Annotated in this window: 49 protein-coding genes (1 of these 49 cut by a window edge); 23 read left to right on the top strand and 26 right to left on the bottom strand. The window is 72.8% G+C overall.

Translation table 11 applies throughout. The features are described from left to right. The 3 genes from pta to pyk all read left to right on the top strand — a co-directional run. On the top strand, positions 1-1161 hold the 3' portion of the coding sequence (gene pta / locus EES43_RS21165) for a phosphate acetyltransferase (RefSeq protein ID WP_124270165.1). 921 nt of this gene lie to the left of the window's left edge; the window shows 1161 of its 2082 coding nt (coding positions 922-2082); its start codon lies beyond the left edge, outside the window; its stop codon occupies positions 1159-1161. An 89-nt stretch (positions 1162-1250) separates the two neighbouring features. Further along, entirely contained in the window at positions 1251-2483 is a 1233-nt protein-coding gene (locus tag EES43_RS21160) for an acetate kinase (protein ID WP_124272091.1), read from the top strand. Between the two features lie 74 nt (positions 2484-2557). Next, complete coding sequence (pyk, locus tag EES43_RS21155) at positions 2558-3988, top strand: pyruvate kinase (RefSeq protein ID WP_124270164.1); 1431 nt, start codon at positions 2558-2560, stop codon at positions 3986-3988. Positions 3989-4071: 83 nt separating this feature from the next. Here pyk and EES43_RS21150 read toward each other — a convergent pair whose 3' ends face one another. The 3 genes from EES43_RS21150 to EES43_RS21140 all read right to left on the bottom strand — a co-directional run bounded on the left by EES43_RS21150 (position 4072) and on the right by EES43_RS21140 (position 9234). Continuing rightward, positions 4072-4419 (bottom strand): hypothetical protein, encoded by a 348-nt coding sequence (locus tag EES43_RS21150; protein ID WP_124270163.1) that lies wholly within the window; start codon positions 4417-4419, stop codon positions 4072-4074. Continuing rightward, positions 4412-8248 carry a hypothetical protein gene (locus tag EES43_RS31485; RefSeq protein ID WP_241192488.1) on the bottom strand — a complete coding sequence of 1279 codons (3837 nt, stop codon included), beginning with the start codon at positions 8246-8248 and terminating at the stop codon, positions 4412-4414. Before EES43_RS31485 ends, EES43_RS21150 begins: the two co-directional genes overlap by 8 nt. A gap of 62 nt (positions 8249-8310) precedes the next feature. Further along, the gene (locus tag EES43_RS21140; protein WP_124270162.1) at positions 8311-9234 is read right to left on the bottom strand and encodes an FG-GAP repeat domain-containing protein; all 924 of its coding nucleotides are present in this window, start codon (positions 9232-9234) and stop codon (positions 8311-8313) included. 399 nt (positions 9235-9633) lie between these two features. On the opposite strand from EES43_RS21140, the gene EES43_RS21135 reads away from it, so the two are divergent. Then, positions 9634-10776, top strand: a complete 1143-nt coding sequence (locus EES43_RS21135) for an ABC transporter substrate-binding protein (RefSeq protein ID WP_124270161.1) — start codon at positions 9634-9636, stop codon at positions 10774-10776. 87 nt (positions 10777-10863) lie between these two features. Here EES43_RS21135 and EES43_RS21130 read toward each other — a convergent pair whose 3' ends face one another. From EES43_RS21130 to EES43_RS21105, 5 genes are all read right to left on the bottom strand, one after another. Then, positions 10864-11688, bottom strand: coding sequence for a helix-turn-helix transcriptional regulator (locus EES43_RS21130; protein WP_124270160.1), 825 nt, complete (start codon positions 11686-11688; stop codon positions 10864-10866). 318 nt (positions 11689-12006) lie between these two features. Continuing rightward, complete coding sequence (locus EES43_RS21125; RefSeq protein ID WP_124270159.1) at positions 12007-13365, bottom strand: hypothetical protein; 1359 nt, start codon at positions 13363-13365, stop codon at positions 12007-12009. After that, entirely contained in the window at positions 13355-13930 is a 576-nt protein-coding gene (locus EES43_RS21120; protein ID WP_124270158.1) for a DUF6114 domain-containing protein, read from the bottom strand. The genes EES43_RS21125 and EES43_RS21120 overlap by 11 nt, the downstream gene beginning before the upstream one ends. Positions 13931-14030: 100 nt before the next feature. After that, the gene (locus tag EES43_RS21115; RefSeq protein ID WP_241192487.1) at positions 14031-14693 is read right to left on the bottom strand and encodes a DUF6230 family protein; all 663 of its coding nucleotides are present in this window, start codon (positions 14691-14693) and stop codon (positions 14031-14033) included. 665 nt (positions 14694-15358) lie between these two features. Further along, complete coding sequence (locus EES43_RS21105; RefSeq protein WP_124270156.1) at positions 15359-16327, bottom strand: tetratricopeptide repeat protein; 969 nt, start codon at positions 16325-16327, stop codon at positions 15359-15361. A gap of 431 nt (positions 16328-16758) precedes the next feature. Here EES43_RS21105 and EES43_RS21100 point away from each other — a divergent pair, with 431 nt between their 5' ends. Continuing rightward, positions 16759-17403 (top strand): TetR/AcrR family transcriptional regulator, encoded by a 645-nt coding sequence (locus EES43_RS21100; protein WP_124270155.1) that lies wholly within the window; start codon positions 16759-16761, stop codon positions 17401-17403. 38 nt (positions 17404-17441) lie between these two features. Here the strand turns inward: EES43_RS21100 and EES43_RS21095 are convergent, their stop codons facing one another. Together EES43_RS21095 and EES43_RS21090 are read right to left on the bottom strand one after the other, a co-directional pair. Continuing rightward, on the bottom strand, positions 17442-18446 hold the full coding sequence (locus EES43_RS21095; RefSeq protein ID WP_124270154.1) for a GDP-mannose 4,6-dehydratase: 1005 nt from the start codon (positions 18444-18446) through the stop codon (positions 17442-17444). Beyond that, positions 18443-19612 (bottom strand): UDP-N-acetylglucosamine--N-acetylmuramyl-(pentapeptide) pyrophosphoryl-undecaprenol N-acetylglucosamine transferase, encoded by a 1170-nt coding sequence (locus EES43_RS21090; protein ID WP_124270153.1) that lies wholly within the window; start codon positions 19610-19612, stop codon positions 18443-18445. The genes EES43_RS21095 and EES43_RS21090 overlap by 4 nt, the downstream gene beginning before the upstream one ends. A gap of 64 nt (positions 19613-19676) precedes the next feature. Between EES43_RS21090 and EES43_RS21085 the strand changes: the two genes are divergently transcribed. Further along, positions 19677-20363, top strand: a complete 687-nt coding sequence (locus EES43_RS21085) for a response regulator transcription factor (protein WP_164493215.1) — start codon at positions 19677-19679, stop codon at positions 20361-20363. Continuing rightward, the gene (locus tag EES43_RS21080) at positions 20360-21787 is read left to right on the top strand and encodes a sensor histidine kinase (RefSeq protein WP_124270152.1); all 1428 of its coding nucleotides are present in this window, start codon (positions 20360-20362) and stop codon (positions 21785-21787) included. Before EES43_RS21085 ends, EES43_RS21080 begins: the two co-directional genes overlap by 4 nt. Before the next feature lie 73 nt (positions 21788-21860). Here the strand turns inward: EES43_RS21080 and EES43_RS21075 are convergent, their stop codons facing one another. The 3 genes from EES43_RS21075 to EES43_RS21065 all read right to left on the bottom strand — a co-directional run bounded on the left by EES43_RS21075 (position 21861) and on the right by EES43_RS21065 (position 24528). Continuing rightward, complete coding sequence (locus tag EES43_RS21075) at positions 21861-23561, bottom strand: acyl-CoA mutase large subunit family protein (RefSeq protein ID WP_124270151.1); 1701 nt, start codon at positions 23559-23561, stop codon at positions 21861-21863. 79 nt (positions 23562-23640) lie between these two features. After that, the gene (locus EES43_RS21070) at positions 23641-23967 is read right to left on the bottom strand and encodes a DUF3817 domain-containing protein (protein ID WP_124270150.1); all 327 of its coding nucleotides are present in this window, start codon (positions 23965-23967) and stop codon (positions 23641-23643) included. 48 nt (positions 23968-24015) lie between these two features. Further along, positions 24016-24528, bottom strand: coding sequence for a MarR family winged helix-turn-helix transcriptional regulator (locus EES43_RS21065; protein WP_124270149.1), 513 nt, complete (start codon positions 24526-24528; stop codon positions 24016-24018). Positions 24529-24816: 288 nt separating this feature from the next. Between EES43_RS21065 and EES43_RS21060 the strand changes: the two genes are divergently transcribed. Further along, positions 24817-25845 (top strand): glycoside hydrolase family 6 protein, encoded by a 1029-nt coding sequence (locus EES43_RS21060; protein WP_124270148.1) that lies wholly within the window; start codon positions 24817-24819, stop codon positions 25843-25845. Between the two features lie 21 nt (positions 25846-25866). Here EES43_RS21060 and EES43_RS21055 read toward each other — a convergent pair whose 3' ends face one another. The 4 genes from EES43_RS21055 to EES43_RS21040 all read right to left on the bottom strand — a co-directional run bounded on the left by EES43_RS21055 (position 25867) and on the right by EES43_RS21040 (position 30452). After that, entirely contained in the window at positions 25867-27822 is a 1956-nt protein-coding gene (locus tag EES43_RS21055) for a radical copper oxidase GlxA (protein WP_124270147.1), read from the bottom strand. A gap of 3 nt (positions 27823-27825) precedes the next feature. Next, complete coding sequence (locus tag EES43_RS21050) at positions 27826-29637, bottom strand: glycosyltransferase family 2 protein (RefSeq protein WP_206430095.1); 1812 nt, start codon at positions 29635-29637, stop codon at positions 27826-27828. 174 nt (positions 29638-29811) lie between these two features. Beyond that, the gene (locus EES43_RS21045) at positions 29812-30105 is read right to left on the bottom strand and encodes an MTH1187 family thiamine-binding protein (RefSeq protein WP_124270145.1); all 294 of its coding nucleotides are present in this window, start codon (positions 30103-30105) and stop codon (positions 29812-29814) included. Then, positions 30102-30452: a DUF3817 domain-containing protein gene (locus EES43_RS21040; RefSeq protein ID WP_124270144.1), complete on the bottom strand. Its 351-nt coding sequence runs from the start codon at positions 30450-30452 to the stop codon at positions 30102-30104. The genes EES43_RS21045 and EES43_RS21040 overlap by 4 nt, the downstream gene beginning before the upstream one ends. A 282-nt stretch (positions 30453-30734) precedes the next feature. Between EES43_RS21040 and EES43_RS21035 the strand changes: the two genes are divergently transcribed. The 4 genes from EES43_RS21035 to EES43_RS21020 all read left to right on the top strand — a co-directional run bounded on the left by EES43_RS21035 (position 30735) and on the right by EES43_RS21020 (position 33422). Continuing rightward, the gene (locus EES43_RS21035) at positions 30735-31367 is read left to right on the top strand and encodes an AIM24 family protein (protein ID WP_124272088.1); all 633 of its coding nucleotides are present in this window, start codon (positions 30735-30737) and stop codon (positions 31365-31367) included. Continuing rightward, positions 31367-32017: an AIM24 family protein gene (locus tag EES43_RS21030; protein ID WP_124270143.1), complete on the top strand. Its 651-nt coding sequence runs from the start codon at positions 31367-31369 to the stop codon at positions 32015-32017. The genes EES43_RS21035 and EES43_RS21030 overlap by 1 nt, the downstream gene beginning before the upstream one ends. Beyond that, positions 32014-32796: an AIM24 family protein gene (locus EES43_RS21025; protein ID WP_124270142.1), complete on the top strand. Its 783-nt coding sequence runs from the start codon at positions 32014-32016 to the stop codon at positions 32794-32796. The genes EES43_RS21030 and EES43_RS21025 overlap by 4 nt, the downstream gene beginning before the upstream one ends. A 149-nt stretch (positions 32797-32945) precedes the next feature. Further along, a complete protein-coding gene (locus tag EES43_RS21020; protein ID WP_124270141.1) occupies positions 32946-33422 on the top strand; it encodes a MarR family winged helix-turn-helix transcriptional regulator in 477 nt (158 codons plus the stop codon). A gap of 90 nt (positions 33423-33512) precedes the next feature. Here EES43_RS21020 and EES43_RS21015 read toward each other — a convergent pair whose 3' ends face one another. Beyond that, complete coding sequence (locus EES43_RS21015; RefSeq protein ID WP_124270140.1) at positions 33513-34961, bottom strand: sensor histidine kinase; 1449 nt, start codon at positions 34959-34961, stop codon at positions 33513-33515. Next, complete coding sequence (locus EES43_RS21010) at positions 34958-35620, bottom strand: response regulator transcription factor (RefSeq protein WP_124270139.1); 663 nt, start codon at positions 35618-35620, stop codon at positions 34958-34960. The genes EES43_RS21015 and EES43_RS21010 overlap by 4 nt, the downstream gene beginning before the upstream one ends. A gap of 116 nt (positions 35621-35736) precedes the next feature. On the opposite strand from EES43_RS21010, the gene EES43_RS21005 reads away from it, so the two are divergent. Continuing rightward, positions 35737-36444 (top strand): PepSY domain-containing protein, encoded by a 708-nt coding sequence (locus EES43_RS21005; protein ID WP_124270138.1) that lies wholly within the window; start codon positions 35737-35739, stop codon positions 36442-36444. Between the two features lie 61 nt (positions 36445-36505). On the opposite strand, the gene meaB is transcribed toward EES43_RS21005, so the two are convergent. Then, positions 36506-37474, bottom strand: coding sequence for a methylmalonyl Co-A mutase-associated GTPase MeaB (meaB, locus tag EES43_RS21000; protein WP_206430094.1), 969 nt, complete (start codon positions 37472-37474; stop codon positions 36506-36508). A gap of 52 nt (positions 37475-37526) precedes the next feature. Continuing rightward, positions 37527-38738, bottom strand: a complete 1212-nt coding sequence (locus EES43_RS20995) for an acetyl-CoA C-acetyltransferase (RefSeq protein WP_124270136.1) — start codon at positions 38736-38738, stop codon at positions 37527-37529. Positions 38739-38872: 134 nt separating this feature from the next. Here EES43_RS20995 and mce point away from each other — a divergent pair, with 134 nt between their 5' ends. The 7 genes from mce (at position 38873) to EES43_RS20960 (ending at position 48536) form a co-directional block, all read left to right on the top strand. Further along, entirely contained in the window at positions 38873-39301 is a 429-nt protein-coding gene (mce, locus tag EES43_RS20990; RefSeq protein WP_124270135.1) for a methylmalonyl-CoA epimerase, read from the top strand. Between the two features lie 201 nt (positions 39302-39502). Then, positions 39503-43366: a polarized growth protein Scy gene (gene scy / locus EES43_RS20985; RefSeq protein WP_124270134.1), complete on the top strand. Its 3864-nt coding sequence runs from the start codon at positions 39503-39505 to the stop codon at positions 43364-43366. 183 nt (positions 43367-43549) lie between these two features. Next, a complete protein-coding gene (locus EES43_RS20980; RefSeq protein WP_124270133.1) occupies positions 43550-44488 on the top strand; it encodes a coiled-coil domain-containing protein in 939 nt (312 codons plus the stop codon). A gap of 90 nt (positions 44489-44578) precedes the next feature. Further along, positions 44579-45598, top strand: a complete 1020-nt coding sequence (locus EES43_RS20975; protein WP_124270132.1) for an ATP-binding cassette domain-containing protein — start codon at positions 44579-44581, stop codon at positions 45596-45598. A gap of 5 nt (positions 45599-45603) precedes the next feature. After that, entirely contained in the window at positions 45604-46383 is a 780-nt protein-coding gene (locus EES43_RS20970) for an ABC transporter permease (protein ID WP_124270131.1), read from the top strand. A gap of 126 nt (positions 46384-46509) precedes the next feature. Continuing rightward, on the top strand, positions 46510-47685 hold the full coding sequence (locus EES43_RS20965) for an ABC transporter ATP-binding protein (RefSeq protein WP_124270130.1): 1176 nt from the start codon (positions 46510-46512) through the stop codon (positions 47683-47685). Next, entirely contained in the window at positions 47682-48536 is an 855-nt protein-coding gene (locus EES43_RS20960; protein WP_124270129.1) for an ABC-2 transporter permease, read from the top strand. The genes EES43_RS20965 and EES43_RS20960 overlap by 4 nt, the downstream gene beginning before the upstream one ends. Before the next feature lie 24 nt (positions 48537-48560). Here the strand turns inward: EES43_RS20960 and EES43_RS20955 are convergent, their stop codons facing one another. Beyond that, a complete protein-coding gene (locus EES43_RS20955) occupies positions 48561-48890 on the bottom strand; it encodes an ATP/GTP-binding protein (protein ID WP_124270128.1) in 330 nt (109 codons plus the stop codon). Positions 48891-49130: 240 nt separating this feature from the next. On the opposite strand from EES43_RS20955, the gene EES43_RS20950 reads away from it, so the two are divergent. Then, positions 49131-50180, top strand: a complete 1050-nt coding sequence (locus tag EES43_RS20950; RefSeq protein WP_124270127.1) for an LLM class flavin-dependent oxidoreductase — start codon at positions 49131-49133, stop codon at positions 50178-50180. Positions 50181-50277: 97 nt separating this feature from the next. Here EES43_RS20950 and EES43_RS20945 read toward each other — a convergent pair whose 3' ends face one another. Continuing rightward, complete coding sequence (locus EES43_RS20945) at positions 50278-50670, bottom strand: SCO5389 family protein (RefSeq protein ID WP_111338219.1); 393 nt, start codon at positions 50668-50670, stop codon at positions 50278-50280. A 272-nt stretch (positions 50671-50942) separates the two neighbouring features. Between EES43_RS20945 and nucS the strand changes: the two genes are divergently transcribed. After that, the gene (gene nucS, locus EES43_RS20940; RefSeq protein ID WP_124270126.1) at positions 50943-51614 is read left to right on the top strand and encodes an endonuclease NucS; all 672 of its coding nucleotides are present in this window, start codon (positions 50943-50945) and stop codon (positions 51612-51614) included. A gap of 98 nt (positions 51615-51712) precedes the next feature. On the opposite strand, the gene EES43_RS20935 is transcribed toward nucS, so the two are convergent. The 3 genes from EES43_RS20935 to EES43_RS20925 all read right to left on the bottom strand — a co-directional run bounded on the left by EES43_RS20935 (position 51713) and on the right by EES43_RS20925 (position 55995). Then, the gene (locus EES43_RS20935; protein WP_124270125.1) at positions 51713-54211 is read right to left on the bottom strand and encodes an ATP-binding protein; all 2499 of its coding nucleotides are present in this window, start codon (positions 54209-54211) and stop codon (positions 51713-51715) included. 391 nt (positions 54212-54602) lie between these two features. Next, positions 54603-54926 carry an STAS domain-containing protein gene (locus tag EES43_RS20930; protein WP_124270124.1) on the bottom strand — a complete coding sequence of 108 codons (324 nt, stop codon included), beginning with the start codon at positions 54924-54926 and terminating at the stop codon, positions 54603-54605. Between the two features lie 220 nt (positions 54927-55146). After that, entirely contained in the window at positions 55147-55995 is an 849-nt protein-coding gene (locus EES43_RS20925) for a 3-hydroxyacyl-CoA dehydrogenase family protein (protein WP_124270123.1), read from the bottom strand. 263 nt (positions 55996-56258) lie between these two features. Between EES43_RS20925 and EES43_RS20920 the strand changes: the two genes are divergently transcribed. Beyond that, a complete protein-coding gene (locus EES43_RS20920; protein WP_124270122.1) occupies positions 56259-56831 on the top strand; it encodes a cob(I)yrinic acid a,c-diamide adenosyltransferase in 573 nt (190 codons plus the stop codon). Positions 56832-56982: the final 151 nt, after the last annotated feature.

Here is a 56982-nt window from a genome sequence, read left to right as displayed (position 1 = left end):
GTGGTCGGCGGGTCCTTCCCCACCGCAGGTGAACTCCTCACACTGGAAGGCAAGTTGAACGCGTCGACGCCGCGCAAGGCGGAGACCGCGCTCGGCCTCTTCGAGCGCCACGTGGACACCGGAGCGCTGCTGGAGCGGATCTCCGTCGCCCGCAGCGGCCGGGTCACCCCGATGATGTTCGAGCACGAGCTGCTGGAGCAGGCCCGCTCCGACCGCAGGCGCGTGGTGCTGCCGGAGGGCGACGAGGAGCGCGTGCTGCGCGCCGCCGACGTGCTGCTGCGCCGCGACGTCTGCGACCTGACGCTCCTGGGCGACGTGGACGTCATCCGCAAGAAGGCCGCCGACCTCGGCATCGACCTCGCCGACACGCAGCTTGTCGACCCGCAGACCTCGGAGCTGCGCCAGTCCTTCGCCGAACGGTACGCGCAGCTGCGCGCGCACCGAGGCGTGACGGTGGAGCTGGCGCACGACGTGGTGGCGGACGTCAACTACTTCGGCACGCTGATGGTGCAGGAGGGGCTGGCCGACGGGATGGTCTCCGGTTCGGTGCACTCCACGGCCGCCACGATCCGCCCGGCCTTCGAGATCATCAAGACCAAGCCGGACGCCTCGATCGTCTCGTCCGTCTTCTTCATGTGCCTCGCCGACAAGGTGCTGGTGTACGGGGACTGCGCGGTCAACCCCGACCCGGACGCCGAACAGCTCTCGGACATCGCGGTGCAGTCGGCGGCGACGGCGGCCCGGTTCGGCGTGGAGCCGCGGATCGCGATGCTCTCGTACTCCACCGGGACCTCCGGCTCCGGCGCGGACGTGGACAAGGTCCGCGAGGCGACCGAGCGGATCCGCGCCTCCCGGCCGGACCTGCGCGTGGAGGGCCCGATCCAGTACGACGCGGCGGTCGAGCCGTCGGTCGCGGCGACGAAGCTGCCGGGCTCGGAGGTGGCGGGCCAGGCGACCGTGCTGATCTTCCCGGACCTCAACACCGGCAACAACACCTACAAGGCCGTCCAGCGCTCGGCGAACGCGGTCGCGGTCGGCCCGGTGCTCCAGGGTCTGCGCAAGCCGGTCAACGACCTGTCGCGGGGCGCGCTCGTCCAGGACATCGTCAACACCGTGGCCATCACGGCGATCCAGGCGCAGGGCGAGGCGGGCCCCGTATGACCGCCCCGCCGCCCCCGGCCGCCCAGGAAGCCCCGCACGCCCCCTCCCCCGGCCCCTCACCCGAACCCTCCGACGAAGGCACGGCCCCCGTGGAACCCCATCGCGTACTCGTCCTCAACTCCGGCTCCTCCTCCGTGAAGTACCAGCTCCTCGACATGCGCGACCGCTCCCGGCTGGCGTCCGGCCTGGTCGAGCGGATCGGCGAGGAGACCTCGCGCCTGGTGCACACCCCGGCCGCCGGCGGCGGCGCCGAGCCGCGCGAGCGCACCGGCCGGATCGCGGACCACACCGCCGCCCTGGAGGCCGCCGCCGAGGAGCTGGCGGCGGACGGGCTCGGGCTGGACTCCCCCGAACTGGCCGCGATCGGGCACCGCGTGGTGCACGGCGGGCTGAGGTTCAGCGAGCCCGCGGTCGTCACCGACGAGGTGCTCCAGGAGATCGAGCGGCTGGTCCCGGTGGCCCCGCTGCACAACCCGGCCAACATCACGGGCATCCGCACGGCACGGTCCCTGCGCCCGGACCTGCCGCAGGTCGCGGTCTTCGACACCGCGTTCCACACGACGATGCCGGAGTACGCCGCGCGCTACGCGATCGACGTGGAGACCGCCGACGCGCACCGCATCCGCCGCTACGGCTTCCACGGCACCTCGCACGCGTACGTCTCGCGCAGGACGGCCGAACTGCTGGGCCGGGCGCCCGAGGACGTCAACGTCATCGTGCTGCACCTGGGCAACGGCGCGTCGGCCTCGGCGGTCGCGGGCGGCCGGTGCGTGGAGACCTCCATGGGGCTGACCCCGCTGGAGGGCCTGGTGATGGGTACCCGCTCCGGGGACGTCGACCCGGCGGTCACCTTCCACCTCAGGCGGGTGGCGGGCATGTCGACGGACGAGATCGACGTCCTGCTGAACAAGCGGAGCGGGCTGGTCGGGCTCTGCGGCGACAACGACATGCGGGAGATCCGCCGCCGGGTGGACGAGGGCGACGAGAGGGCGAAGCTGGCCTTCGACGTCTACATCCACCGGCTGAGGAAGTACATCGGCGCGTACGCGGCGGTGCTCGGGCGGGTGGACGCGCTGGTGTTCACGGCGGGGGTCGGGGAGAACTCGGCCCCGGTGCGGGAGGCTGCCGTCGCGGGTCTGGAGGAGTTCGGCCTCGCGGTCGACGCCGGCCTCAACGCCGTGCGCTCCGCCGAACCGCGGCTGATCTCGCCGGACCGCGCCCGGGTGGCGGTGGCCGTGGTGCCGACGGACGAGGAGCTGGAGATCGCCGTCCAGACCTTCGCCCTCGTCGGCGCGTCCGACGCCGTAGAGGTCCACAACTGAGCACCCCCGCGCCCCTTTGTATCTTCCGCCAGACGGAATATTCCGCCGTGAAACAAACCGATAGGATCCGCCTCATGCGCCGTTCCAAAATCGTCTGCACCCTCGGTCCCGCCGTCGACTCCCATGAGCAGTTGGTCGCTCTGATCGAGGCCGGCATGAGCGTGGCCCGCTTCAACTTCAGTCACGGCACCCACGAGGAGCACCAGGGCCGGTACGACCGCGTCCGCAAGGCCGCCGCCGAGACGGGCCGCGCGGTGGGCGTGCTCGCCGACCTCCAGGGGCCGAAGATCCGGCTGGCGAAGTTCGCCGAGGGCCCGGTCGAGCTGGTCCGCGGTGACGAGTTCACCATCACCTCCGAGGACGTCCCCGGCGACCGGTCGATCTGCGGCACGACCTACAAGGGCCTGCCCGGCGACGTCGCCAAGGGCGACCCGATCCTGATCAACGACGGCAACGTCGAGCTGAAGGTCGTCGCGGTCGAGGGCCCCCGGGTGAAGACCATCGTCATCGAGGGCGGTGTCATCTCCGACCACAAGGGCATCAACCTCCCCGGCGCGGCGGTGAACGTCCCGGCCCTGTCCGAGAAGGACGTCGAGGACCTGCGCTTCGCCCTGCGGATGGGCTGCGACCTGGTGGCGCTCTCCTTCGTCCGGGACGCCGACGACGTCAAGGACGTCCACAAGGTGATGGACGAGGAGGGCCGCCGGGTCCCCGTCATCGCCAAGGTGGAGAAGCCGCAGGCGGTCGAGCACATGGAGGGCGTCGTCATGGCGTTCGACGGTGTGATGGTGGCCCGCGGCGACCTGGCCGTCGAGTATCCGCTGGAGAAGGTCCCGATGGTGCAGAAGCGCCTGGTGGAGCTGTGCCGGCGCAACGCCAAGCCGGTGATCGTGGCGACCCAGATGATGGAGTCGATGATCACCAACTCGCGACCGACCCGCGCCGAGGCGTCCGACGTCGCCAACGCGATCCTGGACGGCGCGGACGCCGTCATGCTGTCGGCCGAGTCGTCGGTGGGCGCGTACCCGATCGAGACGGTCAAGACGATGTCGAAGATCGTCGTCGCCGCCGAGGAGGAGCTGCTGTCCAAGGGCCTCCAGCCGCTGGTGCCGGGCAAGAAGCCCCGTACGCAGGGCGGTTCGGTCGCCCGCGCGGCCTGCGAGATCGCGGACTTTCTGAACGGCAAGGCCCTGGTCGCCTTCACCAAGTCCGGCGACACCGCCCGCCGCCTCTCCCGCTACCGCACGGCCCAGCCGGTCCTGGCCTTCACCACGGACGAGGCCACCCGCAACCAGCTCGCCCTGAGCTGGGGCGTCGAGGCGCACGTCGTGCCGCACGTGGACAACACCGACGCGATGGTCGACCTGGTCGACGCGGAGCTGCTGAAGCTGAACCGCTACAACCACGGCGACACGATGATCATCACCGCCGGCTCGCCCCCCGGCATCCCCGGCACCACCAACATGGTCCGGGTCCACCACCTGGGCGGCGCGGAGCAGGACTGACGCGCCCCGCGCGACGAACGGCCGAGGGCGGCCCTCCGGTTCTCCGGAGGGCCGCCCTCGGCGTTCTCGACGGTGAGCCCGTCTCAGCCGGCGTCCTCGTCCGCGGCGGCGGGCGGCAGTTCGGTCAGGAGCGAGGTGAGGTCACCGCGCTCCCGGGCCAGCTCCAGCACGCGCGTCATCGCCGGCACCCCGGCATGACGGGTGATCACCAGGTCGGGGCACTGGAAGTGGAGGCGCTCGTACTCCTCCGGCTCGCTGTCCATCCAGCGCACGACCGCGGCCGGAGTCAGGAACGTGGCGCTGAAGCGCCTCCCGTCCTCCAGCGTGACCAGCACGTCGACGTCCTCGACCGTCGCCTCGTCGTCGGCCTCGCCGAGCATGAACACCGCGTCGAAGTGCGGCGTCCTGACGAGGTGCAGGGCATCACCCATAGATCTTCCTCAACCGCTTGATGACCTTGTCCTCGTTCCCCTTGTCGGCCTTGGCCACGACCAGCCAGCCGTCCTCCGCCTTCTTGACGAAGAGCCGGGCGCCCTTGCGCGAACGGAAGTAGATGATGCCGGTGCCGGTGAGGCTCTTGTACTCGCCGCCCGGCATGTTGCCCTGCTTGAGCTGGGCGAACATGTTATCGAAGTCCACCTGGAGCTTCTGGTTCTTGGTGGCCTCCTGCGCGGCGGAGATCAGCGCCGAGTCATCGCCGATCGCGGACCGCATGCAGACCGAGGGCTTCTCGGCGACGGCGCGCAGGGACGGCCCCGAGGCCCGACCCGTCGCGAATCCCGCCAGGTCACCGGCGAGGCCGAGCAGGCAGGACGCCCCCGATCCGGCCTTCTTCGTCTGCTCGATGACCTTCCGCAGCCGGTCCAGCGTGTGCTTGGCGGTCACGGACTTGTCGAGGAACTTCGCGATGCCGCCGCCGATCTTGATGACGGCGCTGGTGACGGCGGGGATCTTGCCGACGAGCGCGACGAAGCTCACCGCGTTGACGAGCGTCCACAGGCAGCCCTCGACGTCGCCCTTGGTGAAGCACTCCTTGGCGTCGTTCCAGCCCACCAGGTCGATCAGGACCTGGCCGCCGTTGGCGACGACCCAGTCCAGGACGTCCTGGCCCGCCAGCGCCTTGGCGGCGCGGAACTCGTCCACGCACACCTGGCCGCAGGCGGCCATCAGCAACGCCTCGTCGTCGGCGCCCAACTCCGGTCCGGTGTCCACCGATCCGGCCTCGACGCGCTTCTCGCGGGCCTCCGCGTCCCGCAGGCGCTGCTCCTCCTCCGCCCGGTCGGCGGCCCGGTCGGCCTCGGTGGCGTAGTTCACGGCGTCGGCCGCCGCGCCCTCGGCGACCACCGCGTCCTGTTCGGCGGCGGTGGCGACGGAGTCGGCCGTGTCCGCGTCCGCTTCGGCTGCCGAGGCAGCGCTGCGGGCTCCGGCGGCGTCCTTCTCCGCCTCCGTGGCCGAGGCCGAGGCGGCGGAAGCCTCCTCGGCGGCCTGCCCGGCCGCGACCTTCGCGGCGAGTGCGTCCTCGTTGGCCTGCCGGTCGTACTCGACGGTGTTCGCCTCGGCCCTGCGCGCCGCGTCCGCGGCCTTCGCGGCCTCGGCGGCCGACGCGCGGGCCTGCTCCAGGGACGCGGCGGCCTTCGCCGCCCAGTCCGCGGCGCGGGCCGCGGCCTCGGCAGCGGCCTTGGCGTCGGCGGACGCCTTCGCCGCGAGCGCCGCCGCCTCGACCGCGGCCTTCTTCGCCTGGTCCGCCTTGGCCTTGGCGAGCGCCGCCTGCTGCTCGGCGAGCGTCTTCGACGCCTGACCGGTCAGCACGGCGAGACCGGCCGAGGAGTCGGTGTCCTGGTAGGGCGAGCCCAGCTCGATCGCGTCGTTGGCGGGCTGGATGACCTGGGCCGCGGAGTCGCGGGCCGCGACGGCCGCCTGGGCCGTGGCGTAGGCGAATCCGGCGGTACGGATCGACGCGGCCTGGGCCAGGATCGCCTCGCTCTTCGCCGCGGCCGCGTCCTGCCGGGCCTTGACCGCCTTCGCGGCGGCCTCCTTCGCCAGCGCCTCCGCCCTGACCACGTTCTGCGCGGCGGCCTCCGAGGCGTCGATGGCCTCGGCCGCGGCGGCGTGCGCCTTCTTCACGGCCGCGCCGGTCCTGGCCGCCGCGGCGGCGGCGCCGTCGGCGGCGGCCTGCGACCGGGCCGCCGCACCCTCCGACCTGGTGGCGGCGGCACGCGCGGCGATCGACGCGGTGGTCGCGTCGTTCGCCGCCGACCGTGCGGCGGAGGCGTGCCCGGCCGCCGCGTCGGCGGCCGACCGGGCCTCCGTGGCGGCCTGCCGGGTCTCCGTGGCGGCGGAGGTGCCCTCGGCCGCGGCGGCGGCCGACTCCAGTGCGCGGGCGCGCGCCTCCTTGGCCTGCTTGTTCTGTTCGGCGGCCAGGGCCGCGTCCCGGGCCTCCAGGGCCCGCACCGAAGCCTGTACGGCGTCGTCGCTCCTGGCGTCCGCCGTCTCCCCCGCCGTCTTCGCGGCGGACAGGGCGGTCGCGGCCGAGGCCCGTTCCTGCACCGCCCGCTTCTCGGCGGCGTCGGCCTTGGCCCGCTCGGCGTCGGCGCGACGGCGCTCGGCTGCGGCGGTGTCGCGTTCGGCCTCCGCCGTCGCGCGCTTGGCCTTCGCGTCGGCGGCGGCGGTCTTCGCCGCGGCCTCCGCCGCCTCCGCCTTGGCCTGAGCTGCCTTCGCCCGGGTGGCGTTCTCCGCCGCCAGCTTCGCCTGGAGCGCCGCGCCCTCGGCGGCGGCCTTGGCCTGGGCCTCGGCCTCCTCCGCCGCCTTGCGGCGGAACTCGGCCTTCGAGGCGTGCGCCTGGGTCTCGGCGAGCGCCATCAGCGTCTTGCTGTCGGCCGCCGAGGCGCGCGTCGCGTTCGCCGCGGTCTCGGCAGCCTTGGACACCGCCAGGGCGGCGGCGGCCGACGCCTTGGCGACCTGGACGCCCTGCTGGCCGTACATCAGACCGCGACCGCGCGGCAGCCCGGCGGTGTCGGCGACGGTGTACGCCGCCTGCTTGGCGCTCTCCGCCCGTACGGCTTCGTCCTGCGCGGCGAGCGAGGCCCGGGAGGCCACGAAGACCCGGCCCTGCGCACGGGCGCGGGCGGTCTCGATGTCCGCCTTGACCTTGGCGAACTCCGCCGCGGTCGGGTAGAACATCGTGCTGCTCGGCGACTGCTTCAGCCAGTACGCCTGCCAGTCGGTGAGCCGGGCGGCGATGATCGACTGCCCCAGCGCCTCGCCCAGCGCCTGGGTGGCGACGGTCAGGTGGCGCGACGCCTTCGCCTCGGCCGCCATGATCGCTTCGCGCTGCGCCTTCTGCCCCGCGAGCTCCGCCTGCCACTCGGTCGACGCGACGACGACCTCGTCCGTCAGGACCTTGTGCGGGTCCGGCGGGTTCTCGGTGGCGCAGGACGCGAAGCGGGACTTCAGCGCCTCGACGTCGACCCGGAACTCCATGCTGTCCGGCGCGGGGGCCGAGGTCGGGAAGCCGCCGTGCTGGAGGAAGATGCGCGCGTCGTCCGCGTACATCGGGTGCATGAAGGTCATGTCGTCGAGGGCGCTGAGGTCCTCGTAGTCCTCGTGCCGGTCCTCGGAGTAGCGCTGCGCGGCGATCGCGTTGACCGCGTTCACCGACTCCTGGCTGGCGAGGGGCGTCTGGTCCTCGTGGTAGAGGTCGTACTCGGACTTCCAGTACTCGCCGTCGAGCCAGCTGAGCAGGCCCGTCGTGTTGAACGGGTTGTCGTCGCTCTCGACCCATTCGAAGCCGGTGACCGTGTAGCCGGGCGGCGTGGTCTGCGCCGGGATGGCCAGGGACTTCTCCCAGACCGCGTCACGGCCCCACAGTTCGTCGCCCTTGGCGTCCGTCCACGCCTTGTCCTTGGCGAACGCGACGGCCAGCGGGGTCTTGCCGTCGTACCAGTACTCGCTCTCGGCGGCCCGGTGCAGATCCTCGTCGGTGCCGCTCAGCCCGGCGCGGGAGACGGCCTTGAGCTCCTGGCCGCCCTTGCGGAGCATGAGGTTGAGCAGGCACTGCTCGGCGCGTGTCTCGGCGGCGGCGTCCAGGTCGTAGCCGGATGTCTCCGGGACGGCGGCGAGTTCGATCCGCTCGGCGGGCGGCGGGGGCAGTGGGTTGCCGGTGACCACGACGGTGAGCGCGGTGGCCAGGGCGGTGGTGGTGAGCAGCCGCGACCAACTGCCGCGGGGGCGGCGTCTGCCGGGCGATGGATTCATGTGCATGCGTGGGACGACCGATCGGCTGAAGAGGATGGAGGAGAGGGCTGGGGGCTCGAACGGCGCTGTCAGAAAAGGGTGTTGAAGGCCGTCCAGCCGCTGGAGCCGATCTGCGTACGGGCCTCGAAGGGCGCGCTCGCCTTGCCGGTGCCCTTGAAGAGCCACAGCGCGCCCGCCGGGTCGACCCCGATCAGGTCGGCCTTGCCGTCGCCGTTGCCGTCGCCCACCGAGACGAGCGTCTTGTACGCGGTGGTCCCCCAGGCGGTGCCGACGGTCACCCGGGGGGCGAACGCGGCGTCCGCGGTGGCGTTTCCGGTGCCCGGGTAGAGGTAGAGGGTCCCGGTGGTGGAACGGGCGATCAGGTCGGTCCTGCCGTCACCGGTGTAGTCGCCGCGGCCGGCCAGGAGGTCCATGCCGTTCCACCCCGCCGTCCCGATCCTGATGCGCGCGGCGAGCGTGCCGTCGGCCTTGCCCGGGTAGAGCCAGAGGGCTCCGGCGGCGTCGCGTGCCACGATGTCGTCGTGGGTGGTGCCGCCCAGACTGCCGGGCGACATCAGCAGGTTGTAGATGTCCCAGCCGCTGCCGACGACCTTGGTGTCGTTGCCGCGCTCGGCGGTGTAGTAGAGGGTCTTGCCCATCCGGAAGTACAGGTCCGTGCCCGCACCGTTCTCGGAGTGCCCCGCCTGGACCAGCGCGGTGGCGTCGGCGAAGCCCCCGCCCAGGTCGACGGCCGCCTTCACCCCGCCGGTGCCGTTGGGCTCGTAGTCGTAGAGCCGGCCGTTGGCCTTGCGGCCGAGGAGGGGAAGCGTACGGGGGCCGGCGGCGGCGACGGCTGCCGCCGCACGCGGGGCCGCCCGGTCGGCGGAGGCGGGCGCGGCGGCCCAGGGCGCATGGGGCAGGGCGGCTGCCGTACCGACGGCCAGCGCGGCGACCGCCAGGCCCGCGGCGCACACCGCCGCTCGCCGTATCGCACGGCTGGATGGTCCGAACATGGAAGTACAGATTCCTCACGGGAGTTCACCTGCGCGAACACACGGGAGGAACCACACTGCGGCCGATCCCCCGACGTCCGCGCGCAGGGCCGGACGGCCACAGCCCGATCACCCTATTCGTCATGTCCACGACTGGGAAGACCGCGTGAAGGAATCGTGATGATGAGGGTTCGGCCCTGCGGAGCGCACCGGAGCAGACGCCGCCCCGGTGCGTGAAAGGTCCATACAGTCGCGATACCGCTCCATGGCGGACCACCGGAAGGCGCTGTGAGGATGGAGGCAGCCGAAGGGACCGGATTCCCCTCGGAATGCGGGCCGTTGCCGCACAGGCCGCCCGCCGGGCGCGGACGCCCGGGCCCGGCTCCGGCGTCCTCAAGCCCCTCGCAGAAAGGTCTCAGCATGTCCGGCTTCCCCAGCAGACGACGTGTCCTCACCACGGGAGCCGGCGCCGCCGCCGCTCTCGGCATCACCGGCACCACCAGCCACCCCGTTTCCGCGGCCACCGCCTCTCGACCGGCCGCCGGCCGTGAGGAGACGCGCACCCTCGACGAGCTCCATCGAGCCGCCCTGGACGAAGGCGGCAAGCTCGTCGTCTACGCCGGCGGCGACACCCCGACCCAGCAGGACAGCACCAAGGCGGCCTTCCAGGCCCGCTTCCCCGGCATCGACCTGACGCTGGTCGTCGACTACAGCAAATTCCACGACGTCCGCCTCGACAACCAGTTCGCCACCGACACCCTGGTCCCCGACGTCGTACAACTGCAGACCTTGCAGGACTTCGTCAGATGGAAGCGGCAGGGGCGGCTGCTCCCTTACCGGCCCGCCGGATTCTCGAAGGTCCACCAATCGTTCAAGGACCCGGAGGGCGCCTGGGTGGCGGGCGCGGTATTGGCCTTCAGCTTCCTCTACGACAACGCGGCGGCGGGCACGGACTCGCCTCTGAGCCCGCTGGATCTGGTCGACCCGAAATGGAAGGGCGAGATCGCCTCGTCCTACCCGCACGACGATGACGCCGTCCTGTACCTCTACTCCCTCTACGCCCGGACCTACGGCTGGACGTGGGTGGCCGAACTGGCCGCGCAGGACGTCCGGTTCGCGCGGGGCAGCCACACACCGGCGAACGCCGTCCGCTCACGGGACAAGGCGATCGGCATCGGCACCTCGGGTTCGGCGGTCCCCTCGCCCTCCTCACCCGCGACGTTCGCGATCGCCGACGGCCATCCGTTCATGGCGTGGGGCCAGCGCATGGCCATCCTCAGACAGGCCGAGCGCCCCGCGGCGGCCAAGCTGTTCCTCAACTGGCAGCTGTCCGCCGAGCGGCAGAAGAGCTCCTTCAACGGCTGGTCCGTGCGCACCGACGTCACTCCCCCGGCCGGCCTGAGGCCGATCTGGACGTACCCCAACGCCCATGTGGACGGCTTCCCGGAGTTCATGGCGGACCGGGCGGCGGTGGAGCGCTGGAAGCAGACCTTCGCCCTGTACTTCGGCGAGGTCGAGGGCGACCCGACGCCCGGCCGGCTGGGGCTGCACCCCGGAGCCTGACCGGTGCGGGGCCGCCGTGACCGCTCTCCGGTCCGGCGGCCCCGTACGGCTCGACGCCCGACAGCCCCGGCGGAGGGGCGGGCGCGGTCAAGCGCCTCCGCCGTCGCCGCCGTGGAGGCGCGTCCGGTAGGCGAGCGGCGCTTCGCCGTAGCGGTTCTTGAATGCGCGCGAGAAGTACAACTGGTCCTGAACGCCGACTTTTTCGGATATCGCCCCGACAGGCATGTCGGTGAAGCGCAGCAGACGGGCCGCCTCCAGCATCACGCGTTCGGTGATCAGCGTCCGGGGCGGACGGCCTCGCGCGCGGGACAGGGCCCGCCACAACGTGCCGGACGAGACGTCCAGTTCGCGCGCGTAGTGGCCCACGTCGTGGTGCCGGGTGAAGTCGCGTTCGAGTACGTCGGCGAAGCGCCTGGCGAGCCGGATGTCCGCCGGAGCCTCGTGCCGCAGGAACGGGTCCTGGACGCTCCAGCGTTCGGCCCACGCCAGCAGGGTCATGAGGAGGTACCGGTGGACGTCCGTGCTGTGCGCCTCCACCGCCTGCCGGGTCTCCGCGGCGAGCGCGCGGACCACCGCGTCGAGGCGCTCGGTGTCCGGTGGTGGCACGTCGACCGTGAGGATGCCGTGCCCCACGAACAGGTGGCCGAAGTCCGGGAGCGAGCCGGGCCCGTGCAGGAGCTCGCCGCCGAAGCGGATGACCGCCCCGAAGAGGTTCCGCGCCATCTCGAAGCGGTGGATCTGCCCCCTGCCGGTCAGCATCAGGGTGTTCGCCGTGACCGTGGCCCGCTCCCCGTCGAGAAGGTGCCGGCCCTCTCCGCTCCTCGTCCAGAACAACTCGTGGAACTCGTGCCGGTGCGGGCTGGGGACCGGGCACGCCTCGTCGGTGAACGTGTCGCCCTCGAAGAGGATCACTTGGAGGGCCGGGGCCGCCGCGGGCAGCCGGTCGGTCGCGATGTCGCGACCTCGGGAACGTGCTGCGGGACGGCCGGGGCCGGGTGCGCTGCTCAGTGGGGGGCGTCCTGCCTGTCGACGGTGTGCGTGCCTGCCAGCATGCCACGGAGCCGTTCGCGGGAAGAGTGTCCGTACGCCGGGCCGCTTCCGGGCCGGGGCGCCGATCGGGAGCCGGAACCTCCCGCGCCACGACGAAGCTCCTGGCCAACGGGTACGCGACCGAGGTCACCCGTGTCCGCCAGGAGCTTCGCGTGCTGGTGCGGCCCGCGAGGACAGGCGCTACGCGTCGCCCCCGTCGAGGTAGTTCCGCAGGCCCGGGACGGTGAGCGTGCCGCCGAACTGTCCGGCCTGGGTCACCTTGACCTTGGTGAACCACACGAACGGCAGGTTCAACGGCGGCGGGCTCTCGGGGCTGAAGGTGATCGGGAGGAACCCCAGGAGGTTGCCCTTCAGCTCCTCCGTGTACATCGTCACCGTGCCGTTGCGGATCTCCGAGGTGGAACCGGGCCTCGACCGCACGTGGCCCGTCGTGCCCGCCGGTCCTGTGGTGAGCTGGTGGAGGTCGTCGATGTCGATGGAGGTGGCGGTGAACTTCAGCGCCTTCTTGATGCTGCCGTCCGCCTTCTTCACCTCGACGATGCCTTTGTAGTCCAGGCCCTTGAGGGTCAGCTTCGATGATTCGAGGATCCACGGGTCGCTCGGCAACAGCGGGATGCCGGGCTCCAGTTCGGCTGCGGCGAGCGCGTCCGGGTCGGGCTCGGGGCAGGGGAAGCGGGGCTTGGCGCCGTCCGGGATGTCCTCGTCCTTCCTGGGGTCGAGTCCCTTGACGTCCTCGTCGAGTTCCTCGACGTCCGCGCCCGCCTTCTCGGCCGCCTCGCGGATGGCGTCGGCCGTCCGGTCGGAGGTCTCCTTCGCCTTGCCGGCCGGGTCCTCGGCCGGGGCCTTCGGCCGCTCGGACGGGGCCGGGGAAAGGGCCGGGGACGGGGTCGTGGGGCTCGGGGACGGGGTCGACGGTTCCTCGGCCCCGGCCTTGTCCTCGCCCTCGTCCTCGTCCGGCCCGTCGAAGAGGTCCTTGAGGGCGTCGCCGAGCCCGAGCGGGTCGAGCGGGTTCCTCGACTCGGTCGGCGACGGGGTCTCGGCGGGCTGCTCCTTCGCGGACCGTGCCGCCCGGTCCGCGGCGGCGCCACCCTCCTTCGCGCCACCCGCCTTCGCGTCGGTCCGTTTCCCACCGGCCGGGTCCTGGCCGGCCCCTGACGCCGCCGAGGGATCCGGGGTCGTTTCGCCGGCCGAGGGGGTCGGGGCGGGCGGGTCGCCCCTGCCGGGCTCCTCGTCCTTCGCCGTGGCCGACGGGGACGGGGTCGGCTCGGGCGATTCGCTCGCGCTCGGCTCGTCGGACCGGGTGACGCACGGTCCCGGTGCGAAGGGGAGGTCCGGGTTGCCGTCGGCCAGGGCGAGTCTGGGCGTGAGCCCCATGCCCACGAAGACCGCGGTCGGCATCGCGGCGAGCGCGAACGCCTTCTTGCCGCTGGGCAGGTGGAGCTTCGTCAGCAGCGACTTCCTGGGGGCCGCGTGGCGAGGGCCCGTCCGTACGCGCGGGGCGTCGCCCGCGTACGGCTGCGTGCGCTCGTCACCCGACACGGTGGCTCCCCCCGTCCGCGCCGGGGGCCGGGTCGAGTCCGGCTGCCCGCTGCTGCGGCACTGCCGTCGCGTGCGGCAGGTCGTCCGACCGGTGCGCGTACGCCGGGCCCTTCCGCGACGACAGTGCGTCCGGGGCCTGTTCGGCCGGCGGGGCTTCGTCGTCCCGGGGTTCGCCCGGGGCCCAGGACAGGGACAGGGCTCCGCCCAGGAGGGAGAGGAGGAATCCGATCACGAAGCCGCCGATGTTGGCGACGGGTATGGAGATCAACGCGAGCAGGATGGCCGCCACGCCGGCGAAGACCCTCACGATGTGGTGGAACCACATCGTGAGGCCCAGCGTGACCAGCAGGACTCCGATGATCAGGGATCCGGCCCCGGCGGTGGTGGACATGGCCAGCGTCACGTTGCCGAGGTGCATGTTGGCGTAGGGGAAGTAGGCTATGGGAAGCCCACCCGCCATGGTGAACAGACCCGCCCAGAACGGCCGGTTACCCCGCCAGGCGTGGAAGCGTCGCCGAATGACGCGGATGTAGTGCTCGTTCTGCCCTGTGGACTCGGGGCTCATGGAAAACAGCTCCCTGGAACCGGTACTGCCGTGAGAAGAGAGAAGGGGTGGGTGGCCGGAAGCCGCCGAAGTGCGGGCTCCGGCCACCCGGACGGGGTGCTTAGTAGCACTCCTCTTCGGTGCCCTCGTAGAGGCGCAGCTTCAGACCGCTGAGGTTGAAGGTGCCCGCCGTCGTGGCCCACGCCTTCTGCTCGACCTCCTTCAGCACGGCCTTCTCGGCCCGCTGCGCGAAGCCGTAGGGGTTGGCCTGGGTATTGGGCTGGATGCCCGTACTACCCTCCTTGCCACCCGGGAACTTCGTCAGCGAACCGGCCGCGACGCCGATGTCGATGTTGCTGAACTCGGCGTCGGCGTCCAGCTCCGACACGTCGAGGTAGAGGTCCTTGGCGTAGACACGCTCGTGGCCCGCGCCTCCCGCCTCCAGCCTCAGGGTGACGTTGCCGAGACCGAACGGCAGGTTGGGCGTGACGACCGACTGGCACATGTTCGTGATGTAGGCCCTGCTGAAGCCCGACACCGCGACCGGCGAGTTCTTCGCCTTGCCCTCCAGCGTCTTGCCCGACGCCACGCTGCCGTACTGCACGAAGTCGTAGCCTTCGAGCTCTTTGGCCTTCACCTTGAAGTCCTGGCCGGACACGCTGAACGAGGCCGCCAGCGCGCCCTGCGACAGGCCTATGCCCACCGCGGCCGTCGCGGCGACGCTCGGCACCATGACCAGAGCGAACCGCTTCCATCTCGTCCCACCGCGAACCTGGGAACTCATACTTGCTCCTTCTTCTCGGACGTACATCTCCGGTCCGGGCGTCATGCCCGTCCTGGGATGGGAGAAGTGCTACGTCCTCGGGAAGGAGAGCGCCCGCGACTCGGAGACGTGTCCCGCATCCGATCCACCGGCGTTCACCCCCGAGCGACAACCACTGGCCGCGCGTTCAGCACAGCCGGTCGGGCAGGCCCCGCCGTCGGCGGGAACCCCCCTGCCCGCGGTCGGCGCCACTGCCGCCGACCCACTCGGTGGGGACCCAACAGGCCCTCGGACACCGGCTGGAGGCCGGGCGGAAGGCAGTGGACCGAGCGTGGCCGATCGTGGTCCATTCACCGCCCCCGCACAAGGGGGTTCGTTACTGGCTAGTAACGGCCTGATAACCGAGCGGCGACCGGGCAGGACGGAGCGGCCACGCAGGGTGGCGCGAAAGGGGCGGGAAAACAATCGGAAACGCGAGCGAACCGGGACAGACGAACGAGCTTGCTTTACTGCGAGTAACAGCAGTCACTCTTGTCAAGATTTGGTAAAGCAACGCGTTCTCTTAGCGTCGCGGCGCAAAAGGGCCGCGACGCCCGGGGGCTGTCGCGGTCCTTTTGTCACATCGGAACAATCAATCGGAACGATCAACGGGGCCCGGGCCGTTCGCGACCCGGGCCGGGTCCGCGTCAGAACAGGACGCGCGCCAGCGAGGTCCGTGCGGCGGTGACCCGCGGGTCGTCCGGACCGATCACCTCGAAGAGCTCCAGCAGGCGCAGCCGGGCGGCGTCGCGGTCGTCCCCGGCGGTGCGGCGGACCGCCTCGACGAGCCGGCCGAACGCGTCCTCGACATGGCCGCCGACCAGATCCAGGTCCGCGGCGGCGATCTGCGCGCCGACGTCCGCCGGATCGTCCGCGGCGTCCTTGCGGACCGCCTGCGGGTCCATGTTCTGGACGCGGGCCAGCAGTTCGGCCTGGGCCAGGCCCAGCTTGGCCTCCGGGTTGCCCGGGTCGTCGACCAGGACGTTCTTGTACGCCTGGACGGCTCCGGCGAAGTCGTTGGCGTCGAGCGCGGAGGCCGCGGCCTCCAGCAGGGCGTCGTACGGGCCGGCCGGCGCCTCGACCGGAGCGGCGTCCGGGTCGGCGTCCGGGTCGACGGCGATCCCGGTGAGGCCGAACCGCTCCTCGCCGACCTGGATCAACTGGTCCAGCGTCTCGCGGATCTGGGCCTCGGGGGCCGCGCCCTGGAAGAGCGGCAGGGCCTGGCCCGCGACCACGGCGAAGACCGCGGGGATGCCCTGGATGCCGAACTGCTGCATCAGCATCTGGTTGGCGTCGACGTCGATCTTGGCCAGAACGAAGCGGCCGTTGTACTCGGCGGCCAGGCGCTCCAGCAGAGGGCCCAGCTGCTTGCACGGCTCGCACCACTCGGCCCAGAAGTCGAGGACGACGGGTACCTCGGCGGAGCGCTGCAGGACATCGAGCTCGAAGCCTGCTTCATCGACGTCGATCACCAGGGCGGCGGGCGGCACGGCGCCGGTTCCGCCCGTGCGGGCGGCCTCGGCACGGGCCTGCTCCGCCTTGGCCTTGGCCTCGCCGGCCGCCTTGACAGCGGCGAGGTCGACGACGCCGCTCATGGACATGTTCCTAGGCTGCATGCGTACATCCTCCCCCCTGAGCACGCCGTTCCGGAAAGCGATGCGCGAACCGGGCCGGTCCGCGGCTCCCGCCGGCGTGCGGGGCGAGCGGACGAGAACGGTCCCGGCCCCCTGAAGGACCTGCGGCGGGGCTCCGGAGAAGACCCCTGCGGCCCTTACGAGAAGGCCCGGTGGAACGGACGGGCCCCGCGTGCGGAGGCCCGGTCGGACTCCGGGTCCCCACCCGGCGTCCTGTGCGGCTCCGGGTCCCCACCCGGCGCCTGTGGCTGTTGTCGCTCGTTCGTGGCGTGCGGGGCGGCCTGACCGCTCTTCCTTACGCTACGACCCGTAGCGTAACTGTCGACCGGCCCTCCGGAACAGGGCGTCCGGGTGATCTGTCTCACGGAGACCGGGGCCGTCCCGGCTTCCCTACTGGCCGGTATGGTCACCGCATGCTCAGCCACGACGACCCACGGGCCACCCGACCAGGGCGTCCGCGCAGCACCGCTGCCGATGCCGCGATCCTGGAGGCGACGCGGGCCTCGCTGGTCGATCTCGGCTGGTCGAAGCTGACCATGGGGGACGTGGCGAACCGCGCCGGGGTCGCCAAGACGACGCTCTACCGGCGCTGGGCGGGCAAGAACGAGCTGGTCGTGGACGCGGTGGCGGTCCTCTTCGACGAACTGGAGCTGCCCGACCGGGGCAGCCTGGCCGCCGACGTGCAGGGCGTGGTGCTCCAGTTCGCCGCGCTGCTGGAGCGGCCGGAGGCCCGTACGGCGCTGATGGCGGTCGTCGCGGAGTCCACCCGGGACGACTCGCTGCGCATCCGGATCCGGGACTCGATCGTGGACCGGCAGAAGCGGCTGGTCCTCGAAGGGCGGCGGCGCGCGCAGCGGCGCGGCGAACTGCCGGTCGAGTCGGACGCGATGGCCGCGGAGCGTACCGCCGACCTGATCTTCGACGTGATCGCGGGTGCGGTGGTGCACCGCATGCTGGTGAGCGCCGAGCCCGTCGACACCGACTGGGCCCGGCGGTTCACCCTGCTGCTGCTGTCGGGGCTGGGGCCGGCGGCGAGGGAACGGCGTCCCGGGATCTGAGGACCCCGGGACGCCGTTCCCTCTCTCGCGCCCCCGCCTCACACCTGGTAGCGCCCCGGCGCGAAGAGGTGCAGATGCCCTGCCACCCAGGCCGACGTCCGCTCCAGCCCCTCCTCCAGGGTGACTTCGGGCCGCCAGCCGGCCCACTCCCGGGCCCGGGTGTTGTCGGAGAGCAGGCGGTGCACCTCGCTGCCGGAGGGCCGCAGGCGGGCCGGGTCGACGACCACCTCCGCTTCGCGGCCGGAGGCGGTGACGAGCGCCTGCGCGAGGTCCCCGATCGATATCTCCCGGCCGGTACCGAGGTTGACGCTCTCCCCCAGCGCCCGGTCGCAGCCGGCGAGCGCCAGGAATCCGGCGGCGGTGTCCGTGACGTACGTGAAGTCGCGGGTGGGGGCCAGCGAACCGAGGCGGATCTCCCGTGCGCCGGAGTGCAGTTGGGCCAGGATCGTCGGGATCACGGCGCGGGCCGACTGGCGCGGACCGTAGGTGTTGAACGGCCTGACCACCGTCACGGGCAGCTCGAAGGCGTGCCAGTGGGACAGCGCCATCATGTCCGCGCCGATCTTGGACGCGGAGTACGGGGACTGCGGCTGGAGCGGGTGGTCCTCGCCGATCGGGGCCGTCAGGGCGCTCCCGTAGACCTCGCTGGTGGAGGTGTGCAGGAGTCGCCGGACGCTGTGCCGGCGGCACGCCTCGGCGATGTTCTCGGTGCCCACCACGTTCGTGCGGACGTACGCGCCCGGCGCGTCGTAGCTGTACGGGATGCCGATGAGCGCGGCGAGGTGGAAGACGGTGTCGCAGCCCGCGACGGCGTCCATCACCCGGCCCGCGTCGCCGACGTCCCCGGCGATCATCTCGACCGGGCCGTGCGGGTCGTCGAGGTAGCGGGCCAGGTGCCCCTTCTCGGCGTACGGCTTGTAGTGGACGAACGCCCGTACGCGCGCGCCGCGTTCGACGAGCAGGTCCACGAGCGTGGAGCCGATGAAGCCCTCGGCTCCGGTGACGAGGACGGTGCGGCCGGTCCAGTCGATGGTGTCGGTCATGAGGTGAACTCCCTGGTGTCGGCGGGGCGTACGGGGCGGGCGGAACCGGCGGCGAGGCGGACGACGGTCGCGGCGAGCAGGTCGGCGGCGCGGGCGTGGTTGCCGGGGTCGGCGGCCCGGCCCATGGCGGCGAGCCGGGCGGGGTCGGCGAGCAGCGGGTCGACGAGGGCGGCCAAGCGGCCCGCCGTCGTCTCCGCGTCGGGTACGAGGTGGGCGGCGCCCACGTCGGAGAGCACCCGGGCGTTGTGGGTCTGGTGGTCGCCGGGAGCGTGCGGGTAGGGCACGAGGACGGCGGGCGTCCCGGTGGTGGCGAGTTCCGCGATCGTCGCGGAACCGGCCCGGCAGACCACCAGGTCGGCCACCGCGTAGGCGAGGTCCATCCGGTCGAGGTAGGGCACGGCCTGTGCGACCGGCCCCGCGCCCGCGTCGGCGAGCTTCCGGCGGGTCTCCGCGAGCGCCGCCGGACCCGTCTTGACGAGGAGGTGGACGTCGGTGCGGTCCCGCCAGCGGGCTGCGAGGCCGACGGCGGCGGCGGTCAGCCGGGCCGCGCCGAGGCTGCCGCCGTTGAAGAGGACGACGCGCGCCCCGTCGGGTACCGAGAAGGCCCGCCGGGCCTCGCCGCGCAGCGCGGTCCGGTCCAGGGCCGCCAGGGACGCGGCGATCGGCATGCCGACGGTCTGCGCCCGCTCGCCGCCGGACAGGTGGGCGCGGCTGCCGTCGAAGGCGACGGTGAGGTGTTCGGTGAGCCGGGCGGCGAACTGGTTGGCCCGGCCGGGCACCGCGTTGGACTCGTGGATCACGCTGGGCAGTCCGGCCATCCTCGCGCCGAGGACGGCCGGGGCGCTCGGGTAGCCGCCCATGCCGACGACGACCTGGGCCTTCTGGGTGCGCAGGATCGAGCGGGCCTGGGCCCCGGAGCGGAGCAGGGCGGCCGGGAGCAGGAAGCGCTTCGCGCCGAGCGCGGGGTCGAAGGGGATCATGTCGACGGTGTGCAGCCGGTATCCGGCCGCCGGGATCAGCGTCGTCTCCAGGCCGCGTTCGGTGCCGACGAAGGAGACGACCGCGTCGGGGTCGGCGCGGCGCAGGGCCTCGGCGAGGGCGAGCCCGGGGTAGATGTGGCCGCCGGTGCCGCCCGCACCGATCACGACGGAGAGTGGTGTGCGCATGGCCGCCACTCTCGGCGGGCGGCCTAAGAGGGTTCTAAGACTCCGCTTTGGCAGTCTTCGGGGTATGCGGAGTGCGAGCAGGATCCTGGTGGCGGACGACGAGCCGGAAGTACGGGCGGCCGTCGAGGACGGGCTGAGCGTCGAGGGGTACGAGGTGCGGGGCGTCGGCGACGGCCTGGCGGCGCTGTCGGCGGTGGCGTCCTGGCAGCCGGACGCGCTCGTCCTGGATGTGATGATGCCGGTCCTGGACGGGCTGGCGGTGTGCCGGAGGCTGCGCGCGATCCAGGACCGTACGCCGGTGCTGGTCCTCACCGCGCTCTCCTCGGTCAGTGAGCGGGTGGACGGGCTGGAGGCCGGGGCCGATGACTACCTCGTGAAGCCCTTCGCCCTCGACGAGCTCGTGGCGCGCGTCCGGGCGCTGCTGCGGCGGGCCGCTCCGCCCGCGCCGGACAGGGAGCTGTCCTTCGCCGGTCTGACGCTCGATCCGGTGGCCCGCACCGGTCGGCGCGACGGCCGCCGGCTGGAGTTCAGCCGTACGGAGGCGGCGCTGCTGGAGCTGCTGCTGGAGCATCCGGGCCAGGTGCTGCCCCGGGCGCTGATCCTGGAGCGGGTCTGGGGGCAGGACTTCGGGCCGGACTCCAACTCGCTCGCGGTGTACGTGGGATACCTGCGCCGCAAGCTGGAGGCGGGCGGCGAGCCGAGGCTGGTGCACACCGTGCACGGGCTCGGCTACCGGCTGGACGTGGCGTGAGCGGGGTGCGCCGGCTGGGGGCCCGGTGGCGGCGCAGGCGTCCGCTGCGGACGCGGCTGGCGCTGGCGGCCTCGGCGGCGGTGGCGCTGGTCGCGGTCGGGGTGTGCGCGGCGGCGTTCTTCGTGATCCGCTACGAGCTGCTGCACCAGTTGGACCTCTCCCTCACGCAGTCGGCGACCCGGGTGGTCCAGGAGCACCGGGGCGGCGGTCCGCAGGTGCTGGCGGGCGAGTGCCGCTACCTGTCCGCGCCCGCCTGCGCGCAGGTCGTCCCGGCCGATCCGGGCGCGGATCCGGACGGGCCCTATCTGCTGCCGGTCGAAGGCCCGGTGCGCGAGGTGGCGGCGGGGACGCGGGCCCCCTACTTCAGCAACGTCACCCGGTTCGGGCAGCCGCTGCGGATGCTGACGACCCGGTTCGGGGACGGGCGGGCGCTCCAGGTGGCGCTGCGCGCGGACCCGGTGGAGCGGGGCGTGCGGCAGGCGGCGGTGCTGCTCGCCGCGGTCGGCGGGGCGGGGGTGCTGCTGGCGGGGGTGCTCGGTTACGCGGTCTCGCGCACGGGCCTGGCCCCGGTGGCCCGGCTGACCTCGACCGCCGAGCGGATCGCGGCGACCCGGGACCCGCGCCACCGGATCGAGCTGCCGCCGGGGCGGCCGGGGCGGCAGGACGAGGTGACGCGGCTGGCGGCCAGTTTCAACACGATGCTGGGCGAGCTGGAGCAGTCGGTGAGCGCGCAGCGCCGGCTGGTGGCGGACGCCTCGCACGAGCTGCGGACGCCGTTGACGGCGCTGCGCACCAACGCGGAGCTGCTGGCCCGCGCGGACCGGCTGACGCCCGCCCAGCGGGAGCGGGCGTCGGGGGCGCTGGGGCGGCAGATCCGGGAGGTGACGGGGATGGTGAACGACCTGATCGAGCTGGCCCGGGACGAGGAGCCGCTGCCGCTGCTGGAGGAGGTCCGGATCGCGGAACTGGCGGAGCACGCGGTGGGCACGGCGCGCGGCCACTGGCCGGGGACCCGGTTCGTCCTGGAGACGGGGCCCGGGGCGGCGGACGCGAGCAGGCCCGGCGTGCCGGCGCGGCTGGCCCGGCTGCTGACGAACCTGCTGGACAACGCGGCGAAGTTCAGCCCGCCCGGAGCCCCGGTGGAGGTGTCCGTGACGGCGTACGGGGAGGGCCTGGAGGTGTCGGTACGGGACCACGGGCCGGGGATCGCCGCACAGGACCTGCCGTACGTCTTCGACCGCTTCTACCGGGCCGAGGCGGCGCGGGCGCTGCCCGGTTCGGGGCTGGGTCTGGCGATGGCCCGGCAGATCGCCCGCGCCCACGGCGCGGAGCTGACCGCGCGGGCGGCCCCGGGCGGCGGGGCGGTGTTCACCCTGGCGTTCGCGGCGTCGGGGCCGGGGGGCGGTGGCGGGGCGGCCCGCTGAGGGTGCGGCTCGCTGACGCGGCCGGCGGCTGACGGCGAGGGCCCGTCGGGCGGTGACGGGCCCTCGCCGGGTCTCAGAAGCCGGGCGGCTCGGTGTAGGTGCCCCACTCCTCGCGGAGCACTCCGCAGATCTCGCCGAGCGTCGCCTCGGCCCGGACCGCGTCCAGCATGGGCGCGATCATGTTCGAGCCGTCGCGGGCGGCGGCGAGCATGGCGGCCAGGGCGGCGGTGACCTTCGCGTCGTCCCGGCCGGCCTTGCGGTCGGCGAGCTGGCTGACCTGGTCGCGCTCGACCTCGTGGCTGACCCGCAGGATCTCCAGGTCGCCGGTGACCGAGCCGTGGTGGACGTTGACGCCGACGACCCGCTTGTCGCCCTTCTCCAGCGCCTGCTGGTACTGGAAGGCGGACTCGGCGATCTCGCCGGTGAACCAGCCGTCCTCGATGCCCCGCAGGATGCCGGAGGTCATCGGGCCGATGGGGTGCTGCCCGTCGGGGTGGGCGCGGGTGCCGCGCTCCTTGATCTGGTCGAAGATCTTCTCGGCCTCGGCCTCGATCCGGTCGGTGAGCTGCTCGACGTACCAGGAGCCGCCCAGCGGGTCGGCCACGTTGGCGACGCCGGTCTCCTCCATCAGCACCTGCTGGGTGCGCAGCGCGATCTCGGCCGCCTGCTCGGAGGGCAGGGCCAGGGTCTCGTCGAGGGCGTTGGTGTGCAGCGAGTTGGTGCCGCCGAGGACGGCGGAAAGGGCCTCGACGGCGGTGCGCACCACGTTGTTGTAGGGCTGCTGCGCGGTGAGCGAGACCCCGGCGGTCTGGGTGTGGAAGCGCAGCCACTGCGCCTTGTCGGTCTTCGCGCCGTACGTCTCCTTCATCCAGCGGGCCCAGATGCGGCGGGCGGCGCGGAACTTGGCGATCTCCTCGAAGAAGTCGAGGTGGGCGTCGAAGAAGAAGGAGAGGCCGGGGGCGAAGGTGTCGACGTCCAGGCCCCGGGAGAGACCCAGCTCGACGTAGCCGAAGCCGTCGGCGAGCGTGTACGCCAGCTCCTGCGCGGCCGTCGCGCCGGCCTCGCGGATGTGGTAGCCGGAGACGGAGAGCGGCTTGTAGGCGGGGATGTCGCGGGCGCAGTGCTCCATCAGGTCGCCGATGAGGCGCAGGTGCGGCTCGGGCTGGAAGAGCCACTCCTTCTGCGCGATGTACTCCTTGAAGATGTCGGTCTGGAGCGTGCCGTTGAGGACGCCCGGGTCGACGCCCTGGCGCTCGGCGGCGACCAGGTACATGCAGAAGACGGGGACGGCGGGGCCGCTGATCGTCATGGAGGTGGTGACGTCGCCGAGCGGGATGTCCCCGAACAGGACCTCCATGTCGGCGGCGGAGTCGATGGCCACCCCGCAGTGCCCGACCTCGCCGAGGGAGCGCGGGTCGTCGGAGTCGCGGCCCATCAGCGTCGGCATGTCGAAGGCGACGCTGAGGCCGCCGCCGCCCGCGGCCAGGATCATCTTGTAGCGCTCGTTCGTCTGCTCGGCGTTGCCGAAGCCGGCGAACTGGCGGATGGTCCAGGTGCGCCCCCGGTAGCCGGTGGGGTGCAGCCCGCGGGTGAACGGGTACTCGCCGGGCCAGCCGATCCGCTCGAATCCCTCGTACGTGTCACCGGGGCGGGGCCCGTACGCGGGCTCCACCGGGTCCCCGGAGAGCGTGGTGAAGTCCGCGTCGCGCTTGCGGGCCTTGTCGTAACGGGCCTGCCAGCGGAGGCGGCCTTCCTCGATCGCGTGAGCGTCCATACCCTCGAATTTACTAGGACGTCCTAGTAAATGTCGATGGCAAACCGCCCGGCGCTTCGCGCGGGGCGGTTGTCGCAGGTCAGACCTTCGCGGCGACCGGGGCCCGGTCGGTGACCAGAGCGCGGGCCTCGCGGCTGACCTTCGGCTCGACGAAGAACGAGGCGAACGGGATGCAGCCCGCGGCCAGCACCCACAGGAGCTTGCCGAACGGCCACTTCGCCTTGGAGCCGAGATCGAAGGCGAAGACGACGTAGACGATGAACAGCACGCCGTGGATCTGCGAGATCAGCATGGTGTCGCCGGTCTGGAACCCGTACTTCGCGATGATCGCCGCGGTGAACACGAGCAGCCAGACGGCCGTGACGTAGGCCATCACCCGGTACCGGGTGAGCACGGTTTGTTTCATGCCGCCGAGCCTAACCGGGCGCGGGGGGCGATCTTCGGGCGGGCCGCCTCAGCCGGCGTCGTCGAAGTCCCGGGCCGCCACCCGCAGCGGCCGGAGCATGGCGAAGATCTCGGCGCACTCCTCGGCGTCGTACACCCCGAGCCCGAAGTCCATCGCGACCAGGTCGGCGGTGGCGGCCTCGACCACCTCGCGGCCCTTGCCGGTGATGGAGGCGAGCGTGCCGCGGCCGTCGTTGGGGTTGGGGCGCTTGCTCACCAGCCCGGACCGCACCAGCCGGTCCACGGTGTTGGTGACGGAGGTCGGGTGCACCATCAGCCGCTCGCCGATCTTGGACATCGGCAGCTCGCCCGCCTTGGAGAAGGTGAGCAGCACCAGCGCCTCGTACCGGGCGAACGTCAGGCCGTACGGCTTGACGACGGCGTCGACCTCGGAGAGCAGGATCTGCTGGGCCCGCATGATCGAGGTGATCGCCCCCATCGACGGCACGGGGCCCCAGCGCCGATGCCAGAGCTCCTCGGCGCGGGCGATGGGATCGAAGGGAAGGCTGAGCGGCTTCGGCACGGCCACGACCTTACCGACCGGCCGTATCCCGGTCCGCCCCGTCTCGCACTTCGGTATCGGACATCCGTCCGGGGGCGGCCCCGCGAGGCTCCGGCGACACGGGCCGCCGGGCCGCCCCGGAGCAACGCGTCCGCCCGCGCGCACCCACCGCTCCCGGAGTCGCGGACAGTGTCGCACCACCACTCTCGGTGACCGGTATGTCACGATTGCTGGCGTTTCCCCGGCCGGGGCTCCGCGCCCGGTTCCGGTATCCCGTGTCCGTGAGCCACCGTCGTCCGAGGGGGCTGGATGTCCGGCCGCAGAACCTTCCCCGTACTCACCGCCGTCGCCCTCGCCCTGACCGCCGCCGTCGCGGTCGGCTGCTCCTCCCCGGCCGAACCCCGGCGCACCGCCGCCGCCGGGCGGGACCTCGTGCGCGGCGAGGCGGCGCCGAGCGCGGCCTCTCCGTTCTGGGTGGACCCGCAGAGCGACGCCGCCCGCCAGGTGCGCGCCTGGGAGAAGCAGGGTCGCGCGGCGGACGCGAAGATCCTGCGGCGGATCGCCGACCACCCGGTGGCGCACTGGCCCGCCTGGGACGAACCGGCCCCGGAGATCCGGGCCGCCGCGCGGGCCGCCGCACGCACCGACAAGCGCCTGCTGCTCGTCGCGTACAACATCCCGCACCGCGACTGCGGGGCCTACTCGGCGGGCGGCGCGACCGACGCCGCCGCCTACCGGTCCTGGATCGGCCGGTTCGCCGACGCGATCGGCAACGCCCCGGCGACGGTCGTGCTGGAGCCCGACGCCGTAGCGCACCTCGTCGACGGCTGCACCCCGCCCGAGCACCACGCCGAGCGCTACCAGCTGCTCTCCGAGGCGGTGGACACGCTCAAGGCCGGCGCGAACACCACGGTCTACCTCGATGCCGGCAATCCGGACTGGATCGACGAGCCGACCAAGATCGCCGAGCCGCTGCGCCGGGCCGGCGTCGGGCGGGCCGACGGCTTCTCGCTGAACGTGTCCAACTTCCAGCGGGCCGACAGCGTCAGGACGTACGGCACGGTCCTCTCCGACGCCCTGAACGGCGCGCACTACGTCATCGACACCAGCCGCAACGGCAAGGGCCCGCTGCCCGGCAACGGGGCCGAGTCCTGGTGCAACCCGCCGGGGCGGGCGCTCGGCACCCCGCCGACCACCGACACCGGTGACCCGCGGCTGGACGCCTACCTGTGGATCAAGCGGCCCGGCGAGTCCGACGGCACCTGCCGGGGCGGGCCGACGGCCGGCACCTGGTGGCCGCAGTACGCGCTCGGACTGGCCCGGCGCGCGGCTTCCTGATCGCGCGCCGCCCCGGGCCGGTCAGCCGACCTTGACCCACTTCGCCTCGGACGGCACCGCGTCGTCGTCGGTGAGGAAGAGCATGTACCAGCCGGGCGGGACCAGCGTCGGATCGTCCGGCACGGTCAGGCTCACCGCGCCCCGGCCCTTCTTCAGGCCCAGCTCGATGGAACGCTGCTCCACGTCGGTGGTGTGCGTGACGGCGCTCGGCCTCATCAGCCGGGCCTTGACGACCTTGTCCGCCCCGGTGCCGCGGTAGGTCACCGTCTTCCCGCGCGCGATGTCCGTCGGCCCCGCGCCGATGACCGGCCGCTTCCCCCCGGCCCGGTGCAGGGCGGGCGGGGTGTAGACCTCCATGCGCTGCTCGAACTTGCCGAGCTTGGTGTTGTCCTTGTCCCCGTACAGCGAGTCGGAGCCGAAGGTCGCCACCCGCCCGTCGGGCAGCAGCAGCGCCTCGGAGTGGTAGTTGCGGCCGACGGTCGGCTCGGCCGCCTCCGTGAAGACGTCCGCGCGCGGGTCGTAGGACTGCGCCTTGAGGATGTTGCTGTCGCCGCGCCCCCGGTAGTCCCTCGAACCCCCGCTGGTGAAGACCGTGTCGTCCGGCATGATCACGCTGTTCAGGTAGCGCGTGCCCTGCGGCAGGTCGGGGCCGGGCCGGAAGACGGGGCTGTCCTCCTTGAGGTCCACGATGGCGGTGCGGGCGGTGGACTTCTTGGACTCGCCGACCCCGCCGCCGCCGAGGATCATCACGCGCTGGTCCTGCACCGGCGGCAGCAGCAGCGAGGCCGCCGTCTCCGTCTCGTCGGTGTCGGTCAGTCCGGGGACCTTGCTGAAGGTGTTCTTCCTCAGGTCCCAGATCCCCGGTTCGCGGCCCTTGTCGGCCGGGCCGTACCCGGCGTTCGCGCCCGGGTAGAAGAGCTTGCCGCCCTTGGTCAGGAAGAGCGCGGGATAGGTCGGGAAGTAGTGGAAGGGCCCCTTGGACCACTTCTTGGTCTTGGGGTCGTAGATCTCGTTGTCGCCCGCGAGGATCGCGCCGACGTCGTCCAGGCCGGAGACGGCCAGCACCCGGCCGTCCTCCAGGCCGACGAGCGTGGGGTACCAGCGGGCCTCCTTCATCGGGTCGACCCGGATGTACTTCTCCGCCGTCGGGTCGAACTCGTAGGCGGCCCTGATCCCCTGGAAGTCCTGCTTGTCCATGGTGATCTTCTCGGCCAGCCCGTAGGAGTCGTCCGCCTTCCGGCCCGTCAGCCCGACGATCTCGTACTGGGCGGCCTCCGCGGCCACCGCCTCGGGGCCCTCCTTCACCGCCTCCACGAAGACGCGCTGCTCGGCGGCGGTCACCTTGGTCTTCCACGGCTTCATCCGGCCGCTCTCGAAGTAGTCGACCTCGAACTCCCGCTTCGCCCTGGGCACGGTCACGTCGAACTTCGAGACGTACTCGACGCCGGAGGGCGAGCGGAAGACCGTGCCCTTCCTCAGCTTCAGCGGCTTGTCCGGGTTCTCGTTCTTGACCCGCATGCCGCCGCCGGCCCGCTCGACCCTGTCGTCCAGCACCTCGTAGCGGGCCGTGCCGCCCGCCACCAGCAGGCGGCCGTCCGGGAGTTGGGCGTGGCCGCCGCAGAAGAAGTCCTCGGGCGTGGGGATCTTGCGGAAGGTGTTCTCGGCCGGGTCCCACAGCACGGTGTCGAAGGTGCCCGCGTCGAAGTGCTTCTCGTCGTTGCCGGAGCCCGCCACGATCAGCACCTTGCCGGTGTGCAGCAGCGCGGCGTGGATGGCGTTGGTCCGGTACTCCTGCGGGATGTCGACGCGCGCCCACGAGCCGTAGCGCGCCTTGTACTCCGGCTGGGCGATCCGGTACGCGTGGTACTGGTCCTCGGCGAACGAGACCGCCGCGGGGGCGTTCAGCCCCACGAGCAGTAACACCGCGCCGCCGCCCAGGAGTGTCTTCCTGGTCTTCTTCGAGGGCCGGTAGGCCATGGCTCAGTTCCCTCCTGCGGTGGCGGTGGCGGTGGTCGCGGTGGCGGTGGCCGCCTCGGCCGTCGGGGCGGACCCGGCGAACGACGACTCGGTCAGCGGCTCCACCGGGGCGGGCGCCGCCTCGGCGGGCCGGGCCTCGGCGCGCCGGTCCCGCCGCACGGTCCAGGCCCACACGGCGACCGGGGACAGCGAGATGGCCAGGGCCAGCAGCGACCAGGTCCGCATCGCCGCGTGGGTGTGGCCGAGGAAGACGGACGCGGCGAGCGAGGCGGACAGGACCGCGGCCCAGAACAGGTGGACGCGGAAGGTGGCCGGCCGGTCCGGGGACGTCTCGCCGCCCTTGGGCGTGACGACGAAGCGGCCCTCGGTGCGCAGCACCGCCGAGCCGAGCGACCTCAGGTAGATCGGCGCGGACAGCGCGGACATGGCCATGCCCGCCAGGCCGCCGGAGCCCTCGGGTTCGTGCGGCGAGACGTTGTGCCGCCGGTTCCAGAGGTAGAGGCCGATCTGGAGGGCTGCGGCGTCGCTGTAGAGCATCAGCCACAGCGAGGCGGCGACCTGCGTGCCGGACGCGCCGAGCCAGAGGAACAGCACGCAGCTGAGGACGCCGAGCAGCCAGTTGACGGCGGTCATCGGGTAGTAGACGAGCATCAGCGTGTAGCTGAGGAGCCGGCCGGGCGGCACCCGGAAGAGCGCCTTGCCGTACTGCCGGAACAGCGTCTCGTAGGTGCCCCGCGACCAGCGCAGCTGCTGGGTGAAGAAGTCCGTCCAGGAGGCGGGCCCCTCGCCGACGGCCAGCACGTCGGGCGTGTAGACCGAGCGCCAGTAGCGTCCGGTGAGCGGGTTGCGGCGGCGGTGGATCTCGAAACCGGTCGCCATGTCCTCGGTGATCGAGTCGTACAGCCCGCCGGCCTGGAGCAGGGCGCTGACCCGTACGACGTTGTTGGTGCCGACGAACATCGGGGCGCCGTAGCGGTTGCCCGCGCGCTGGATCAGCGCGTGGAAGAGGAACTGCTGGGACTCGGCGGCCTTGGTGACGGCGCAGTCGTAGTTCCCGTAGACCTGCGGCCCGACGACGAAGGCGACGTCCGGGTCGCGGAAGTAGCCCATCATCCGTTCCAGGAAGTTGGGCAGCGGCACGTGGTCGGTGTCGACCGAGGCGAAGAAGTCGTAGGCGCCGCTGTGCAGGGCGACCCACGCGTTGTAGTTCCCGTGCTTCGTCCGCGCCTTGTGGACGCCCCGCTCGCGGTTCCACTCGGGGACCCCGCGACGGGTGAAGTGGTGCACGCCCAGTTCGGCGCAGAGCATCCGGGCGGCCGGGTCGTCGCCCTCGTCGAGCAGCCAGACGTCCAGCGGGCCGGGGTGCGTGAGGCGTACCGCCCCCTGGAGCGTGGCCCGCACCATGGAGAGCGGTTCCTTGCCCGGTACGTACGTGGTGAGGAAGGCGACGCGGGTGCCCGGTTCGGGCGTGACGGGCACCGGGTCGCGGGCGACCAGCGTGGCGTGCGCCACGGAGACGACGTTGACGAGCATGAACAGCTCGATCAGTCCGATCGACAGCAGCATGACGGTGTCCGCGGCGACCAGCCAGCGCTCGCCGTTCTCCCGCTCGGTCCAGTGCGTGGGCCAGACCAGGTAGAGCAGGAGCAGGCCGGTGACCACCGGGGCCAGCGTCATCAGCAGGACGGCCCTTATTCGGTGGTCCTCCGTCGCGAGCAGGCTCTTGTACCGCACGCGGTATCCCGTCGGGTCCGGCTCCGTGAGCGGACCCGCGAGCCGGCTGTAGTGGTCGTAGTCGTAGCCCTGCGACCGCACCGTGCCTCCCACTGTCGAACGGGTTGATACCCCCACAGAAAGGGACGCGCGACGGCGTGTCGACTTGGCAGGTCCGAGTGAGCGGTTTTCGGTCCGGCGCGCGAAGAGCCCCCGGCCGTGTGGCTCCGGGGGCTCTTCGGGTGAACGGGAGGGCGGTGGGCGGCCGACGGGACGTCAGCCGGCGAGGTGGCGTTCCACCGTCTCGACCTTCGAGGTCAGACCGTCGGTGACGCCGGGCCGGATGTCGGCCTTCAGCACCAGCGAGACGCGTCCGGCGCGGGCCTCGACGGCGGCCACGGCGCGCTTGACGACGTCCATGACCTCGTCCCACTCCCCCTCCACGGAGGTGAACATCGCGTCGGTGCGGTTGGGCAGACCCGACTCGCGGACGACCCGCACGGCGTCGGCGACATACGAGCCGACGTCCTCGCCGACGCCCAGCGGGGATACCGAGAAGGCGACGATCATGCGCTGACCGTGCCTTCGCGGCGCGCGCGGGCGGCGATGACGTGGTCGGCCTCGTAGCGCTTGAGGAGCTTGTCCCCGTAGAGGCCGCCGAACGGCAGCAGGGAGAGCAGGAAGAACAGCGCGACGCGCCCCACCGGCCACTTGGCCTTGATCCACACGTCGAGCAGCAGCACGGCGTAGATCACGAAGAGCACACCGTGGATGAGGCCGAGCGGCATCATCAGGAAGTCGATGTCCGAGACCCGGCTGAGCACCGAGCCGAAGAGGATCAGGGCCGGGAAGGACAGCGCCTCGGGAATCGAGATGAGGCGCAGCCGGTGCAGGGCGGAAGCGGTCTTGATGTCCACAGGGGCACCTTCGGTGGGAGGGTCGTGACGGCTTGTGAACGCAGGCACAAGCGGGCCCCCATTGTGGCATCGCGCCGCACTCCGCCCGGCATCGGGGGTTGTCCGGCCCGGCGGAGCACGTATCGGCGTATATCAGGGCCGGTCCGGCGGCTTCCGGGTGGCGGTCCGGCGGCCTCCCGGCGGCCTCCCGCGGGCGCGGCACGGGAGGGCGGCCCGGGGCGGCCGGAGTGCCGGGGGCCCTGGCCGGAGCGGGGGGCGGGCGGCTACCTTCGGTGCGTGGCGATGTTCCGGCTGCAGGGCAGCAAGACGCTCGCCGTCGATCTGACGGGCGACGCGGTCAAGGCGAAGAACGGCTCGATGGTCGCGTACGACGGCCGGATGAGCTTCAAGAAGCTGTCCGGCGGCGGTGAGGGGGTCCGCGGGATGGTGACCCGCCGGCTGACCGGAGAGCAGATGACGGTGATGGAGGTCTCCGGGCAGGGCACCTGCTATTTCGCCGACCGGGCGACCGAGATCAACCTGGTCTCCCTGCACGGCGAGAGACTGTACGTGGAGGCGAGCAATCTGCTGGCCGCCGACGCCGGACTGCGCACGGGCACCGCGTTCACCGGCCTGCGCGGCGGGGCGAGCGGCAACGGGCTGTTCACCACGACCGTCGAGGGCTCCGGGCAGGCGGCGATCATGTCGGACGGCCCGGCGGTGCTCCTGCGGGTCTCCCCGCGCTACCCGCTGACGGTCGACCCGGGCGCGTACGTCGCCCACCAGGGAGACCTCCAGCAGCACTTCCAGGCCGGGGTGAACCTCCGCACGCTGATGGGCGAGGGCTCGGGCGAGGCGTTCCAGATCCGCTTCGAGGGCGACGGCCTGGTCTACGTGCAGCCGAGCGAGCGCGTGACGGTGGGGGGCGACGTCTGATGCCGTTCCGGGAGATCAACTCCAAGATGGTCGAGGCCGCGGTGGCTCCGGGCCAGAAGCTGTACAGCCAGCGCGGCGCGATGCTGGCGTACCGGGGCGAGGTGTCCTTCACCCCGAACGTCCAGGGCGGCCAGGGCGGTCTCGCCTCGATGATCGGCCGCCGGGTGGCCGGCGAGGCGACGCCGCTGATGACGGTCGAGGGCTCGGGCACGGTGCTGTTCGGCCACGGCGGCCACCATGTCCAGGTGATCGAACTGGCCGGCGACACCCTGTACGTGGAGGCGGACCGGCTGCTGGCCTTCGACGGGACGCTGCGGCAGGGCACGATGTTCATGGGTTCGCAGGGCGGGGTGATGGGCATGGTGCGCGGCCAGGTGACCGGCCAGGGGCTGTTCACCACGACGCTCCAGGGGCACGGCGCGGTCGCGGTGATGGCGCACGGCGGGGTGATCGAGCTGCCGATCGTGCCGGGCCGGGAGGTGCACGTGGACCCGCAGGCGTACGTCGCCCACCACGGCGACGTACGCAACCGCCTCTCCACCGCGCTCGGCTGGCGGGACATGGTGGGGCGCGGCGCCGGCGAGGCGTTCCAGCTGGAGCTGAGCGGCAGCGGCGCGGTGTACGTCCAGGCGTCTGAGGAGAAGCTGTGAGCACGCCCGTGATCTTCGATCCGACGACGCTGCCGTCGGACGACAACGTGAATCCCTACACCTTCTGCGTGGAGCTCAAGGGGAGCCGGTGGTTCCTGCAGAAGGGCAAGATGATCGCCTACTACGGGCAGATCGCGTTCGACGGCATCGGGCACGGCCGGTTCGAGCGCCTGCTGCGCACGAGCTTCCACTCTCCGCTGCACGCGAGCGACTGGGTGGTCGCCGAGGGCAGCGGCAAGATGCTGCTCGCGGACCGGGCCTTCGACGTGAACTCCTTCGATCTGGAGGACGGCAACCTGACGGTCCGGTCCGGGAACCTGCTGGCGTACGAGCCGTCGCTGGCGCTGAAGCAGTCGATCGTGCCGGGGTTCGTGACGCTGATCGGCACGGGGAAGTTCGTGGCCGCCTCGAACGGGCCGGTCGTCTTCATGGAGCCGCCGCTGCGGGTCGACCCGCAGGCCCTGGTGGGCTGGGCCGACTGCCCCTCGCCGTGCCACCACTACGACCACGGCTATCTGACCGGCGTGATGGGCGGTCTGCGGTCGCTGACCGGGATCGGCGGGACGTCGGGCGAGGAGCACCAGTTCGAGTTCGTGGGTGCGGGCACCGTGCTCCTCCAGTCGTCCGAGACGCTGATGGCGGAGCAGGCTACGGGCGCCGTGCCGAACGAGCCGGGTGTTCCGGGTGCCGCGGGCGTCCCGGGCGGCGGAGGTCAACACGGATCCGTCCCCCGCATGCCCGGCCAGCTGGGGGACCTCCAGCGCCGCTTCGGTTGGTGAGCGGTAGTCTGCGGAGTGTGACGTCGAACGCCTGCGCCCAACTGTCGGCCCCCGGAACCGGGTCGGCCGGATCACCGGCATGCCGGGGGTGCCGGTCGTCACACCTCTTACTTTCGTCCGGCTTTCAACTTCTTAGGTAGAATCCATATATGGAGACCGAGACGGCCACCCGCTGGCTGAGCGACACGGAGCAGTCCGCCTGGCGCACCCACCTGGACGTCAGCAGGCTGCTGACGCACCAACTGGAGAAGGACCTCCAGCCGTTCGGCCTGACCATGAACGACTACGAGATCCTGGTCAACCTCTCCGAGTCGGACGACCAGCGGATGCGGATGAGCGACCTCGCCGCCGCCACCCTGCAGTCCAAGAGCCGGCTCTCGCACCAGATCACCCGCATGGAGACGGCCGGCCTGGTCCGGCGCATCAACTGCGAGTCCGACCGCCGGGGGCTGTACGCGGTCCTGACCGAGCTGGGCTCGGAGACCATGCGCGAGGTCGCCCCGCACCACGTCGAGTCGGTGCGCAGGCACTTCATGGACCTGCTGTCGCCGGAGGCGCTGACCGAGCTGCACGCGGCCCTCACCCCGATCGCCGAGCACCTGCGCGGCAGGCGCGGCAAGCTGTAGGACGCGCGGCGGGCGGGCCGGTCCCGCCCGCCGGGCCGGAACGGTCGGCGGTACGGCTCGGCGGTAGAGGCCAGCGGTGCGGGTCGCCGGTCAGCCGGACCGGGGCAGCCACAGCCGGAAGGCCGCGCCGCCCTCCGTCGCCCGGTGCACCGTCAGCGTCCCGCCGTGGCGGGACGCCACGTCCCGGGCGATGGCGAGGCCGAGACCCGCGCCGCCGTCGTCCCTGCTCCGGGCGTCGTCGAGCCGGACGAACCGCTCGAAGATCCGTTCGCGCTCGTCCTCCGGGACGCCCGCGCCGTCGTCGCGGACCTCCACGCACACACCGCCGGCCTCCGCCGCGATGGAGACGGCGACCAGGCTCTCGGCGTGCCGCTCGGCGTTGTCCAGCAGGTTGCCGATCACCCGGGCCAGCTGCCCGCGCGATCCGCTGACCTCGAACGCCGCGTCCTCGGGTGCCCGGACCGCCACCGCGATCCGGTCGCCGGTCCGCTGGGAGACCTCCTCGCGGACCAGCGCGCCCAGCTCCAGCACCGTGCTCTGCGGCTTCTCCCCGGCGTCCAGCCGGGCCAGCAGCAGCAGGTCCGCCGCCAGCACCTGGAGCCGTACGGTGTCGGCGACCGCGCCCGGCACGTCCAGCAGCTCCGGGTGGGCGGCCGCCACCTCCAACTGGGTGCGGAGCGAGGCGATCGGGCTGCGCAGCTCGTGCGAGGCGTCCGCGACGAACCGCCGCTGCCGCTCCACGGACGCCTCCAGGACCGTCAGCGTCTCGTTCGTCGTCCGGGCCAGCCGGGCGATCTCGTCGCGCGAGGCGGGTTCCGGCACCCGGCGGGCCAGATCCTCCGACGCGGTGATCGCCGCCATCTCGCTGCGGATGCCCTCCACCGGCCGCAGCGCGCGCCGGGTCACCAGCCAGGTCACCCCGGCGACGACGGCCAGCATCGGCAGCAGCCCGGCCAGCATGGCGCCGCGCACCGTGTTCACCGTCTCCCGCTCGTCGGTGAGGGGCGCGCCCGCGTACACGGTCAGCGTCACCCCGGTGGACGTGGTGGCCTCGACGGCGGCGAACCGGTAGTCGGCCTTCCGGCCGTCGACGGTGGCGGAGCCCTCGGAGATCTCCGGATCGTCGCCCGCGACCTCTCCCCGGCCGGGCCGGCCGCCGTCGTCCTGACCGTCCCCGTCCCCGTCATCGTCGTCGCCCGGCGGCGCGGTCGCGCCCGCCGAGGCCGACGGGACCGGGGTGACGCCCGGCGCACCCGCGCCGGTGATCGCCGTCAGGCCCGGGGAGACGGCCACCACCCGGCCCTCCTCGTCGGTCACCTGGACCGGGTGGTCCTCCTCGTCGTCCAGGTCCAGCGCGTCGTACGGGGTGTCCAGCGCGAGCTGCCCGGCCACCTCGCGCGCCGCCACCTCGGCCTGGAGGTCGGCCTGGCCGATCAGGTTGGCGCGCAGGACGAGGAGCAGGGCGATCCCGGCCGCCGCCAGGGCGACGGCGACGACGAGCGTGGCGCCGAGGGTGGCCTGGGCCCGTACGGACCTCACAGGGCCTCCAGCCGGTAGCCGGCGCCGCGCACCGTGCGGATGGTGGCCGCGCCGAGCTTGCGGCGCAGGGTGGAGATGTAGACCTCGACGATGTTCGGGTCGCCGTCGTAGGCGAAGTCCCAGACGTGCTCCAGGATGTCGGCCTTGCTGACCACCTCGCCCGCGCGCAGGGCGAGCTGTTCCAGCACCGCGAACTCCTTGGCGGTCAGCGCGTACTCCTCCTCGCCCCGGTGCACCCGGCGGGCGGCGGTGTCGACGCGCAGGCCGCCGACGTGCAGGACGGGCGCGCCGGTGCCCGATCCGCGGCGGCGCAGCAGGGCGCGGACGCGGGCGACGAGGACGACGTAGCTGAAGGGCTTCGTCAGGTAGTCGTCGGCGCCGGTGTCGAGCCCCTCGGCCTCGTCGTACTCCCCGTCCTTGGCGGTCAGCATGAGGATGGGCACCTCGTGCCCGGCCGCCCGCAGCGCGGCGCAGACCCGGTAGCCGTTCATGCCGGGCAGCATGATGTCGAGGACCACCAGGTCGTAGCCGCCCTCGCCCGCCCGGTGCAGCCCTTCCAGGCCGTCGTGCACGACGTCCACGGCGAAGCCCTCGGCGGTCAGTCCCCGGGCGAGGGACACCGCGAGTCGCTTCTCGTCCTCCACGATCAACAGGCGCATGCGCACAGCGTCCCAAACTCCACCTGAAGACGCCTTCAGGCGGCTTCAGGCTGCGTTCAGCAACGCCCCGGCAGTGTGGATCCCGTCGAACAGCAACCGCCCTCGGGAGGAACCCCATGAAGCGCAACATCACCATCGCCACCGTGACCGCGGCCGTCCTCATCGGCGGCACGGCCGCCTCCACCGTGGCCTTCGCGGGTGACGACAGGGACCGTACGTCCGCCAGGAGCGCGAGCGCCGACGTGCCGGCGCGGGTCTCCGGCGGCGAGGACCGGGCGGTGAAGGACTCGGCCGCGGTCGCCCCGGGGACCGGGGTGCCGCTCGACCAGGCGCTGGCCGCCGCGCTGCGGAGCGTCCCGGGCACGGCGACCGGGGCGGAGCTGGACGACGACGATGACGACGGCGGCCGTGCCGTCTGGAAGTTCGAGGTCTACGGCTCCGACAAGGTCTGGCACGACGTGGTCGTCGACGCCGGCAGCGGCGAGGTCGTGCCCGACCGCGACGGCGACGACCGCGACGACGACCGGGACCGCGGTGCGCCCCGCTCGGCCGCCGTCTCGCTGAACGACGCCCGGGACGCGGCGCTGAAGAGCGCGCCGGGCAGCGTCACGTCGATCGACCTGGACGACGATGACGACGACGGCCGCCAGGACGGCGTCCTGCGCTGGGACGTCGACATCGCGGGCAAGGACGGCAGCCGGCACGAGCTGCGGGTCGACGCGCAGACCGGCGCGGTCACCGCGGACCGGGACGACGACCGGGACGACCGGGACGACCGTGCGGACGACCGGCACGACGACCGCGACGACCGCGACGACCGCTGACGCACGGCCGGACTCCGCGTCCGGGGCGGCCCGCACACCGCCCCGGGCGCGCCTCCCGCGCTCAGGCGCCCGCGGTGAGCCCCGCGACCAGTTCGTCGGCCGCCGCGTACGGGTCGAGGCGGCCGGCGACGATGCGGTCGGCCAGGGCCGCCAGCCGGCGGTCGCCGCGCAGGTCGGCGATCCTCTCGCGGAGCGCGGTGACCGCGATCGTCTCCACCTCGCGGGCGGCGCGGGCGGCGCGCCGCTCGGCCAGGACGCCGTGCTCCTCCATCCAGGCGCGGTGCTTCTCCAGGGCCTCGACCACCTCGTCGGTGCCCTGGCCGCGCGCGGCGACCGTCTTCACGATCGGCGGTCGCCAGTCGCCGGGCCCGCGGGACTCCCCCAGGCCCAGCATGTGGTTCAGCTCGCGGGCGGTGGCGTCCGCGCCGTCCCGGTCGGCCTTGTTCACCACGTACACGTCGCCGATCTCCAGGATTCCGGCCTTGGCCGCCTGGATGCCGTCGCCCATGCCGGGGGCGAGCAGCACGACGGAGGTGTCCGCCTGCGAGGCGATCTCCACCTCGGACTGGCCGACCCCGACCGTCTCGACGAGGATCACGTCGCAGCCCGCCGCGTCCAGCACCCGGATCGCCTGCGGAGCCGACCAGGCGAGGCCGCCCAGATGGCCGCGGGTGGCCATGGAGCGGATGTAGACGCCCGGGTCGGACGCGTGGTCCGACATCCGCACCCGGTCGCCGAGCAGCGCCCCGCCGGAGAACGGCGAGGACGGGTCGACGGCGAGCACGCCGACCCGCTTGTCCGCCCGGCGGTAGGCGCTGACCAGCGCCGAGGTCGAGGTGGACTTGCCGACGCCGGGCGAACCGGTCAGCCCCACCACGTAGGCGTGGCCGGCCAGCGGCGCCAGCGCGGCCATCACCTCGCGCAGGTGCGGGGACGCCCCCTCCACCAGTGAGATCAGCCGGGCCACCGCGCGCGGCCTGCCTGCTCGCGCCTGCTCGACCAGCGTGGGGACGTCCACGTCCACGTTCACCGCTCCGTTCGCCTCGCCCCCGGTGCCCGGGGGCCTCGTACCCGTACGGGTGTTACTTGCCCGGAACCGGAACGCGGATGATCAGCGCGTCGCCCTGACCGCCGCCGCCGCACAGGGCCGCCGCGCCGGTGCCGCCGCCCCGCCGCTTCAGCTCCAGCGCCAGGTGCAGGACGAGGCGGGCGCCGGACATGCCGATCGGGTGGCCGAGCGCGATCGCGCCGCCGTTGACGTTGACCTTGTCCGGGGTGACGCCGAGGTCCTTCATGGACTGGACGGCGACGGCCGCGAACGCCTCGTTGATCTCGATCAGGTCGAGGTCGCCGACGCTCAGGCCGTCCTTCTCCAGCGCGTGCCGGATGGCGTTCGAGGGCTGCGACTGGAGGGAGTTGTCGGGGCCGGCGACGTTTCCGTGGGCGCCGATCTCGGCGATCCAGTCGAGGCCCAGCTCCTCGGCCTTCGCCCGGCTCATGACGACGACCGCGGCGGCGCCGTCGGAGATCTGCGAGGAGGTGCCCGCGGTGATCGTGCCGTCCTTGGTGAAGGCGGGCCGCAGCTTGGCGAGCGACTCGACGGTCGTCTCGGGCCGGATGCCCTCGTCCTCCGCGAACAGGACGGGCTCGCCCTTGCGCTGCGGGATCTCGACCGGGGCGATCTCGGCCTCGAAGACGCCGTTCTTCTGCGCGGCGGCGGCGCGCTGGTGCGAGAGGGCGCCGATCTCGTCCTGGGCGGCGCGGTCCAGGCCCAGCCGGGAGTTGTGCTTCTCGGTGGACTCGCCCATCGGGATGTTCTCGTAGGCGTCGGTGAGGCCGTCGTGCGCCATCGAGTCGAGCATCTGGATCGCGCCGTACTTGTAGCCCTCGCGGGACTTGGGCAGCAGGTGCGGGGCGTTGGTCATCGACTCCTGGCCGCCGGCCACCACGATGTCGAACTCACCGGCGCGGATGAGCTGGTCGGCCAGCGCGATGGCGTCGAGACCGGAGAGGCACACCTTGTTGACGGTCAGCGCCGGGACGTTCATCGGGATGCCGGCCTTGACGGCTGCCTGCCGGGCGGGGATCTGGCCCGCGCCGGCCTGGAGCACCTGGCCCATGATCACGTACTGGACCTGGTCCCCGCTGACGCCCGCCCGCTCCAGGGCGGCCTTGATCGCGACGCCGCCGAGGTCGGCGCCGGAGAAGCCCTTCAGGGCACCGAGCAGACGGCCCATGGGCGTCCGCGCGCCCGCGACGATCACTGACGTGGTGGTACCGGTCGTTCCTGGCATGGCCGCGGCCCCTTGGGATCGGATGTGAACGAGGGTTCACCTGAATGTACTGAGCGGTACCGCGCCCGTCATCCGGCAGCCGGTGTGACGGCGCGCACGTTGCGTAACCAGAGCGGTGGCGCTGCACTGGAGCCATGCTGACGCGAATCGACCACATCGGGATCGCCTGTTTCGACCTGGACAGGACCGTCGACTTCTACCGTGCCACGTACGGGTTCGAGGTGTTCCACACCGAGATCAACGAGGAGCAGGGCGTCCGGGAGGCGATGCTCAAGATCAACGACACCTCCGACGGCGGCGCGTCGTACCTCCAGCTGCTGGAGCCGACCCGGGAGGACTCGGCCGTCGGCAAGTGGCTGGCGAAGAACGGCGAGGGCGTGCACCACATCGCCTTCGGCACCGCGGACGTGGACGGGGACGCCGCGGACATCCGCGACAAGGGCGTGCGGGTGCTGTACGACGAGCCGAGGACGGGGTCGATGGGGTCCCGGATCACCTTCCTGCACCCGAAGGACTGCCACGGCGTCCTCACCGAACTCGTCACGTCCCGGGCGGAGCACTGACCACCGGATACCCGGCCCGGTAGAGTGGGCGGTTCCGGGCCGGGGCCGGGTCGGGGCCGTACCGCGTCCTCGTCGTTCGTCTGTCACCATTCCCCGGGGGACCGCTCGTCGGCGAGCGGTACTCGTGCGGAGTTACGACCAGGGTTGGGGTCTCCCCTGCTCGAACGACGTTGAGAGCTCGGGGAAGGATGGGACCGCGCAGTGCGGGGCTACGAACGCCAGGAGAGCCACCGAGCTGAAGACGACCATCTCTCGCGGTTCGAAGCCGAGATGGACCGGCTGAGGACCGACCGGGAGAAGGCCGTCCAGCACGCCGAGGACCTCGGTTACCAGGTCGAGGTCTTGCGTGCCAAGCTGCACGAGGCCCGGCGCAATCTCGCGACCCGCCCGTCCTACGACAACGGGGACCTCGGCTACCAGGCCGAGCAGATGGTGCGCAACGCCCAGGCCCAGGCCGAGCAGATGCGCGCCGACGCCGAGCGCGAGCTGCGCGAGGCGCGGGCCCAGACCCAGCGCATCCTCCAGGAGCACGCCGAGCACCAGGCGCGCCTCCAGGCCGAGTTGCACGCCGAGGCGGTCCAGCGCAGGCAGCGGCTCGACCAGGAGCTCGCCGAGCGCAGGCAGACCGTCGAGTCCCACGTCAACGAGAACGTCGCCTGGGCCGAGCAGTTGCGCGCCCGCACCGAGTCGCAGGCCCGCCGGCTGCTCGACGAGTCGCGCGCCGAGGCCGAGCAGTCCCTGGCCGCCGCCCGCGGCGAGGCGGCCCGGCTGGCCGAGGAGACCCGCCGGCGGGTGGGCGCCGACGCGGAGGCGGCCCGGTCCGACGCCGAGGCGATCCTGCTGCGCGCCCGCCGGGACGCCGAGCGCCTGCTCAACGCCGCCTCCACCCAGGCGCAGGAGGCCGCCGGCCACGCCGAGCAACTGCGCTCCAGCACCACCGCCGAGACCGAACAGGCCCGTCGGCAGACGGCCGAGCTGAACCGGTCGGCCGAACAGCGCCTGGCGGAGGCCGAGACCCGGCTGCGCGAGGCCCGGCTGGAGGCCGAGAAGGTCCTCTCCGAGGCGAAGGACGCCGCCGCCAAGCGGCTGGCCGCCGCCGAGTCGCAGAACGAGCAGCGCACCCGGACGGCCAGGTCGGAGATCGCCCGGCTGGTCGGCGAGGCGACCAAGAGCGCCGAATCGCTCAAGGAGGAGGCCGAGCGGGCGCTCGTCGACGCCCGGGCCGAGGCCGAACGGCTGGTCGCCGAGGCGGCCGAGAAGGCCCGTACGGCCGCCGCCGAGGACGCCGCCGCCCAGCTGGCGAAGGCGGCCCGCAGCGCCGAGGAGGTGCTGACCAAGGCGTCCGAGGACGCCCGGTCGACGACGAAGGCCGCGAGCGAGGAGGCCGAGCGGATCCGCCGCGAGGCGGAGGCCGAGGCGGACCGGCTGCGCGGCGAGGCCGCCGAGCAGGCCGACGAGCTCAAGGGCGCGGCCAAGGACGACACCAAGGAGTACCGGGCCAAGACGGTCGAGCTCCAGGAGGAGGCCCGCCGGCTGCGCGGCGAGGCCGAGCAGCTGCGGTCCGAGGCGGTCGCCGAGGGCGAGCGGATCCGGGGCGAGGCCCGGCGCGAGGCCGTCCAGCAGCTGGAGGAGGGCGCCCGTACGGCGGAGGAGCTGCTGACCGAGGCGCGCTCCGACGCGGAGGAGCTGCGCACCTCGGCCGCCGCCGAGAGCGAGCGCGTCCGCGCCGAGGCGGCCGAGCGCGCCGCGGCCCTGCGCAAGCAGGCCGAGGAGACGCTGGAGCGCGGCCGCGCCGAGGCGGAGAAGCTGCGCGCCGAGGCCGAGGAGCAGGCGGAGGCGGCCACGGCCGCCGCCGAGCGGGCGGCCGGTGAGCTGCGCGAGGAGACCGAGCGCGCCGTCGCCGCCCGGCAGACCGAGGCCGCCGACGAGCTGGCGCGGCTGCACGGCGAGGCCGAGACGCGGCTCGCCGCGGCCGAGGAGGCGCTGGGCGAGGCCCGCACGGAGGCGGAGCGGCTGCGCCGCGAGGCGAACGAGGAGACGGAGCGGCTGCGCACGGAGGCCGCGGAGCGGCTGCGCGCCCTCACCGAGCAGGCCGAGGCGGAGGCGGAGCGGCTGCGCGACGAGGCCGCCGCCGACGCCTCGCGGTCGCGGGCCGAGGGCGAGAACATCGCCGTACGGCTGCGCGGCGAGGCCGCGGCCGAGGCGGAACGACTCAGGACCGAGGCGCAGGAGAGCGCCGACCGGGTGCGGGCCGAGGCGGCGTCCGCCGCCGAGCGGGTCGCCGCCGAGGCCGCCGAGGCGCTGGACGCCGCCCAGGAGGAGGCGTCCCGGCGCCGCCGGGAGGCGGAGGAGATCCTCGGCGCCGCCCGGACCGAGGCGGAGCAGGAGCGCGAGCGGGCCCGCGAGCAGAGCGAGGAGCTGCTGGCCTCCGCCCGCAAGCGGGTGGAGGAGGCGCAGGCCGAGGCGGTGCGGCTCGTCGAGGAGGCGGAGACGCGGGCGGCCGAGCTGGTCGCGGCGGCCGAGCAGAACGCCCAGCAGGTGCGGGACTCCGTCTCCGGGCTGCGGGAGCAGGCCGAGGAGGAGATCGCCGGGCTGCGCTCGACCGCCGAGCACGCGGCGGAGCGCGTCCGCACCGAGGCGCAGGCGGAGGCGGACCGGGTCCGGGCCGACGCTCACGCGGAGCGTGAGCGGGCCGCCGAGGACGCGGGCCGCATCCACCGGGTGGCGAACGAGGAGGCCGAGGCCGCGAAGGCGCTGGCCGAGCGGACGGTGTCCGAGGCGATCGCCGAGTCCGAGCGGCTGCGCGCGGACACCTCGGAGTACAGCCAGCGGATGCGTACGGAGGCGTCCGACGCGCTGGCGTCGGCCGAGCAGGACGCGTCCCGCGCCCGCGCCGAGGCCCGCCAGGACGCGAACCGCATCCGTTCGGAGGCAGCGGCCCAGTCGGACCGGCTGATCGGCGAGTCGACGACCGAGAGCGAGCGCATCCGCGCCGAGGCGGCCCAGGCGTCCGAGCAGCTCGTCGTCGAGGCGACCGCGGAGGCCAACCGGCGTCGTACGGACGCCAACGAGCAGGCGGACCGGCTGCTCACCGAGGCGCGCGAGGAGTCGGAGCGGCTGGGCGCGGAGGCGGCCGAGGCGCTCGGCTCCGCCCAGGAGCACGCCGCGCGCACGGGCGAGGAGGCCGAACGGCTGCGCGCGGAGGCGGAGTCGGCGGCCGAGGAGCTGCGCGCCGGGGCCCGCCAGGAGGCGGACCGGTTGCTGGACGAGGCGCGCGAGGCGGCGGCCAAGCGCCGTGCGGACGCGGCCGAGCAGGCGGACCAGCTCATCAACAAGGCGCGGGAGGAGGCGCTCCGTACGGCCACCGAGGCGGAGGGCCAGGCCGACACGATGGTCGGCGCGGCCCGCAAGGAGGCCGTGCGGATCACGTCGGAGGCGACCGTGGAGGGCAACGGCCTGGTGGAGCGGGCCCGTGCCGACGCGGACGAGCTGCTGGTCGGCGCGCGGCGCGACGCGACCGCGATCCGGGAGCGGGCCGAGGAGCTGCGGTCCCGCCTGGAGAGCGAGATCGAGGAGCTGCACGAGCGGGCCCGGCGGGAGACCTCGGAGCAGATGAAGACCGCGGGCGAGCGGGTCGACAACCTGATGAAGGCGGCGACCGAGCAGCGCGACGAGGCCGAGGCGAAGGCCAAGGAGCTGCTGGCGGAGGCGAACTCGGAGGCGAGCAAGGTCCGGATCGCGGCGGTGAAGCGGGCGGAGTCGCTGCTGAAGGAGGCCGAGGCCAAGAAGGCCGGGCTGATCCGCGAGGCGGAGAAGCTGCGGGCCGACGCGGAGGCCGAGGCCAAGAAGACGGTCGAGGAGGGCCGCCGCGAGCTGGACGTCCTGGTGCGCCGCCGCAAGGACATCAACACCGAGATCTCCCGGGTCCAGGACGTGCTGGAGGCGCTGGAGTCCTTCGAGTCTCCGGCCGGGGGCGGGAAGACGGCCGGTGGTGGCTCCTCGTCAGGTGTCAAGGCCACAGCCGCGGCCGGCACCCGTTCGGGTGGCAAGTCGTCCGAGAGGTAGCGAGTTCGCCGTGCACCGTGCTTTGTCATGGACTTTCAACCCTGCGAGTGGCAAGCGCTCCGGGGGGCCGCCACTCAAAAGGGGTGTCATTCTCCAGATCAATCCGACATCTGCACGCTGACACGCCGCTGTGGCCCCTAGGATTCCCCTATCACCTCACCGGTCTCATTCGACAGGAACCCCATGAGCGACCCTTCCTCCCCCTTCGGCTTCGAGCTCGTGCGACGTGGCTACGACCGCGGTCAGGTGGACGACCGCCTCACCAAGCTCGTAGCCGACCGTGACAGTGCTCTGGCCCGCATCACCTCCCTGGAAAAGCGCATCGAGGAGCTGCACCTCGAAACGCAGAACGCCCAGGCCCAGGTCAGCGACGCCGAGCCGTCGTACGCCGGGCTCGGCGCGCGCGTCGAGAAGATCCTCCGCCTCGCCGAGGAGGAGGCCAAGGACCTGCGCGAGGAGGCCCGCCGCGCCGCCGAGCAGCACCGCGAGCTGGCCGAGTCGGCCGCCCAGCAGGTGCGCAACGACGCCGAGTCGTTCGCCGCCGAGCGCAAGGCGAAGGCCGAGGACGAGGGCGTCCGCATCGTCGAGAAGGCCAAGGGCGAGGCGACCACGCTGCGCACCGAGGCGCAGAAGGACGCGCAGCAGAAGCGCGAGGAGGCGGACGCCCTCTTCGAGGAGACCCGCGCCAAGGCCGCCCAGGCCGCGGCGGACTTCGAGACGAACCTGGCCAAGCGGCGCGAGCAGTCGGAGCGCGACCTCGCGTCCCGTCAGGCGAAGGCCGAGAAGCGCCTCGCCGAGATCGAGCACCGTGCCGAGCAGCTCCGCCTGGAGGCCGAGAAGCTGCGGACCGACGCCGAGCGCCGGGCCCGCCAGACGGTGGAGACCGCGCAGCGCCAGGCCGAGGACATCGTGGCCGACGCGAACGCCAAGGCCGACCGGATCCGCAGCGAGTCGGAGCGCGAGCTGGCGGCGCTCACCAACCGCCGCGACTCGATCAACGCCCAGCTGACCAACGTCCGCGAGATGCTGGCGACGCTGACCGGCGCCGCCGTGGCCGCCGCCGGCTCCCCGGTGGACGACGAGCCCGCCTCGCGCGGTGTTCCGGCCCAGCAGACCCGCTGAGCCCTGAGCAGCACGACGGCTGCGAGTCCAGCGCGCCCGGCGCCGCCCCTTGTGGTGGCGGCGGGCGCGTGGCCGTTCTAGCGTGAGCGCATGATCGAGCTTGACGGACTGACCAAGCGATTCGGCCGCAAACTCGCCGTCGACCAGTTGTCCTGCCAGGTCAGACCGGGAATGGTGACCGGTTTCCTGGGCCCGAACGGGGCGGGCAAGTCCACCACCATGCGCATGATGCTCGATCTGGACAATCCCACCGGCGGAACGGTCCGCATCGACGGCAGGCGCTACCGCGACCTGCGCGAACCCCTGAAGTACATCGGCGCGCTGCTGGACGCGAAGGCCATGCACGGCGGGCGCAGCGCGTACGACAACCTGCTCTGCCTGGCCCAGAGCAACCGCATCCCCAGGAGCCGGGTCGACGAGGTGCTGGACACCGTGGGGCTCAGCGCGGTGGCGCGGAAGAAGTCCAAGGGCTTCTCCCTCGGCATGGGCCAGCGGCTCGGCATCGCCTCCGCGCTGCTGGGCAATCCCGAGATCCTGATGTTCGACGAGCCCGTCAACGGTCTGGACCCCGAGGGCATCCACTGGATCCGCAATCTGATGAAGACCCTCGCGGCCGAGGGCCGGACCATTTTCGTCTCCTCCCATCTGATGAGCGAAATGGCGCTGACCGCCGACCACTTGATCGTGATCGGCCAGGGCAGGCTGCTCGCCGACACGTCCATGGCCGACTTCATCCACGCCAACTCCCGCAGTTTCGTGCGGATGCGCTCCCCGCAGCAGGAGCGGCTGCGCGACGTACTGCACGAGGAGGGCGTGGCGGCCGTCGCGACGGAGGACGGCGCGCTGGAGATCGACGGCGCCGACGCCGCCGTCCTCGGCGAGCTGGCGGCCCGCCACCAGTTGGTCCTGCATGAGCTGAGCCCCCAACGGGCCTCCCTGGAGGACGCGTTCATGCAGATGACCGCCGGCTCCGTCGAGTACCACGCCCACTCCGGACCGGCCGAGGAGCCGCCCGCGCCGCCGACGCGGCAGCCGCCGCCGGGGGGACGGCCGGGCTGGGGCGAGGGCTGGAACCGGGACCACCGCGGCTCTGACGGCAAGGGGGTGTGACGACGATGGCATCGGTACCCGCGGTCCTCGCCTCCGAATGGACCAAGGTCCGCTCGGTCTCCTCGACCGTCTGGACCCTCATCTCCGCGTTCGCCGTCACGGTGGCGATGGGCGCGGCGCTCAGCGCCCTGTTCAACGCCCAGTTCGACAATCTCTCCGAGGCCGAGCGCGCCACCTTCGACCCGACGTTCGTCAGCTTCTCCGGGACGATCCTCGGCCAGCTCGCCATGGTCGTCTTCGGGGTGCTGGTGGTCGGCACGGAGTACAGCTCCGGCATGATCCGCACCTCGCTGGCCGCCGTACCGCAGCGCGGCACGTTCCTCTTCAGCAAGATCACGGTGGCCGGGGCGCTGGCGCTCGTCGTCGGCCTGCTCACCAGTTTCGTCTCGTTCTTCCTCGGCCAGGCGCTGCTCGGCGACCGGGGCACCGACCTCGGCGCGCAGAACGTCCTGCGCGCGGTGGTCGGCGGCGGGCTCTACATGGGGCTGATCGCGGTCTTCTCCATGGGGGTGGCGGCGATGCTGCGCAGCTCCATGCTGTCGCTCGGCATCCTGATGCCGTTCTTCTTCCTGGTCTCGCGGATCCTCGCCTCGGTTCCGGTGGCCAAGACCGTCGCCCGGTACTTCCCCGACCAGGCGGGCTCGAAGATCATGCAGGTGGTGCCCGACGCCCTGAACAGCAGTCCGGCGCCCTACGGACCGTGGGGCGGGATCGGGATCATGGTCCTGTGGGTGGTGGCCGCGCTGCTCGGCGGCTACCTCGTCCTGCGCCACCGGGACGCGTGAGGGCGCCTCGCCCTCCACGAGGAACTTGGCCGGAACCGTGAGCGCCTGGTTATCCTCCACTCTTACGGGGGTGTGCGGTCCGATGGCCCGAACCCCGACGACGGAGTGAGTCGATGGGGCTGGAGAATGATCGAGGCAGTCGGCCTGACCAAGCGCTACGGCGCGAAGACGGCCGTGGACGACCTTTCCTTCCAGGTGCGGCCGGGGGCCGTCACCGGCTTTCTCGGTCCCAACGGGTCGGGCAAGTCCACGACCATGCGCATGATCCTCGGACTCGACCGGCCGACGTCGGGCCGGGTCACGATCGGCGGCCACCCGTACCGCAGCCTGCCGAACGCGCCGCGCCAGGTGGGCGCGCTGCTGGACGCCAAGGCGGTGCACGGCGGCCGGACCGCCCGTAACCACCTGCTCTCGCTGGCGCAGCTGGCCGGCATCCCGGCCGCCCGGGTCGACGAGGTGCTGGGGGTCGTCGGGCTCCAGGAGGTCGCGGGCCGGCGCTCCAGCGGCTTCTCACTCGGCATGGGCCAGCGGCTCGGGATCGCCGCGGCGCTGCTCGGCGATCCGCAGGTGCTCCTCTTCGACGAGCCGGTCAACGGCCTCGACCCCGAGGGCATCCACTGGGTGCGCAACCTGATGAGGACACTGGCCGCCGAGGGCCGCACCGTGTTCGTCTCCTCCCATCTGATGAGCGAGATGGCCCTCACCGCGGACCACCTGATCGTGATCGGGCGCGGCCGGCTGCTCGCCGACATGAGCGTCACCGACTTCATCTCGGCGAACTCCGCGGACTTCGCCCGGGTCCGGGTGCCCGGCAACGGCGCGGCCGAGCGGGAGAAGCTGACGGCCTCGCTGATCGAGGCGGGCGGCCGGGTCATGTCGGAGCCGGACGGGGCCCTGCGGGTCACCGGCCTGCCACTGCGGAGGATCGCCGATCTGGCGCACGCCGGTGATGTCCGCCTGTGGGAGCTGTCGCCGCACCGGGCCTCGCTGGAGGAGGCGTACATGCGGATGACGCAGAGCGCCGTGGACTACCGGTCGACGGACGACGCCAAGGAAGGACTCGTGGAGCCGCCCCAGGACGGCCACGGGCCCCTCCCGGACGGGTACGGGGAGCCGCTGCCGCCGGAGCCGTCCCAGGACGGCTGGTACGCCCCGCCGCCGCCCGGCCGCGTCCCGCGCGCCACCTCGGCGCGGCCCGCGGCCGCACCGCCTTCCGCGGCTCCGCCCGCCACCGCTCCGGCTTCCACGGCTCCGGCTTCCACCGCTCCGGCCGGACAGCAGACCAGCGAGGACCCCCGATGACGACCCCGCACGCCCAGAAGGCCGTCCCGCCGCGGCCCGGACCCGTGGGAGGCTCGCCGGGCCCGTACGAGTCGCCGATCCCGATCAGACGGGCCACGCTCGGCGACGCGATCGTCTCGGAGTGGACGAAGATCCGTTCCGTGCGCTCCACGGTGTGGACGCTCGGCGTGCTGATCATCCTGATGGTGGGCGTGGGGCTGCTGACCTCGTTCACGATCAAGGCGACCGTGGCCGATCTGGGCCGCGAGCCGGTGATCAGCCTCGGCTTCTTCGGCGTCCTGCCGGGCTCGATCTGCGTGATCACCCTCGGCGTGCTGACCGTCTCCTCCGAGTACGGCACCGGCATGATCCGTACGACGCTGACGGCCTGTCCGAGCCGCGGCCGGGTGCTGACGGCGAAGGCGGTCGTCTTCTTCCTGCTGTCCTTCGTGATCACCACGGTGACGGCCGCGCTGGTGGCGGTGGCCCAGACCGCGATCCTGGACGGGGTTCCGGCGTCGGCCTCGCTGTGGCTGCGCACCACCGTCGGAGTCGGGCTCTACATCGCGACCCTGGGGCTGTTCTCGCTGGCGCTCGGCGCGATCGTCCGGCACTCGGCGGGGGCCATCACGGTCATGATCGCCGTGGTGCTGCTGCCGCTCGTCATGGCGCTGTTCATGTTCACCCAGAGCATGCGCGATGTGCAGCGCTTCCTCTTCGAGTACTCGATCCCCAACCAGCTCGGCGCGCTGTACGGCGCGGCGGTCACCGACTCCGGCCCGACGGGCTGGGAGCCGCTGTGGCTGATCCTCGGGACCACCGCGGTCGCCCTGCTCCTGGCCGGCGTCTCACTGGACCGGCGCGACGCCTGAGCCCCGGCTCCGGCCGCCCGCGGCTCAGTGGCGCGGGGCGTTCCTGGACCGCTGCACCCGGGTGGTGCGGCGGTCCTTGGCGTTCCAGCACGCCTTGTGCCAGTGCCTGCGGTCGTCGATCCCGCCGAACTCGGACCAGGCGACGAGGTGCGGGACGCCGGAGGGGATCTCCTGGTCGCATCCGGGGCAGCGGTACCGCTTGCCCTGGGCGCTCGCGCCGCTGACCGGGCGCACCGACCACTCCTCGCCCTGCCAGCTCTCCGTCGAGCCCCCGCCGCCGTACCGCGCCCCGACCGCGCCGGCACTGGTAGCAGGACTCTCGCCGCCACGGGGGCGGTTACGGCGCGGGGACACGGGACACCTCACGGGAGCGCGACGGCAGGTCCGTCCAGCTTAGGTCGTCGCCCGAGCCGCGTCGGCGAGCGGTGGCCGGTGCGTACGAAGCCGCGCCGCCGCCGTCCGCGACGGCGTGGAGCAGTGGGGTGAGTTAGCGGAAAATCGCAACAATTTCGTGGTGGACCGTGCCTTTGGCACGTGTCAGACGTTGTTGCCGGATGAGGGGGACACGCGCCGACCGCTAGGAGGCCATTGGCGATGCGCATCGGAACGTTCGTTCTGGCGGCCCAGTTCCCGGGACAGGGACCGGGCGAGGCCCTGCACCGGGCCGTCCGGTCCGCCGAGGCCGCCGAGGAGTGCGGTCTCGACTCGGTCTGGCTGGCGGAGCACCACTTCGTGCCGTACGGCGTCTGCCCGTCCGCCGCCACGCTCGCCGCCCTGCTGCTCGGCCGCACGCGCCGGATCCGGGTGGGCACCGCCGTCAGCGTGCTGCCCAACCACCACCCGGTGGCCCTCGGCGAGCAGGCCGCGCTGCTGCATCTGACCAGCGGCGGACGGTTCAGCCTCGGCGTGGGCCGGGGCGGTCCGTGGGTGGACCTGGAGGTGTTCGGCGGCGGCCTCGACGCGTACGAGAACGGCTTCCCCGAGGCGCTGGAGCTGCTGGTGGACTGGCTGCGGAAGCCGCGGGTCGCCGCCTCGGGCGAGCGGTACGGCTTCCGCGAGGTGGCGGTGGTGCCGCGCGCGGACGAGGTGCTGGTCGGGGCGGACGACGGGGCGGCGGGCGCTCCGGGGCCCGAGGTGGTCGTCGCGTGCACCTCGCCGAGGAGCGTGCGGCTGGCGGCGCTGCGGGCGCTGCCGATGCTGCTGGGCATGCACTGCGGCGACGAGGAGAAGGCGGAGATGGTCGCCCTGTGGCGGACGGCCGCCCGGGAGGCCGGTCATCCGTGGGAGGTGGTCGAGGGTGCCGCACATGTGTCCGCAGGGGTGGCCCAGATCGCGGACGGCCCCGGGGACGCTGCGGAGACGCTGGTGAAGACCATGCCCGGCTGGCTGCGCGAGGGCCTCGGCGCCCATGTGACGGTCGACGGCAGGCAGCGCGTGATGCGGGACCCCGTCGCGTACACGGAGCTGCTGTGCGGGCTGCATCCGGTGGGCCCGCCGCGGCTGGCCGCCGACCGTCTCGCGGCCACCGCCGAGCGGACCGGCATCACCCGCTTCGCCCTGCTGGTGGAGGGGTCGGGCGATCTGGCCGCGACCGAGGAGAACGTACGGCGGCTGGGCCAGGACGTCGTTCCGCTGCTCACCTGAGGCGCGTGGGCCGCGCATCCTCGTGGTGCCGTGGTGCGGGAGCTGCCGCCCCGGAGCCAGTCGCACCTCCTGCGGCCCGGAACGGCAGCGGAAGCGCTCAGCAGTCCCGGAGTTCGGGCGACTGGTTGAGCAACTGGCCCCTCACCGATGTGAACTTGGCCAGCCGGTCGTCGACCGAGGCGTCCAGTGGGAACACCGCCACCCGGTGGCAGTTCTGGAATGCGAGACGCACTCCGAAGTGCCGCTGCAACGCACCGCGGATCGCATCGCTCGCGAGCGCGCGCAGCAACTGACCACGTGCCTGCTCGTCCGGCGGCGGCGTCTGGTTGTCGGCGAACTGTCCGCCGTCGACCTTCAGCTGGGCCACCAGAGAGCTGATCATCTCCCATGCGTAGGGCAGGGAGGTCCGGACGCAGTCGACGAAGTCGGCTTCGTCGACCTCGCCTCGCTCGGCCTGTTCCAACAGAGCCGGTGAGACGTCGAGCGACATGGGTTCTCCTCTCGCGACCCCGGTCAGTGGGCCGGGGCCTTACGGGCAGGGAAGAAGGGACGACGACGCAGCGTGCACGGTCGGCGACCTCCTGCTTCCACGGTAAGCGCGCGGTCCGGGCCGCACCAGGCGATTGGGAACACAACCGGCCACTGTCGAAGGGGCGCAAAGAGGGGCAAGCCCGCGCGGCCGTTTCACGGGGAGAGCCGAGTGACGCCTGCGACGGATGGGGAATCGCGTCGAGCCCCCCTCGTCGAGTAGCGTTGCCGACCATGCGTCTCGTCATCGCCCGTTGCTCCGTCGACTACGCGGGCCGGCTCACAGCCCACCTGCCCTCCGCTCCCCGTCTGATCCTGGTGAAGGCGGACGGCAGCGTCTCGATCCACGCAGACGACCGGGCGTACAAGCCCCTCAACTGGATGTCGCCGCCGTGCACCCTGAAGGAGGGCGCCGACGGTGACGAAGGCGTCTGGACCGTGGTGAACAAGGCGGGCGAAAAACTGATCATCACGATGGAGGAGATCCTCCACGACTCGTCCTACGAGCTGGGCGTCGACCCGGGGCTCATCAAGGACGGTGTGGAGGCGCACCTCCAGGAACTGCTCGCCGACCGCATCGAGCTGCTGGGCGAGGGCCACACGCTGATCCGCCGCGAGTACCCGACCGCGATCGGCCCGGTGGACATCCTGTGCCGCGACGCGAACGGGGCGACGGTGGCCGTCGAGCTGAAGCGGCGCGGCGACATCGACGGCGTGGAGCAGCTGACCCGCTATCTGGAACTGCTCAACCGCGACCCGCATCTCGCCCCGGTCCGGGGCGTGTTCGCGGCGCAGGAGATCAAGCCGCAGGCCCGGGTGCTCGCGACGGATCGCGGCATCGGCTGCCTGGTCCTGGACTACAACGCGATGCGCGGCATCGAGGACGACAAGCTGCGCCTGTTCTGAAGCGGTCCGGAGCCGAGGCCGGGCGTCCCACCCACGAGGGGTGAGGCGCCCGGCTTCCGCATGTCGGCGCGTGCGCGTGGCGCAGAGCCTCCGCGGGCTCAGAGTGCCGCCACGGTCCCGTCGTCGGCCTCCGGCGTGCCGGCGGAGGTCTCCACCGGGCGGCTGGCGGTCGAGGAGCCTTCCGGGTCGCCGGGCTCGGAGGAGGGCGGGTCGGTCGGCGGGGTCGGCGGCGTCTCGGTGGGCGGGGTGGTCGGCGGCGTGGTGGGCGGCGTCGTCGGCGGCTTGGTCGGCCCGGTCGGCCGGTCCGAGGGGGTCGGGCCGGTGGAGGGCGGGTCCGTGGGTCCCTCGCTCGTCGGCCCGTCGGTCCCCGGCGAACTGCTCTCCGACGACGACGGATCCGGGGACGTGGAGCTGGAGCTGCTGGGGGCGGGCGATCCGGGTGTGCCGGGGACCAAGGACGACTCGGGGCCGGTCGGCCCGTCCTGCGAGGTGGAGCCGTCGGCCGGCTCGTCGGCGGTCGCGCCGTCGTCGCCCGCGTCCTCGGAAGCCGTCTGCTCCGTGGTGACGTTGCGGCTGTCCGGCTTCTCGCCGCCGGCGGTGACGCCGAGGGTGACGACCGTGCCGAGCGCGGCGATCAGGACCGCGCCCGCTCCGGCGGCGGCCAGGTTGCGCCGGGCCCCGCCGAGGACGGCGCGCGCACCGCCGGTCTTCCGCCCGGCCGGGGCGGGGAGCGGGGAGACCAGGGTGGCATCCTCCTCGGCCGCCCGGCGGACGAACGGCGACGGGCCGGGGAGCACGCCGGGCGGCGGGGCCGGCAGCTCCGTGCGTACGGTGCCGGGCTCGTCGCCCGCAGGCGTGCGGCCGGGCGGCACGAGGCCGCCGGAGCGGTCCGCCACCAGGGCCAGCGCGCGCCGCCCGGCCACCGCGCCGGGCTTGTCGGCGAGCGCGCCGCGCATCCCGATCGAGGTCTCCAGCTCGGTGCGGGCCCGGTCGAGATTGCCGGCGCAGAGCGCGAGGACGCCCAACTCGTGGTGGAAGTAGGCTTCTTCGGCGACCTCCCCGGCGATCCTGGCGGCCTCCTGGCCGGCCCTGAGGGCCTTCTCCCAGGCGCCCCAGTTCAGACCGGCGGCGAAGGCCGGGGCGGCGCTGCGGGCCAGCAGGACGGCGGCGCTGGCCTGTCCCGCCTCGTCGCCGGGCACCAACTGGGCCATGGCGGCGACGATCGCGTCGGCCTCGGCGGCTGCGCGCTGCGGGGTGACCGAGGGGTGGCCGGCCCACCAGGCGTAGTGCTGGGCGGCGGTACGGGCGTGGGCGGTGGCCTCGTCCCCGTAGCCGCCGGCCTCCAGCTGGGCCGGTACACCGGCGGCCAGGCGGTAGCGGGGGCCGACCGGGGAGAGCAGTCCGCAGCCCGCGAGTTCGCCGAGCGCGGCGTCCGCGTGGGTGTCCCCGACGAGCGCCGGGAGGTGGGCCTGGTGGGGCACCTCGCCGCCCAGGGCGACCGCGAAGCGCAGCGTCTCACGGGCCGCCTCGCTGAGCCGCGAGGCCAGCAGCACGGCGGGCGCCGCGCCCTCGCCCAGGCTCGGCAGGGGCACGTCCAGGGCTTCGGCGGTGAGCGCTTCGAGGGCGGGCGGAGCATCGTCGGGGCGCGGCTCGAAGCAGTCGTACTCGTCCGAGGCCGCGGGGTCGGTGGCGAGCCGGTCGCGCTGGCGCAGCAGGGAGCCGGCCTGGACGAAGCGGAGCGGCAGCCCCTCGGACTCGAACCAGAGGTCGCCCGCCCAGTTCCGCTCCACCTCGGTGAGGGGCCGCTCGACGACCTGCTGGAGCAGGTCCAGGGAGGCGCTGCGGCCGAGGCCCGCGAGCAGGACCTCCTCCAGGTGGGCGTCGACGCCTGCGGCGACCGCGTCGGGGGCGGTGCCGAGCAGGAAGGCGCACTCGGGCGTGGCTTCGAGGAGTTCGCCCAGGGCCGCGCCGCCGATCTCCAGGTCGTCGATGACGACCACGGCGCCGATGCCCCGGACGAGCGCGAGAAGCACCTCGGGGTCGGGGCGGTGGAGCGGGGCGCGGTAGACCGCGTCGAAGAGGCCGTACATCAGGTCGGCGGCGGTCCGCTTGTGGCCGTTGAGGCGGACGACGCCGTCGGGGGCCAGGCCCGCGCAGTCGGCGGCGACGGCGTCCAGCAGCGCGGTGCGGCCGGAGCCGGCCTGACCGGTGAGGCGGACGCTGCGGCCCCGGCCCAGCAGGGCGACGAGCCGTTCGCGCTCGTCCTGGCGTTCCAGCAGGGGCGGTTGCGGTGCGGGCGGGCCGGGCGGGACCGGCGGGGCCCCGGCCCGCTCGTGGTCGGCGCGCTCGGCCGGGGTGCGGCGGACGGGCGCGTCGGGCCGGGAGCCCGGCGGGCACGCCTCCACCTCGCTGCCGTCGACCGGATTGACCGTCAGGAGCAGGTCGCCGGCGGTGATCTGGACGACGCGGACCTGCTGCGGCGTCTGCTGGCCGAAGTCCGCCCCGGACTCGCGGGACGACCGTCTGCGGCCGGAGTCACCGCCGAGCCGGTCATGGCCCTGCCCGTGCTCTTCCGGTCCCCGGTGTGTCGGGTCCATCGCCAAGTCCCCCAGACGCGTCGCGCGGTTGCCCCTTCCGGCCTCGCACGCCCTGCTGTCGCTTCCGGTCCGGTGTCCGCCATGGGTCGGGTGTTCCGGCGGAGATCCGAACCCTAGACCTTGGCACAGTATCCAGGAACCGGCGGGGTGGCGGGCCGTCCATGACGTCACGTTCCGGTGAGGATTGTGTGGCCTTGCGCCGGTGGGGCCCCCGGGGTCCGGCATGCTCGGAACGGGCGGCTCCGGAGCCTTTCGTACGGTCCCGGGATGCGTACGGGGCCGGATCGCGGTGCTGGATTCGCAGGGTCCCGGAAGCCGGGAGTCCGGTGGCCCGCGCCGGGAGTCCGGGAGCCGGAGCGATGCCTGACCGGCGCGACGCCCCACCGCACCCCTAGACGCGCGGCAGGGACTCCGCGGCGATGCCGCCCTCGATGGCCAGGATGCGGTGCAGCCGGGTGGCCACCAGGAGGCGCTGCATCTGCGGCGGCACTCCGCGCAGCACCAGGCGGCGGCCGGCCCGGCCCGCTCTGCGGTGCGCGCCCATGATGACGCCGAGCCCGGTGGCGTCCCACGAGTCCAGCTCGGTGAGGTTCAGCACGAGGTCGCCGGTCCCGTCGTCGACGGCCGAGTGCAGGACCGTACGGGCGTCCGCCGCGCTTCGGACGTCGAGGCGGCCCCCGACGACCAGCTCGGCGTGGTCGCCCCTGATATGCATATGCGCTCCCCGGTGGTGCTCCGTAGAGGTCGGTCTGTCTGTCCTGTCTCTGCCACACTGACTGCCGCGACGACAGGGAAGTTGCCGTCTGTAAGCGAACAGATGCTGAATTCACTCGGTGGAGTGATCCCGGTTCGCCTGCGACCGGTCGCCGCCGGGTATGCTCCCCGGCCTCCCCGGCCCTGACGGGCGGCAGCTCGGCGGGCCGGGGCGGAGGCGGTCAGTACGTGTAGAAGCCCTGCCCGCTCTTGCGGCCGATGTCACCTGCGTCGACCATCCGGCGCATCAGCTCCGGGGCGGCGAACTTCTCGTCCTGCGACTCGGTGTAGATGTTGCCGGTGGCGTGCAGGAGGATGTCGACGCCGGTCAGGTCGGCGGTGGCGAGGGGGCCCATGGCGTGGCCGAAGCCGAGCTTGCAGGCGGTGTCGATGTCCTCGGCCGAGGCGACGCCCGACTCGTACAGCTTGGCCGCCTCGACGACGAGCGCCGAGATGAGCCGGGTGGTGACGAAGCCCGCCACATCCCGGTTGACGACGATGCAGGTCTTGCCGACGGACTCGGCGAACTCCCGTGCGGTGGCGAGGGTTTCGTCGCTGGTCTTGTAGCCCCGGACCAGCTCGCAGAGCTGCATCATCGGGACCGGCGAGAAGAAGTGCACGCCGACGACGCGCTCGGGGCGCTCGGTGACGGCCGCGATCTTGGTGATCGGGATGGCGGAGGTGTTGGACGCCAGCACGGTGTGCTCGCCGACGATTCCGTCGAGGGCGCGGAAGATCTCGTGCTTGACCTCCAGCTTCTCGAAGACCGCCTCCACGACGACGTCCGCGTCCGCCACCGCGTCGAGGTCGGTGGTCGTGGTGATGCGGCCGAGCGCGGCCTCGGCGTCGGCCGCCGCCAGCTTGCCCTTGGAGACGAACTTGTCGTACGAGGCGGTGATGCCGTCGCGACCGCGGGCGAGCGCGGCGTCGGTGACGTCGCGCAGCACGACGTCCCAGCCCGCCTGGGCGGAGACCTGGGCGATCCCGGACCCCATGAGTCCGGCTCCGATGACGGCGAGCTTCCTGGCCACGTTCGCACCCCTTGGTTTCTGTCCGCCTCTGCGGCGTTTCTCAACGGCGGTTCACATGCTCTCCGGCGGAGGTTAGTACCCGTGGGGGTCGCTGGGGCGGTGAAGAGATGCGCGTCACGTCTCGGATGACGGACATCACACCGCGAGGCGTCATTCGGCGGGACGGCGCGTCCAGTTGGGGGCGCGCCCGGCCTCGAGGGCCCCGGCCGTGACGGTGGGCACACGGGTCTCCCGGCGGGCCGCGGCGTAACTACGCTGACCCCATGGTCAATCTGACGCGCATCTACACCCGCACCGGCGACCGGGGCACCACGGCCCTCGGCGACATGAGCCGCACCGCCAAGACCGATCTGCGGATCTCCGCGTACGCCGACGCCAACGAGGCCAACGCCGTGATCGGCACGGCCGTCGCCCTGGGCGGGCTGCCGGAGGAGGTGGTGAAGGTCCTCGTCCGGGTCCAGAACGACCTGTTCGACGTGGGCGCCGACCTCTCCACGCCGGTCGTCGAGGACCCGAAGTATCCGCCGCTGCGGGTCGAGCAGTCCTACGTCGACAAGCTGGAGGCGGACTGCGACCGCTTCCTGGAGGAGCTGGAGAAGCTGCGCAGCTTCATCCTTCCGGGGGGTACGCCCGGCGCGGCCCTGCTCCACCACGCGTGCACCGTGGTCCGGCGGGCCGAGCGCTCGACCTGGGCGGCGCTGGAGGTGCACGGCGAGTCGATGAACGCCCTGACCGCCACCTATCTCAACCGCCTCTCGGACCTCCTGTTCATCCTCGCGCGGAGCGCAAACAAGGAGGTCGGAGACGTGCTGTGGGTGCCGGGCGGCGAGCGCTGACCCGTTACGGAAGCGCCCCGGGGCCTTCCCGGGGCGCGGCCGTCGGGCGGTGGCCACCGCGGGCTACCGGTCGGCGGTCTCCCGGTCGGCCGGGCTCCCGGTCGGCGGTCTCCCGGTCGGCCGGGCTCCCGGTCGGCGGTCTCCCGGTCGG

It is taken from the genome of Streptomyces sp. ADI96-02 (assembly GCF_003846185.1).
Taxonomy (GTDB): domain Bacteria; phylum Actinomycetota; class Actinomycetes; order Streptomycetales; family Streptomycetaceae; genus Streptomyces.
The sequence above is the reverse complement of the archived record's forward strand: the minus strand, read 5'-3'. Positions and strand labels throughout refer to the sequence as shown.

Excerpts from the sequence above, each read along its gene's own strand:
- EES43_RS20995 (WP_124270136.1), bottom strand. The coding sequence starts at position 38,738 with ATGCCAGGAACGACCGGTACCACCACGTCAGTGATCGTCGCGGGCGCG.
- EES43_RS20930 (WP_124270124.1), bottom strand. The coding sequence starts at position 54,926 with ATGCATATCAGGGGCGACCACGCCGAGCTGGTCGTCGGGGGCCGCCTC.
- EES43_RS21075 (WP_124270151.1), bottom strand. The coding sequence starts at position 23,561 with ATGGACGCTCACGCGATCGAGGAAGGCCGCCTCCGCTGGCAGGCCCGT.
- EES43_RS21035 (WP_124272088.1), top strand. The coding sequence starts at position 30,735 with ATGTTCCGGCTGCAGGGCAGCAAGACGCTCGCCGTCGATCTGACGGGC.
- EES43_RS20935 (WP_124270125.1), bottom strand. The coding sequence starts at position 54,211 with ATGGACCCGACACACCGGGGACCGGAAGAGCACGGGCAGGGCCATGAC.
- EES43_RS21115 (WP_241192487.1), bottom strand. The coding sequence starts at position 14,693 with ATGAGTTCCCAGGTTCGCGGTGGGACGAGATGGAAGCGGTTCGCTCTG.
- EES43_RS21120 (WP_124270158.1), bottom strand. The coding sequence starts at position 13,930 with ATGAGCCCCGAGTCCACAGGGCAGAACGAGCACTACATCCGCGTCATT.
- EES43_RS21020 (WP_124270141.1), top strand. The coding sequence starts at position 32,946 with ATGGAGACCGAGACGGCCACCCGCTGGCTGAGCGACACGGAGCAGTCC.
- EES43_RS21100 (WP_124270155.1), top strand. The coding sequence starts at position 16,759 with ATGCTCAGCCACGACGACCCACGGGCCACCCGACCAGGGCGTCCGCGC.
- EES43_RS21060 (WP_124270148.1), top strand. The coding sequence starts at position 24,817 with ATGTCCGGCCGCAGAACCTTCCCCGTACTCACCGCCGTCGCCCTCGCC.
- EES43_RS21140 (WP_124270162.1), bottom strand. The coding sequence starts at position 9,234 with ATGTTCGGACCATCCAGCCGTGCGATACGGCGAGCGGCGGTGTGCGCC.
- EES43_RS20980 (WP_124270133.1), top strand. The coding sequence starts at position 43,550 with ATGAGCGACCCTTCCTCCCCCTTCGGCTTCGAGCTCGTGCGACGTGGC.
- EES43_RS20920 (WP_124270122.1), top strand. The coding sequence starts at position 56,259 with ATGGTCAATCTGACGCGCATCTACACCCGCACCGGCGACCGGGGCACC.
- EES43_RS21090 (WP_124270153.1), bottom strand. The coding sequence starts at position 19,612 with ATGCGCACACCACTCTCCGTCGTGATCGGTGCGGGCGGCACCGGCGGC.
- EES43_RS21085 (WP_164493215.1), top strand. The coding sequence starts at position 19,677 with ATGCGGAGTGCGAGCAGGATCCTGGTGGCGGACGACGAGCCGGAAGTA.
- EES43_RS21150 (WP_124270163.1), bottom strand. The coding sequence starts at position 4,419 with ATGGGTGATGCCCTGCACCTCGTCAGGACGCCGCACTTCGACGCGGTG.
- EES43_RS21095 (WP_124270154.1), bottom strand. The coding sequence starts at position 18,446 with ATGACCGACACCATCGACTGGACCGGCCGCACCGTCCTCGTCACCGGA.
- EES43_RS21010 (WP_124270139.1), bottom strand. The coding sequence starts at position 35,620 with ATGCGCCTGTTGATCGTGGAGGACGAGAAGCGACTCGCGGTGTCCCTC.
- EES43_RS21135 (WP_124270161.1), top strand. The coding sequence starts at position 9,634 with ATGTCCGGCTTCCCCAGCAGACGACGTGTCCTCACCACGGGAGCCGGC.
- EES43_RS20950 (WP_124270127.1), top strand. The coding sequence starts at position 49,131 with ATGCGCATCGGAACGTTCGTTCTGGCGGCCCAGTTCCCGGGACAGGGA.
- EES43_RS21055 (WP_124270147.1), bottom strand. The coding sequence starts at position 27,822 with ATGGCCTACCGGCCCTCGAAGAAGACCAGGAAGACACTCCTGGGCGGC.
- nucS (WP_124270126.1), top strand. The coding sequence starts at position 50,943 with ATGCGTCTCGTCATCGCCCGTTGCTCCGTCGACTACGCGGGCCGGCTC.
- EES43_RS21045 (WP_124270145.1), bottom strand. The coding sequence starts at position 30,105 with ATGATCGTCGCCTTCTCGGTATCCCCGCTGGGCGTCGGCGAGGACGTC.
- EES43_RS20970 (WP_124270131.1), top strand. The coding sequence starts at position 45,604 with ATGGCATCGGTACCCGCGGTCCTCGCCTCCGAATGGACCAAGGTCCGC.
- pyk (WP_124270164.1), top strand. The coding sequence starts at position 2,558 with ATGCGCCGTTCCAAAATCGTCTGCACCCTCGGTCCCGCCGTCGACTCC.
- EES43_RS20975 (WP_124270132.1), top strand. The coding sequence starts at position 44,579 with ATGATCGAGCTTGACGGACTGACCAAGCGATTCGGCCGCAAACTCGCC.
- EES43_RS31485 (WP_241192488.1), bottom strand. The coding sequence starts at position 8,248 with ATGCACATGAATCCATCGCCCGGCAGACGCCGCCCCCGCGGCAGTTGG.
- EES43_RS21005 (WP_124270138.1), top strand. The coding sequence starts at position 35,737 with ATGAAGCGCAACATCACCATCGCCACCGTGACCGCGGCCGTCCTCATC.
- EES43_RS20945 (WP_111338219.1), bottom strand. The coding sequence starts at position 50,670 with ATGTCGCTCGACGTCTCACCGGCTCTGTTGGAACAGGCCGAGCGAGGC.
- EES43_RS20960 (WP_124270129.1), top strand. The coding sequence starts at position 47,682 with ATGACGACCCCGCACGCCCAGAAGGCCGTCCCGCCGCGGCCCGGACCC.
- EES43_RS20965 (WP_124270130.1), top strand. The coding sequence starts at position 46,510 with ATGATCGAGGCAGTCGGCCTGACCAAGCGCTACGGCGCGAAGACGGCC.
- EES43_RS21030 (WP_124270143.1), top strand. The coding sequence starts at position 31,367 with ATGCCGTTCCGGGAGATCAACTCCAAGATGGTCGAGGCCGCGGTGGCT.
- EES43_RS21105 (WP_124270156.1), bottom strand. The coding sequence starts at position 16,327 with ATGCAGCCTAGGAACATGTCCATGAGCGGCGTCGTCGACCTCGCCGCT.
- mce (WP_124270135.1), top strand. The coding sequence starts at position 38,873 with ATGCTGACGCGAATCGACCACATCGGGATCGCCTGTTTCGACCTGGAC.
- EES43_RS21070 (WP_124270150.1), bottom strand. The coding sequence starts at position 23,967 with ATGAAACAAACCGTGCTCACCCGGTACCGGGTGATGGCCTACGTCACG.